The organism is Sporosarcina sp. P19 (assembly GCF_002743165.1).
GTDB classification, from domain to species: Bacteria; Bacillota; Bacilli; order Bacillales_A; family Planococcaceae; genus Sporosarcina; species Sporosarcina ureae.
In genome coordinates, this window is sequence record NZ_PDYR01000016.1 from 1 (window position 1) to 57671 (window position 57671).

57 protein-coding genes and 1 tRNA gene (1 of these 58 running past the window's edge) are annotated in these 57671 nt (G+C 40.3%); 40 read left to right on the forward strand and 18 right to left on the reverse strand.

The window, feature by feature from the left end:
* Positions 1 to 766: 766 nt before the first annotated feature.
* Both CSV74_RS14190 and pepF read left to right on the forward strand, forming a co-directional pair.
* Entirely contained in the window at positions 767 to 1924 is a 1158-nt protein-coding gene (locus CSV74_RS14190; protein WP_158231815.1) for a competence protein CoiA, read from the forward strand.
* 49 nt (positions 1925 to 1973) lie between these two features.
* A complete protein-coding gene (gene pepF / locus CSV74_RS14195) occupies positions 1974 to 3791 on the forward strand; it encodes an oligoendopeptidase F (RefSeq protein WP_099671605.1) in 1818 nt (605 codons plus the stop codon).
* Between the two features lie 283 nt (positions 3792 to 4074).
* Here the strand turns inward: pepF and CSV74_RS14200 are convergent, their stop codons facing one another.
* From CSV74_RS14200 to CSV74_RS14210, 3 genes are all read right to left on the reverse strand, one after another.
* A complete protein-coding gene (locus CSV74_RS14200) occupies positions 4075 to 4899 on the reverse strand; it encodes a DsbA family protein (RefSeq protein ID WP_029052475.1) in 825 nt (274 codons plus the stop codon).
* Complete coding sequence (locus CSV74_RS14205; RefSeq protein ID WP_099692195.1) at positions 4896 to 5288, reverse strand: globin domain-containing protein; 393 nt, start codon at positions 5286 to 5288, stop codon at positions 4896 to 4898. Before CSV74_RS14205 ends, CSV74_RS14200 begins: the two co-directional genes overlap by 4 nt.
* Before the next feature lie 370 nt (positions 5289 to 5658).
* Entirely contained in the window at positions 5659 to 6318 is a 660-nt protein-coding gene (locus CSV74_RS14210) for a lytic transglycosylase domain-containing protein (RefSeq protein WP_099692196.1), read from the reverse strand.
* 159 nt (positions 6319 to 6477) lie between these two features.
* On the opposite strand from CSV74_RS14210, the gene CSV74_RS14215 reads away from it, so the two are divergent.
* The 5 genes from CSV74_RS14215 to CSV74_RS14235 all read left to right on the forward strand — a co-directional run bounded on the left by CSV74_RS14215 (position 6478) and on the right by CSV74_RS14235 (position 10626).
* On the forward strand, positions 6478 to 6861 hold the full coding sequence (locus tag CSV74_RS14215) for a UPF0738 family protein (protein WP_029052472.1): 384 nt from the start codon (positions 6478 to 6480) through the stop codon (positions 6859 to 6861).
* 42 nt (positions 6862 to 6903) lie between these two features.
* A complete protein-coding gene (locus CSV74_RS14220) occupies positions 6904 to 7737 on the forward strand; it encodes an NAD kinase (RefSeq protein ID WP_029052471.1) in 834 nt (277 codons plus the stop codon).
* Positions 7706 to 8668, forward strand: a complete 963-nt coding sequence (locus tag CSV74_RS14225; protein ID WP_233190969.1) for an RluA family pseudouridine synthase — start codon at positions 7706 to 7708, stop codon at positions 8666 to 8668. Before CSV74_RS14220 ends, CSV74_RS14225 begins: the two co-directional genes overlap by 32 nt.
* 84 nt (positions 8669 to 8752) lie before the next feature.
* Entirely contained in the window at positions 8753 to 10129 is a 1377-nt protein-coding gene (gene mgtE, locus CSV74_RS14230) for a magnesium transporter (protein ID WP_099692197.1), read from the forward strand.
* Positions 10130 to 10206: 77 nt separating this feature from the next.
* The gene (locus tag CSV74_RS14235) at positions 10207 to 10626 is read left to right on the forward strand and encodes a hypothetical protein (protein ID WP_099692198.1); all 420 of its coding nucleotides are present in this window, start codon (positions 10207 to 10209) and stop codon (positions 10624 to 10626) included.
* A 119-nt stretch (positions 10627 to 10745) separates the two neighbouring features.
* On the opposite strand, the gene CSV74_RS14240 is transcribed toward CSV74_RS14235, so the two are convergent.
* Entirely contained in the window at positions 10746 to 11318 is a 573-nt protein-coding gene (locus tag CSV74_RS14240) for a CotY/CotZ family spore coat protein (RefSeq protein WP_099692199.1), read from the reverse strand.
* A gap of 128 nt (positions 11319 to 11446) precedes the next feature.
* Between CSV74_RS14240 and CSV74_RS14245 the strand changes: the two genes are divergently transcribed.
* The 7 genes from CSV74_RS14245 to CSV74_RS14275 all read left to right on the forward strand — a co-directional run bounded on the left by CSV74_RS14245 (position 11447) and on the right by CSV74_RS14275 (position 14541).
* Positions 11447 to 11839, forward strand: coding sequence for a hypothetical protein (locus CSV74_RS14245; RefSeq protein ID WP_099692200.1), 393 nt, complete (start codon positions 11447 to 11449; stop codon positions 11837 to 11839).
* Positions 11839 to 12294, forward strand: coding sequence for a stage V sporulation protein AC (spoVAC, locus tag CSV74_RS14250; protein ID WP_029052465.1), 456 nt, complete (start codon positions 11839 to 11841; stop codon positions 12292 to 12294). The genes CSV74_RS14245 and spoVAC overlap by 1 nt, the downstream gene beginning before the upstream one ends.
* On the forward strand, positions 12288 to 13307 hold the full coding sequence (locus CSV74_RS14255) for a beta-ketoacyl-[acyl-carrier-protein] synthase family protein (protein ID WP_099692201.1): 1020 nt from the start codon (positions 12288 to 12290) through the stop codon (positions 13305 to 13307). The genes spoVAC and CSV74_RS14255 overlap by 7 nt, the downstream gene beginning before the upstream one ends.
* Positions 13304 to 13666 carry a stage V sporulation protein AE gene (gene spoVAE, locus CSV74_RS14260; RefSeq protein ID WP_099692202.1) on the forward strand — a complete coding sequence of 121 codons (363 nt, stop codon included), beginning with the start codon at positions 13304 to 13306 and terminating at the stop codon, positions 13664 to 13666. Before CSV74_RS14255 ends, spoVAE begins: the two co-directional genes overlap by 4 nt.
* A gap of 71 nt (positions 13667 to 13737) precedes the next feature.
* Positions 13738 to 13878 (forward strand): YjcZ family sporulation protein, encoded by a 141-nt coding sequence (locus CSV74_RS17065; protein ID WP_081657799.1) that lies wholly within the window; start codon positions 13738 to 13740, stop codon positions 13876 to 13878.
* A 15-nt stretch (positions 13879 to 13893) separates the two neighbouring features.
* Positions 13894 to 14148, forward strand: a complete 255-nt coding sequence (locus CSV74_RS14270) for a stage VI sporulation protein F (protein WP_099692203.1) — start codon at positions 13894 to 13896, stop codon at positions 14146 to 14148.
* 84 nt (positions 14149 to 14232) lie between these two features.
* The gene (locus CSV74_RS14275) at positions 14233 to 14541 is read left to right on the forward strand and encodes a hypothetical protein (RefSeq protein ID WP_099692204.1); all 309 of its coding nucleotides are present in this window, start codon (positions 14233 to 14235) and stop codon (positions 14539 to 14541) included.
* A gap of 58 nt (positions 14542 to 14599) precedes the next feature.
* On the opposite strand, the gene CSV74_RS14280 is transcribed toward CSV74_RS14275, so the two are convergent.
* The 3 genes from CSV74_RS14280 to CSV74_RS14290 all read right to left on the reverse strand — a co-directional run bounded on the left by CSV74_RS14280 (position 14600) and on the right by CSV74_RS14290 (position 16371).
* Entirely contained in the window at positions 14600 to 15061 is a 462-nt protein-coding gene (locus CSV74_RS14280; RefSeq protein WP_369823728.1) for a GNAT family N-acetyltransferase, read from the reverse strand.
* On the reverse strand, positions 15045 to 15560 hold the full coding sequence (locus CSV74_RS14285) for a YjcG family protein (RefSeq protein ID WP_099692205.1): 516 nt from the start codon (positions 15558 to 15560) through the stop codon (positions 15045 to 15047). Before CSV74_RS14285 ends, CSV74_RS14280 begins: the two co-directional genes overlap by 17 nt.
* An 88-nt stretch (positions 15561 to 15648) precedes the next feature.
* Positions 15649 to 16371, reverse strand: coding sequence for an alpha/beta hydrolase (locus CSV74_RS14290; RefSeq protein ID WP_099692206.1), 723 nt, complete (start codon positions 16369 to 16371; stop codon positions 15649 to 15651).
* Between the two features lie 106 nt (positions 16372 to 16477).
* Between CSV74_RS14290 and CSV74_RS14295 the strand changes: the two genes are divergently transcribed.
* From CSV74_RS14295 to CSV74_RS14330, 9 genes are all read left to right on the forward strand, one after another.
* A complete protein-coding gene (locus tag CSV74_RS14295; protein WP_029052457.1) occupies positions 16478 to 17029 on the forward strand; it encodes a phosphatidylglycerophosphatase A family protein in 552 nt (183 codons plus the stop codon).
* 1149 nt (positions 17030 to 18178) lie between these two features.
* The gene (locus tag CSV74_RS14300) at positions 18179 to 19183 is read left to right on the forward strand and encodes a TAXI family TRAP transporter solute-binding subunit (protein WP_099692207.1); all 1005 of its coding nucleotides are present in this window, start codon (positions 18179 to 18181) and stop codon (positions 19181 to 19183) included.
* A 142-nt stretch (positions 19184 to 19325) separates the two neighbouring features.
* On the forward strand, positions 19326 to 19850 hold the full coding sequence (locus CSV74_RS14305; protein WP_158231816.1) for a DUF1850 domain-containing protein: 525 nt from the start codon (positions 19326 to 19328) through the stop codon (positions 19848 to 19850).
* A complete protein-coding gene (locus CSV74_RS14310; protein WP_099692209.1) occupies positions 19840 to 21876 on the forward strand; it encodes a TRAP transporter permease in 2037 nt (678 codons plus the stop codon). Before CSV74_RS14305 ends, CSV74_RS14310 begins: the two co-directional genes overlap by 11 nt.
* A gap of 385 nt (positions 21877 to 22261) precedes the next feature.
* Complete coding sequence (locus tag CSV74_RS16795; RefSeq protein ID WP_169535185.1) at positions 22262 to 22411, forward strand: hypothetical protein; 150 nt, start codon at positions 22262 to 22264, stop codon at positions 22409 to 22411.
* A gap of 185 nt (positions 22412 to 22596) precedes the next feature.
* Positions 22597 to 22669, forward strand: a tRNA-Val gene (locus CSV74_RS14315).
* A 212-nt stretch (positions 22670 to 22881) separates the two neighbouring features.
* Positions 22882 to 23775: an RluA family pseudouridine synthase gene (locus tag CSV74_RS14320; protein WP_099692210.1), complete on the forward strand. Its 894-nt coding sequence runs from the start codon at positions 22882 to 22884 to the stop codon at positions 23773 to 23775.
* 190 nt (positions 23776 to 23965) lie between these two features.
* Positions 23966 to 26068 carry a heavy metal translocating P-type ATPase gene (locus CSV74_RS14325; RefSeq protein ID WP_099692211.1) on the forward strand — a complete coding sequence of 701 codons (2103 nt, stop codon included), beginning with the start codon at positions 23966 to 23968 and terminating at the stop codon, positions 26066 to 26068.
* Positions 26069 to 26166: 98 nt separating this feature from the next.
* A complete protein-coding gene (locus tag CSV74_RS14330) occupies positions 26167 to 27555 on the forward strand; it encodes an aldehyde dehydrogenase (protein ID WP_369823729.1) in 1389 nt (462 codons plus the stop codon).
* Here the strand turns inward: CSV74_RS14330 and CSV74_RS14335 are convergent.
* The gene (locus CSV74_RS14335; protein ID WP_099692212.1) at positions 27532 to 28605 is read right to left on the reverse strand and encodes a two-component system sensor histidine kinase NtrB; all 1074 of its coding nucleotides are present in this window, start codon (positions 28603 to 28605) and stop codon (positions 27532 to 27534) included. The two genes, CSV74_RS14330 and CSV74_RS14335, sit on opposite strands and share 24 nt — an antisense overlap.
* Before the next feature lie 179 nt (positions 28606 to 28784).
* Here CSV74_RS14335 and CSV74_RS14340 point away from each other — a divergent pair, with 179 nt between their 5' ends.
* The 5 genes from CSV74_RS14340 to CSV74_RS14360 all read left to right on the forward strand — a co-directional run bounded on the left by CSV74_RS14340 (position 28785) and on the right by CSV74_RS14360 (position 38032).
* On the forward strand, positions 28785 to 30275 hold the full coding sequence (locus CSV74_RS14340) for a UDP-N-acetylmuramoyl-L-alanyl-D-glutamate--2,6-diaminopimelate ligase (protein WP_099692213.1): 1491 nt from the start codon (positions 28785 to 28787) through the stop codon (positions 30273 to 30275).
* Positions 30276 to 30389: 114 nt separating this feature from the next.
* On the forward strand, positions 30390 to 31967 hold the full coding sequence (locus tag CSV74_RS14345) for a peptide chain release factor 3 (protein WP_029052449.1): 1578 nt from the start codon (positions 30390 to 30392) through the stop codon (positions 31965 to 31967).
* A 191-nt stretch (positions 31968 to 32158) separates the two neighbouring features.
* The gene (locus tag CSV74_RS14350; RefSeq protein ID WP_099692214.1) at positions 32159 to 35320 is read left to right on the forward strand and encodes an efflux RND transporter permease subunit; all 3162 of its coding nucleotides are present in this window, start codon (positions 32159 to 32161) and stop codon (positions 35318 to 35320) included.
* A gap of 436 nt (positions 35321 to 35756) precedes the next feature.
* Positions 35757 to 36521: a TerC family protein gene (locus tag CSV74_RS14355; protein WP_099692230.1), complete on the forward strand. Its 765-nt coding sequence runs from the start codon at positions 35757 to 35759 to the stop codon at positions 36519 to 36521.
* 161 nt (positions 36522 to 36682) lie between these two features.
* A complete protein-coding gene (locus tag CSV74_RS14360) occupies positions 36683 to 38032 on the forward strand; it encodes a TrkH family potassium uptake protein (RefSeq protein WP_099692215.1) in 1350 nt (449 codons plus the stop codon).
* Positions 38033 to 38080: 48 nt separating this feature from the next.
* Here CSV74_RS14360 and CSV74_RS14365 read toward each other — a convergent pair whose 3' ends face one another.
* Positions 38081 to 39835, reverse strand: coding sequence for a B12-binding domain-containing radical SAM protein (locus tag CSV74_RS14365; RefSeq protein ID WP_099692216.1), 1755 nt, complete (start codon positions 39833 to 39835; stop codon positions 38081 to 38083).
* 182 nt (positions 39836 to 40017) lie between these two features.
* Here CSV74_RS14365 and CSV74_RS14370 point away from each other — a divergent pair, with 182 nt between their 5' ends.
* Positions 40018 to 41394: a two-component system sensor histidine kinase NtrB gene (locus CSV74_RS14370; protein WP_099692217.1), complete on the forward strand. Its 1377-nt coding sequence runs from the start codon at positions 40018 to 40020 to the stop codon at positions 41392 to 41394.
* A gap of 66 nt (positions 41395 to 41460) precedes the next feature.
* On the opposite strand, the gene CSV74_RS14375 is transcribed toward CSV74_RS14370, so the two are convergent.
* A complete protein-coding gene (locus CSV74_RS14375; RefSeq protein ID WP_099692218.1) occupies positions 41461 to 42108 on the reverse strand; it encodes a hypothetical protein in 648 nt (215 codons plus the stop codon).
* A gap of 60 nt (positions 42109 to 42168) precedes the next feature.
* A complete protein-coding gene (locus tag CSV74_RS14380) occupies positions 42169 to 42360 on the reverse strand; it encodes a YkvS family protein (RefSeq protein ID WP_029052444.1) in 192 nt (63 codons plus the stop codon).
* A 218-nt stretch (positions 42361 to 42578) separates the two neighbouring features.
* Between CSV74_RS14380 and CSV74_RS14385 the strand changes: the two genes are divergently transcribed.
* The 6 genes from CSV74_RS14385 (at position 42579) to CSV74_RS14410 (ending at position 47252) form a co-directional block, all read left to right on the forward strand.
* Entirely contained in the window at positions 42579 to 42755 is a 177-nt protein-coding gene (locus tag CSV74_RS14385; protein WP_099692219.1) for an aspartyl-phosphate phosphatase Spo0E family protein, read from the forward strand.
* Positions 42756 to 42938: 183 nt separating this feature from the next.
* Positions 42939 to 43808, forward strand: coding sequence for an NAD(P)-dependent oxidoreductase (locus tag CSV74_RS14390; RefSeq protein WP_029052443.1), 870 nt, complete (start codon positions 42939 to 42941; stop codon positions 43806 to 43808).
* A 184-nt stretch (positions 43809 to 43992) separates the two neighbouring features.
* Positions 43993 to 44223: a hypothetical protein gene (locus tag CSV74_RS14395; RefSeq protein WP_029052442.1), complete on the forward strand. Its 231-nt coding sequence runs from the start codon at positions 43993 to 43995 to the stop codon at positions 44221 to 44223.
* A 136-nt stretch (positions 44224 to 44359) separates the two neighbouring features.
* Entirely contained in the window at positions 44360 to 44797 is a 438-nt protein-coding gene (gene cbpB / locus CSV74_RS14400; protein WP_029052441.1) for a cyclic-di-AMP-binding protein CbpB, read from the forward strand.
* 141 nt (positions 44798 to 44938) lie between these two features.
* Entirely contained in the window at positions 44939 to 46378 is a 1440-nt protein-coding gene (locus CSV74_RS14405) for an MDR family MFS transporter (protein ID WP_199170364.1), read from the forward strand.
* Positions 46365 to 47252: a transcriptional regulator CcpC gene (locus CSV74_RS14410; protein ID WP_029052439.1), complete on the forward strand. Its 888-nt coding sequence runs from the start codon at positions 46365 to 46367 to the stop codon at positions 47250 to 47252. The genes CSV74_RS14405 and CSV74_RS14410 overlap by 14 nt, the downstream gene beginning before the upstream one ends.
* 419 nt (positions 47253 to 47671) lie before the next feature.
* Here CSV74_RS14410 and CSV74_RS14415 read toward each other — a convergent pair whose 3' ends face one another.
* From CSV74_RS14415 to CSV74_RS14430, 4 genes are all read right to left on the reverse strand, one after another.
* Positions 47672 to 48862 carry an MFS transporter gene (locus CSV74_RS14415; RefSeq protein ID WP_099692221.1) on the reverse strand — a complete coding sequence of 397 codons (1191 nt, stop codon included), beginning with the start codon at positions 48860 to 48862 and terminating at the stop codon, positions 47672 to 47674.
* Between the two features lie 141 nt (positions 48863 to 49003).
* Positions 49004 to 49459, reverse strand: a complete 456-nt coding sequence (locus tag CSV74_RS14420) for a TlpA family protein disulfide reductase (protein ID WP_029052437.1) — start codon at positions 49457 to 49459, stop codon at positions 49004 to 49006.
* Positions 49460 to 49548: 89 nt separating this feature from the next.
* Complete coding sequence (locus tag CSV74_RS14425; protein WP_029052436.1) at positions 49549 to 50091, reverse strand: peroxiredoxin; 543 nt, start codon at positions 50089 to 50091, stop codon at positions 49549 to 49551.
* Positions 50092 to 50257: 166 nt separating this feature from the next.
* Entirely contained in the window at positions 50258 to 50560 is a 303-nt protein-coding gene (locus CSV74_RS14430; protein ID WP_051210413.1) for a hypothetical protein, read from the reverse strand.
* Between the two features lie 200 nt (positions 50561 to 50760).
* On the opposite strand from CSV74_RS14430, the gene CSV74_RS14435 reads away from it, so the two are divergent.
* Genes CSV74_RS14435 through CSV74_RS14455 form a run of 5 tightly spaced genes read left to right on the forward strand, consistent with a single transcriptional unit; the run spans position 50761 to position 55229 of the window.
* Positions 50761 to 51867 carry an ABC transporter ATP-binding protein gene (locus CSV74_RS14435; RefSeq protein ID WP_029052435.1) on the forward strand — a complete coding sequence of 369 codons (1107 nt, stop codon included), beginning with the start codon at positions 50761 to 50763 and terminating at the stop codon, positions 51865 to 51867.
* The gene (locus CSV74_RS14440) at positions 51857 to 52669 is read left to right on the forward strand and encodes an ABC transporter permease (protein ID WP_099692222.1); all 813 of its coding nucleotides are present in this window, start codon (positions 51857 to 51859) and stop codon (positions 52667 to 52669) included. The genes CSV74_RS14435 and CSV74_RS14440 overlap by 11 nt, the downstream gene beginning before the upstream one ends.
* On the forward strand, positions 52666 to 53463 hold the full coding sequence (locus CSV74_RS14445) for an ABC transporter permease (RefSeq protein WP_029052433.1): 798 nt from the start codon (positions 52666 to 52668) through the stop codon (positions 53461 to 53463). The genes CSV74_RS14440 and CSV74_RS14445 overlap by 4 nt, the downstream gene beginning before the upstream one ends.
* The gene (locus tag CSV74_RS14450) at positions 53460 to 54533 is read left to right on the forward strand and encodes an ABC transporter substrate-binding protein (RefSeq protein ID WP_029052432.1); all 1074 of its coding nucleotides are present in this window, start codon (positions 53460 to 53462) and stop codon (positions 54531 to 54533) included. Before CSV74_RS14445 ends, CSV74_RS14450 begins: the two co-directional genes overlap by 4 nt.
* A 36-nt stretch (positions 54534 to 54569) precedes the next feature.
* Entirely contained in the window at positions 54570 to 55229 is a 660-nt protein-coding gene (locus CSV74_RS14455; protein WP_029052431.1) for a potassium channel family protein, read from the forward strand.
* Positions 55230 to 55386: 157 nt separating this feature from the next.
* On the opposite strand, the gene rnjA is transcribed toward CSV74_RS14455, so the two are convergent.
* From rnjA to def, 3 genes are all read right to left on the reverse strand, one after another.
* Positions 55387 to 57054 carry a ribonuclease J1 gene (gene rnjA / locus CSV74_RS14460; RefSeq protein WP_029052430.1) on the reverse strand — a complete coding sequence of 556 codons (1668 nt, stop codon included), beginning with the start codon at positions 57052 to 57054 and terminating at the stop codon, positions 55387 to 55389.
* Positions 57055 to 57057: 3 nt separating this feature from the next.
* On the reverse strand, positions 57058 to 57267 hold the full coding sequence (locus CSV74_RS14465) for a DNA-dependent RNA polymerase subunit epsilon (protein WP_029052429.1): 210 nt from the start codon (positions 57265 to 57267) through the stop codon (positions 57058 to 57060).
* 241 nt (positions 57268 to 57508) lie between these two features.
* Positions 57509 to 57671, reverse strand: the end of a protein-coding gene (gene def / locus CSV74_RS14470) for a peptide deformylase (RefSeq protein WP_029052428.1). Its footprint extends 395 nt past the window's final position; the window shows 163 of its 558 coding nt (coding positions 396-558); the start codon falls outside the window, past its right edge — the gene reads right to left on this strand; its stop codon occupies positions 57509 to 57511.

A 57671-nucleotide genomic window follows, 5' to 3' on the forward strand; every position in this document is an offset into this window, starting at 1 on the left:
GGAAGTTCGCCTGTCTCTGTCTCCTCGCTACGCCTACCACAGCAGGCGCCTTCGTTGCGTCGAGTGTAGGGCAGTTCGTAGACTTCTTTCGCAAGCAATACATACTAGATATCATGATGTAGCTGATATTTTTTCATATTAGAACCACAACCAAAATAAACACCACTCAGTAGCACAGGCACAACTGCGGGGTAGGCCGTGGCCATGAGACAACTGGCAGCACCACCGCCAGCTGGCTCCTGGCTGGAGGCAATCCCCCACGTGCCTGCGCGGGTCAAAAAGACGAACACTCACTAACTTCAGTGCCTAACAGCCGGTCGAGCAACGCCTCAACAAAGAGTGACAAAGCCCCGCAGCCGCCTAGTCTTTCCGTCAACCGCGTTTCTAGGTTGGGTACTGTACGCAATTTATCATTTTGCTATCCTACTTAGAACCACAACCAAAATAACTACCCTTCAGTAGCGCAGGCACAACTGCGGGGTAAGCCGTGGCCAGGAGACAACTGGCAGCACCACCGCCAGCTGGCTCCTGGCTGTAGGCAATCCCCCACGTGCCTGTGCGGGTTCAGAAAACGAACACTCAGCCACTTCAATCCCCAACGACCAGTCGAGCAACGCCCCCAACCACATAGACTATCCGACAAACGAGTTTCTTAGTCAGGTGACGCAGGACCCCTCAATTGACTAACTTAGGTAAAAACATGTAACTTGCCTCTTGCCAACTAAACGGAAAATTCGTAGTATAAAAGAGAAGGAGTGTGAAAGCCTTGTTAACAGCTCTTACAAGTGGCGGGAAGCAAGTCGTGCTAACACGGCAGTCATCCCTGACCAGCTTACGAGAGTGGCGTAAAAACGAAACCTATTATTGTCCTCAATGCAAAGAACAAGTACTCCTGAAAGTCGGCGACATTGTCATCCCACACTTTGCTCATCTGAAGCAAACCACCTGCCGGGACAGCTTTTCAGAAGGGGAGTCCCCAACCCATCTGCTCGGTAAAATCCAACTCTATGAACTATTTTCACAACTACACCTACAAACTAAAATGGAGCCATATCTGCCCGCTATTCGGCAACGTCCCGATCTGCTAGTAACATGGCAAAACGAACAAATTCCTATCGAATTCCAATGCAGTACGATTCCCATTGCACGTATCCTCGAGCGTAATGCAGGGTACCATACCGTAAATATGCTGCCTATATGGATCGTATTAACGCCACCAAAAATTCAAGACACTTCGGCATTTGTTCTTACCTATCAATTGACGCAATTCCAACAACACTTTATCCGCCACATTCATTCAAGTACTAAAGAAAAATTGTCAGTTTTCTTAACGTACAATCCGTCAAAACAACAATTTCACTATCTCAGTCACTTCATTCATCTTCGCGGCACCGCGTTTGCGATGTGTCACTCCGTTATGCGAATCAAACATCAAACGATTCCATTCGCTATTCCCGCTACTCCATGCACAAAAGATATAGAAGACCTGACGCGTCAATATCAATCTGCACGTCGAAAGTATCTTCGGTCGGTAATTGGGTATAATCAAAGAGGTATCCATCATCGCTTTTTGCGTGCGTGTTATGAAATGCGTATGCAGCCCGTTCAACTTCCCGCATGGATTGGCGTTCCGACGTTCGGACAAGCAGCATTTACAGAGTCTGATTGTGAATGGCAGTTGCTACTTATTGCGGCTATCCGACAAACGAGATGTACGCCCTTTCAATTAAATCGCTCCACTCTTCATTCATTTGTCAAAACATTTGAAGGGGATTCAAGCCTACAATTGGAAGCTTGTCAAAACTATGTGGATTTCTTGAGAGAGCAACGCATAGATATCTATCGGATGGATAAATTTATGGGGAGAGATTTTGTACTGGAAATACTTTCAGGGCGATTTCTTGCAATGCATGCTAGGAATTGAGAAAATACAATAGAATCAAATAACGGTAAATGCAGAAGGAGGAATTGGATTGACGAATGATAACAAAGTATTGACGCGCGATGAGGTATCGGAAGAGGAAACATGGCGCTTGGAAGATATATTTTCTTCTGATGAAGAATGGGATAAAGAATACAGCAAAATTGAAGAGATGGCTAAAGATGCAGAACAGTATAAAGGCACTCTTGGCAATGGCGCTCGTCCACTTTTTGAAGCGTTAACCTATCGTGATAAATTGGCAGAACGACTACGTAGATTGTATACGTATGCGCATCTGAAAACAGATCAAGATACAACGAACAGCTTTTATCAGGCAATGGATGGCCGAATTCGAACGTTAGTTGTAAAAATATCTACAGCGTTATCTTATTTCACTCCAGAGTTACTTTCCATCGATGAAAAGCAATTGAATGAAACCATTGAGTCACATGAAGGCTTGCGTTTATATAAACAGGAATTTGAAGAGTTGAATGCAGAACGTGCTCACGTCTTGTCCTCAGAACAGGAACAATTAATCGCGCAGTTGTCTGAAGTAACAGGAAAGTCTTCTGAAACATTCAGTATGTTGAACAACGCGGATCTAACTTTCGGTTTGGTCAAAGACGAAGATGGCAATGACGTGCAATTAACACATGGTCGTTATTCACAATTCCTAGAGAGCAAAGATCCAAAAGTTCGCGAAGCGGCATTTAAAGAAATGTATTCAAGGTACGGAGAGTTTAAAAATACATTTGCTTCGACGTTAAGCGGTAACGTAAAAGGGCATAATGTAAATGCAAGAATTAGAAATTATAGTTCAGCGAGAGCGGCAGCATTATCCAATAACCATATTCCCGAGCAAGTATATGAAAACCTGTTGTCTACCATCAATAAGAATCTTGGTTTATTGCATCGCTATGTAGCATTGCGTAAAAAAATATTGAAAGTAGATACGCTTCATATGTGGGATATCTACACGCCACTAGTGGAAGATACAGAGATGAAATACACATACGAGGAAGCGAAAGAAACTATGCTTGAGAGCTTCCATCCGCTCGGTGAAGATTATCAGGCTGTTGTAAAAGAAGGTCTTGATAACCGCTGGGTTGATGTTCGTGAAAATAAAGGGAAACGTTCAGGCGCGTATTCCTCAGGTTCTTATGGAACAAACCCATACATCTTAATGAACTGGCAAGACAATGTGAACAATCTATTTACGCTAGCACATGAGTTCGGACATAGTGTACACAGTTATTATTCACGTAAGTATCAACCATTCATTTATAGTGGTTATTCTATATTTGTGGCCGAAGTGGCGTCGACAGTCAATGAAGCATTGCTGAATGATCACTTATTGAAAGTGACGACAGACGAAGATCAGCGAATCTACTTGTTGAACTATTGGCTAGATGGATTCCGTGCGACGGTGTTCCGCCAGACCATGTTTGCGGAATACGAACACTTAATCCATAAGCTGGATCAAGAAGGTGTGCCATTAACGGCTGAAAAGTTAACAGAGGAATATTATGCGTTAAATAAAAAGTATTATGGTGACGCGATTGTTAGTGACGAGGAAATCGGTTTAGAATGGGCACGTATTCCTCACTTCTATATGAATTATTATGTCTATCAATACGCGACAGGATATAGTGCAGCTGTAGCACTCAGTAAGCAGATTCTAGAAGAGGGAGAGCCTGCAGTAGAACGTTATATTACGAACTTCTTGAAGGCGGGATCATCGGATTATCCTATCGAAGTACTGAAAAAAGCGGGTGTCGATATGACATCTGAAAAACCGATCGAAGAAGCTTGCCGAGTATTTGAAGCACGATTAGATGAGCTGGAACGTTTATTAGCAAAAAGAGGGTAATTTTCGATTCCGTGTTTCGACAGACATCTGCGAATACCGTGACATTTAAATGAAAGCTGTTATAATTTGTTGAAGTCATAAGTCATTTATGATATGGTGTAAATGTGGAATAAATCACATACCAAACATACACCCCTTTTGTTTGAACGTGAACATTTCTCCCATTCCCTTTGAAGAAGAGCATTCACTCCCCCCCAGGAGTGGATGCTCTTTTCTTTATGTTATTTTCATAGTAAAAAGTCGAAGCCCCCAAGTAATTGGTGGGCTTCGACAAGTATAAGGACTATTTAATTAGTGAACAATTAGGTTGCTTTTTGCGCCATAACGTACGATCTTGAAATGGAATCCGTTCGATTTCCTGTTTCAGTAAGCGTTTCTTTAATTCGCGTTCAGCTTCTTTTTCTGTCACATGACCCATTTCTGCAATTTCTGTCGTGGTGAGTAGATCGAAGCGATTGAACAAAGAATCAATAGAAGGGGGCATCTCTGGTAGAAGTTGTCCTCCGACTAGTTCTTCTAAAATCTGTTCGTAGATTGCATAGTCATAGAGACCGCTCACTTTCAATCCTTCGTCTTCAATGTTGCTATTGAAGAAGACGAAAGTTGGAGCTTCATCCACTTCCATTTCGTTACCTAAATACATATCAACTTGCAAAGCACGTGATGTTTCTTCAGAAGTAAAATCTGCAATAAATTCATCTACGTCTAAATTAATGCGTGCAGCAATTTCAATGAGTACTGAATAGGATGCGACGTCACGCTTTTTCAAAAAGGAATACTCAAGTAAACAGGACAAGTAACGGAATCCAGCTCTCTTACCTTGGAACTCAGCAGCTTTTACTGCAATATTAGGAAAACAAGGATTTGACCGCTTCGTTGACTTCGCATCGTTCGGATCTATTAAAGAAGGTGGATTCAGTTTTGTCATAGGCGTTCTCAACGCGATGCGTAACGTAAAATAATGATCGTATTGGACTTGCATTTTACGTAGCAATGGTTGCAGTGACCAACAATCCTTACAATAAGGATCTAGAAATACATAGAGTTCAATGGGCTTTACTGAAGCAGAGTAGTGTAACGTATCATCAATAACAGTTAGATAGTTCACTGATCTTCCTCCTCGTTCCTATTTACCATATGGTTGGCTGTTAAGACAAGGCGCTTATAGTAGACTTCCCGAAGTGGACCCTCCAGTCCTACGTCGTCCATTGCCTCAGCCATGCAAGCTAGCCATGCTTCCGCGCGTGTAGGTGTGATAGGGAAAGGGTTATGTCGGGCTTTCATCATAGGATGTCCATGTTCTTCAGTGAACAGGTTGGGTCCACCTAGATATTGTGTTTGAAATTGTTTTTGCTTCCTAATGGTTTCCGATAAATCATCAGGGAATATTGGAATGAGGTCTGGGTGAACAGCCACTTTTGCGTAAAATGTTTCAATCAGTTCGTGCAACTTTATCTCGCCGATCTCCTCAAAAGGGATGACAGGTTTTCGAGTCATTGAATTCACACCCCTTCGTTCATCTGTATCTGTATTCTATCAACGAACGAATTTCTATACAAATAAAAGAACTTATTTTATTTCTTGTTATATAGCAGATTTGCTGTTTAGAGTCGGATAAACCATTGGTACTAGTGACTCGATGGACGCCGTTGACCTGCGTTCCGCGGGCACGGCTTCAATCACCTTGTCCGCTTCGAGTACAAAGATGTGCTCCTAACGCTTCACTTTTACTCGCAAAAGCCGTACTTCGCAACGGCTCTTCCTGCGGGGCTTTCAGCTCTCGTTTTTCCCTGGAGTCACCTTGCACTCCGATCAACTGAATAGCGTTTAGAAATAGTATGCGGAATCATTGATATAATACAGAATATTAAACCATTTGCTGGTAGTAGTTCATGACTTTTTTTACGTAGTTCTGGGTTTCTTTGAAGGGAGGGATGCCTCCGTATTTTTTTACGTTCCCCGGTCCAGCGTTGTAGGCTGCTAGTGCCATTTCGTTTGAGCCGAATTGGTTAAGCATGTTGCGCAAGTATTTGGCTCCGCCCATGATGTTTTGTTTTGGATCCATGGGGTTGGATACGCCAAGGAATTTGGCTGTGCCTGGCATTAGTTGCATGAGTCCGGCTGCGCCTGCATGACTTTTTGCGTTGCTTTTAAAGTTGGATTCTTGTTTGATGACGGCGGCAATTAGTTTTTCCGGTAGTTGATATTTGTCGGCAGCTTGTTTGATGATGTCTGCATATGGATTGTTCGTTCCTGGTGACGAGGTGGCGGGTGATGTAGCGGTAAATTCTTCAACTGGGTTTGTGGATATGCCAAACGGTATTACGTTGCTTCCTTGGCTAAATAGTTGCTCCGATTGTTTTGCGAGTCCAGGGCTCAATTGATTGCCTTCCATCAATTGTGTAAGCATCATTTGAAATTCATTGGAGCTAGTCGATGGATTGCTACTAAAGGACTGAACCGCTCCAAGAGTTTGCAGTGTATTGATTTCAAGGAGTAACCGAGTGTTAATTGGGTCAAGATCCATACTTTTTCCTCCTGTTTAGTAAAGATATTAAATAAATTCATTTATTATATCTATTATACCAACTTTCTTACCATAATGCACAGTAACGAAATGCAACTACGTGTGTCATATGGTAGACTAAACGTAAAGTCTTTAATTAAGGAAGTGGATGTCTTGGATATGAAAAATGTGATCATTGAAACAAGTCAAAACGATAATGAAATTCAATTTATATTGAATCCAGAGGCAGAGTGGCCGTTAGGTTCCCCAACTGGAACAATGTTGACAGACACAGATCGTCAATCCTTTGTATATATATTTGATCACGAGACCGGCTATCGTTATGCATATTTCACAAAAGACAGCTGGAACGGACTAGTGGATATGCTGTTACAACAAGCTGAACCCGTATTGGTTTGGCAAGATGAGAAAATATTATTAACAGGTGCTGCAGACGAATTGCAGGCGTTGATTTTCAATATTGAGGGTAATGATAACTATGGCGAGGAATTCAGTACAGCTGTCGAAGAAATATTCAGGCCGGTGCTGGAAAAGGTGAATTGATATATGGCGAAACAAATTCACAAAAAGAATGGAAGTGACGTAATGAAATTCACAATTCAGTCGCGAAATGACGAGATATCCAATAAGTTAATGAAAGAAGCACGTGTGTATTTACGCGATTTCGGTTTGAAATACGATGAGGAAGAACCGGATATTGTCTTGTCCATCGGTGGGGATGGAACGCTATTACATGCTTTCCATAAATACATACACCGCTTAGATAAGACATCGTTTGTGGGGATTCATACGGGACACTTAGGGTTTTATGCAGACTGGAAACCATCTGAAATAGAAAAATTGGTGATCTTGATCGCAAGACAAGAGTACGAAGTCATCGAGTATCCTTTGATCGAAGTAACGATTAATTATCGTCATTCTGAAAAAAGTGCATCTTATTTAGCGTTGAATGAATCCACAGTTAAGTCACCTGAAGTTACTTTGGTGATGGATGTTGAGTTAAATGGAGAACACTTTGAACGCTTTAGGGGAGATGGACTTTGCATGTCAACACCGTCTGGTTCAACTGCTTACAGTAAATCTCTTGGTGGTGCGATTATCCATCCTTCATTGCCATCCATGCAATTAACAGAAATGGCATCGATTAATAATCGTGTATTCCGTACAGTCGGATCTCCACTCATTTTACCGGATCATCACATCTGTACATTGACGCCTGTAAAAGGCCCTGATTTCATGGTAACTGTCGATCATTTACAGCTCCTTCATAAAGATGTTAAATCCATTGAATACAAAGTATCCAATGAAAAAATGGGCTTTGCACGCTTCCGTCCTTTCCCATTCTGGAAACGTGTAGAAGAATCATTCGTAGCGAGTGATTTAATCTATGAACGTGAAGATGATGAAAAGAAAAAATAATACGTTGTTTCAATTACAATTCGTTGTGAAGGAAAGTGGACTGCTTCGTGAATTTTTGGCACAGCATGAAATTTCCAAAACGACGTTAACAGCTATTAAATATCGCGGCGGAGAGATTCTGGTGAATGGACAGTCTCAAAACGTGCGTCATAAGTTGCAGCCATATGATCAAGTGACAGTATTGTTCCCTCCAGAACAGGTGAGTGATGGGTTGACTCCACAAGAGGGTGCTTTATCCATTTTGTATGAAGATGAAACCCTTCTGGTGCTTGATAAACCAGCTGGACAGAGCACGATACCTTCTCGCAATCATCCTTCTGGAACGCTTGCGAATTTTGTCTGTGGAAAATTTGAAAGAGAAGGTATTCTTTCAACTGCTCACATGGTGACACGCCTTGATACAGATACATCAGGTATTATTTGTGTGGCGAAAAACCGCCATATCCATCATCTTTTGAGCAAGCAGATGGCGCAAGATTTGTTTCAGCGCCAATATACTGCATTCGCACAAGGTATCATTACTACACCATTCGTGACGATCGAACAACCGATTGGCAGAAAAGAAGGTAGTATCATTGAAAGAATTGTACGGCAAGATGGTCAGTATTCAAAAACGGATGTATCAGTAAAGGCGCATTACCGTAATGCAGAAGACTGTTTCTCCGTCATAGACTTGACGTTGCACACAGGCCGTACGCATCAAATTCGTGTGCATATGCAATGGCTCGGTCATCCGCTTGTGGGCGACGATTTATACGGTGCGAACCTAGATGTATTCCCACGCCAAGCATTGCATTGCTCGGGCGTCAGTTTACTTCACCCAATCACGAGAAAGAGAATGCATTTTACTAGTCCGTTGCCAGGAGAAATGAAATACTACTTACGGCAAAGTCAGCAAGTGTGCGGATTCTCTCAACAGCAACAACTCTGAAAATGTAAAAAAATATGTACGGTGTATAGGAACTTACTAGTACGTGAGAGCGTACTGTATGTGCAGAAGGGAAGGTGTGAAATCATGACTACTCAACCAGAACAAATGAAAAGTGAAATTGTTTTGGATATAGATAAGTTGCGAGAATTGCTGAACAACGAAGACATCCATTCGTTCAGACAGGAATATCTTGCACTTCATCCATATGATCGAGCGACTTTTTATGAAGAAGTTGGTGCAGAGCTTCGGGAATTAATGTATTTTTATCTATCACCAAAAGAACTTGCAGAAATATTTGAAACAAGTGAAATTGAAGAAGATGAATACGAAGAGTTCCTTGAGGAGATGGACGCGACATATGCCGCAGAGATGATTTCATACATGTTTGTGGATAATGCGGTAGATGTCCTGAAAGAACTAGATAAAAAGAAAGTCGTCAGCTATCTAACGTTGATGGATAAAGAAGCTGCGATTCAAATTAAAGCATTACTACACTATGAGGAATATACAGCCGGTTCGATCATGACGACAGAATTCGTTACGGTTTCTGAGAATTCAACTGTTCGTTCCGCTATGACCATTTTGCGTAGTGAAGCACCAAGCGCCGAGACGATTTACTATATTTTCGTTGTAGATGACTTTCAACGTTTAACAGGGGTCGTTTCGTTACGTGACTTAATTATTGCGGATGAAGATACATTGATTCGCTCCATTATGAGTGATCGCGTCGTTAGCGTATCTGTTTCCGATGATCAGGAAGACGTTGCTCGCACGATTCAGGACTATGATTTCTTGGCTGTGCCTGTTGTTGACTTCCAGCAACATATTTTGGGGATTATCACAGTTGATGATATTATCGATGTTATCGATGAAGAAGCATCGGATGACTATTCTAAGCTTGCTGGTGTCTCGACAATGGATACATTTGATAAGAACCCGTTCTCTGCTGCAAAAAAACGGATTCCCTGGTTGCTAATTTTATTAATTCTTGGAATGTTAACAGCCAACTTAATTGACCTATTTACTGAAACGATTTCCCAAGTTGCACTATTAGCAGCGTTTATCCCTTTAATCGCCGGAACTGCCGGAAATAGTGGGACACAGTCACTGGCTGTTGCGGTTCGTGGTATTGCAACGCGTGATATTGAGGATGAAAGTAAGATAAAGTTACTCATACGAGAAGCGGGCACTGGGATTATTACAGGTGTGATTTGTGCGATATTCGTAGTCCTATTAATCTTTATCTGGAAGCATGAATTAGTTATTGCTTTACTTGTAGGAGCAGCGATGATGGTCTCTATTTTCGTTGCAACCATTTCAGGATCATTTATTCCATTATTTATGCATAAACTCAAAGTGGACCCGGCTGTTGCCTCAGGACCATTTATTACAACTCTTAACGACGTGATCAGTGTCGTCATTTATCTAGGACTTGCAACAGTATTCCTAAGTTCTTTATGAACTGGGAATATTGTTTTTTTTATTTCGGAACGTTAGGCGTTTAGCTCACATATGCTAACTAAAAGGAAGTGATGAAAATGCGTCATGAAAAGCCGTTACTGTTCATCTCAAGCCCGATTATTAGAAAATATCGGTTTACGCCTATTACAGAAGAAGAAGAAAGCACGTCCGTTTTCCAGCCGGAGAACACAAGAGCAGTGGAACGTATCAACGATTTAACCATTCCTGAAAACTCATTGGCACAAGAGTCACCCATGATACAACAAGAATTAGAAGCTACTCAACTTTTCCGTGAAAGATTAGAATACTTACAACACCCATTCCGCAAAGAATTATACGCTCCATTAGAAATCATCACCGAGAACGGTGTCATTAAAGGCAAGCTGCACAATCTAGAAAACGAAATTGTCTGGATCAACTCGAACAAGGAAATAACGTCAATCCGTATTGAAGAAATCTTAGATATCCTCTGGAAACAGCAATCATTTACTATTTAATTTTTACTACTCAAAAGGCGAACCTATTAAATGGGTTCGTCTTTTTATTCTTTTCTATACCTAAAAAAGGACGAACCCTATGAATATAGGATTCGCCATTTAGCATTGCAAGTAACAAATCAATCTTCGTCGCAGAAATCGATATACACATCATCAATACACTGAATACCGCAGAAACAATTCAAGTCAACCGTCAAACACGTATTCGTAGGTCCGAAACCATTCACCTTACAAATTTTCTCATAACAGATCTTTCCGTCCGTAGTAATATCAAACGGCTTTCCGTTATATAAAGGCTGCAATACTTGAATGGTAGCACAGCAAGAATCAAACACTGTCTGTACGCGGAAAAATACGGAAACACAGCTCGTATGCATATGAGGTGCTGACTTGTGATCAGCTAATGACTCCTCTGCCATCATTTTAGGGTAATACTTACGTTTTCCACCTCGGAACACTGCCTTGAAATAGTCCCCGTTACCCGTCAGTAAACTGAACACGCGTGTGTTGACACGGCCTCTAACTGGGCTGACCAAACTGCCAAGTGGTGCCATGAAACAATCTGTATCACACTCTACACAATCCACTTCGGGACACGTATTCTGGACGCGTTGGATAAAGCGTACTACTTCACAAATACAATTCGACTTATGACAACCATCATGTTTGTTGTCTTTCTTTTCACATCCCACTACTGTCCACCTCCTGTTTGTCGTTCTCTATACTTTATGCATGGGTAATCGACATGACAGGGCGCTTTACTCAATATGCATAAATCCGAAATAAAAGATACATGCTAGACAGAAGGGAGGCGTTGCATTTGAAGAAGCTGAGTATATTATTAATTATTCTTGGTCTACTTACTGGTTGCAGTGAAAAAGGAACGTATATTAAAAATACAACTTCGCAGGATGAGAATTCGGTAGAGAAAGTCATAATGAGTAATGAACATGTAAAGCTAGCAAAGGTACTGTTATTTGAAGATGAATTGCTGGCAGGTATTCGTGTCAATACGTTTTCCCGATTTCAAAAGAAATCTATCGCTACTGACATTAAGAAAAAGTTAGAAAAAGAGTATCCTGATTTAAAAATTACGGTATCAGCAGACAGTAAAATTTTGTTGGAAACGGAGAAGTTGATCCGTAAAAAAGGTGAAAAAGATTATCAAAAGAAAATAGATAAAATCAAATCAATTGAAAAGGAGCAAACCTAATGCAACAAGAAAAGTATGCCCAAATAGAGAAAGAGTTATCACCTAAACCTCCCATTTTGAAAAATGTAATTAGAGCTTTCTTGACAGGTGGTTTGATTTGTTTGGTTGGACAGTTCATAGCACTCTTTTATATTACGTACTTTGATTTTACGGAACGGACCGCAAGTAATCCAACTGTTGCCACAATGATTTTCATTGCGATGTTGTTAACGGGTTTTGGATTATATAAAAAGATTTCTCAATTTGGTGGAGCAGGGGCAGCGGTACCGATTACAGGATTCGGTAATGCCGTCGTCTCGGCTGCTATAGAACATAAGTCAGAAGGATATGTACTAGGTGTTGGCGGGAATATGTTTAAATTAGCGGGTTCAGTTATTTTATTCGGTGTTTTTTCTGCCTTCGTTGTAGCGCTGATCAAGACCATCTTAGTGAAATTTGGTGTGGTCTCATGGTGAAACGAGGCGTGTTAACCTTTCATTCCAAGCCAAGTATTTACGCAACAGGCGTAACAGCAGGTCCATTGGAAAAAAAGAAAAGCGTGTTTGCACAGCAATTCGATAAAGTATACGAAGATGAGCGTTGTGATTTACCGACCAACGAAGACGGTCATAAGCAGTTAATGTATGATGCCGTATTGATTGCACTCAGTAAAGCGAAGAAACAACCGGAGAAAATCGACTTCTTCTTAACTGGTGATTTGGTTAATCAAATGACCCCTTCAAATTTTACAGCCCATGCACTAGCTATTCCATATATCGGTCTGTTTTCTGCATGCGCTACTTCAGTCTCTTCTATGATCACTGCGGCATTACTCGCGGATGCTAAGCAAGCGAACTGGATCATGGCAGGTTCTTCTAGTCAACATAACGCAATCGAACGACAGTTTCGATATCCGCTGGAGTATGGATCGCAAAAAAAAGCAACCGCACAGTGGACGGTCACGGCAGCTGGTGCAGTATTGATTGGACAACATAAACAAGGGACTCCAGTTATTACCTGCGCTACTGTAGGTAAAGTGATAGACATGGGAATGACCGATCCTTTGAATATGGGATCTGCGATGGCCCCAGCTGCCTGTGATACATTGATGAATCATTTAACAGGACATGATAGGACGATCGATGACTATGACACGATTATCACTGGAGATCTAGGAAGTAATGGTTTCAAAATACTTAAAGCATTGGCAAATGAAAATGGTTTACCACATACGAAAAACTTTCGGGATGCCGGAGAAGAGTTTTATGGAAATGATCCGTCCTTCAAAGCTGGAGCAAGTGGATCTGGTTGTTCAGCAGCGGTGTTTCTTTCAGACGTCTATCAAAAAATGCTGACGGGAGAGTATAAGCGGGTTTTATTGTTGGCAACTGGTGCGTTGCTATCTCCTTTGTCATTTCAACAAGGGGATACGATTCCGTGTATTGCTCACGCGATTGAACTGTCTATGGATGAGGTGACGGCAGAATGATATCTATATACATCACTGCGTTTATAGTAGGTGGCTTAATTTGTGTCATTGGACAATTACTAATGGATGTCGCCAAATTAACGCCAGCCCATACATTAGTTTCGTTGGTTGTGGCAGGGTCGGTGCTGGACGGCATTGGCTGGTATGAACCATTTATTGATTTCGCTGGTGCGGGCGCTACGATTCCCATTACGTCATTCGGTAACGCGTTGACACACGGTGCAATGGCGGAAGCGGAGAAACATGGTCTGATCGGTGTGGTAACTGGAATGTTTGAAGTGACAAGTTCCGGAATCAGTGCGGCAATCATTTTCGGACTAATCGGTGCGTTGTTCTTTACTTCAAAAGGAAATGTCTAAACTACTCAAATGCCCTCTCCAATTCATTCTTCTCTGCATATAGTAGAGGAGATAGGAAGGAGGGGTTTTTCATGTACGGATGTTATCCATCTCAAGGTTTCGGCGGTTACGGATACGGCGGAGGATGCGGTGAAAGATATGGCGGTTCTTCATTCGTCTTGATTGTAGTTCTGTTTATTTTATTGATCATCGTAGGCAGAAGCTATTTCTAAGGAGGAGAACTGAATATGAATGATTCATTCTTTAAAAAAATAGAATCTAAAACGGGTGTGCCAATGGAAGAGGTCTTTGCATTAGCGAATGCCATCCAATACGCCGATTTCAAAGACGAAAAACAAGTGAGAAAAATTATTCAAAAGGTAAGTCAAGTAGCAAACAAAGACGTGCCGCAATCAGTAGAAGATGAATTAGTCAACTCTATCATATCAAGTGGTAAAGGACTGAATTTGAACGATATTTCACAAATGCTTGGCGGTAAGTAATATAAATTCACTAAAAGATGTTTATGATGCTTGCTAAGTGGGTAAACTAGTAATGATGATATAGTGAAGAGGGAGGTGTGCGTTATGGGTTATATACTACCAATACAAAACTATCAAGCACAGCAGTATGCAGAACGTATGAATAACGAACGGCATAATTTTGCTTATATCGGACGAGTAAATCCTGTGCGTCTGAAAAATGAGGAATCGAGCTATTGGGAAGACGTTCTAGCAGATGAAGCAAGACGTCGTGAAGAACAAATGGAGCAGCGAAAAAATCGCGCACCTCAACCTTTAGTGAAAAAAGGATTCATTGCTCCAAATCCAGCCCAATTCTCACCTGAAATTGCAGATGTCGTAGGAAAGGGCCGAGCGATTAACACATACGTCTGATCCACTAAAAATCCCCTTCACCACTTAAAAAAGCGGTGAAGGGGATTTTTTTGCGCAATTAGTCGTTCTTCAAACTTTTTTCCATGGCGCGATGAGGAATATCCGCATCCATAAACTCAGGAGATGTTACAACATAGCCTAGTTTTTCGTAAAAGGGCACAGCATAGGACTGTGCATTCAGAACAAGTTTCTTCATGGAGTTTTTTAGTGCATGTTCTTCTAATGTGTTCATAATCAAAAATCCAAGATGTTTACCGCGATGTTCAGGTAAAATACAAATTCTCTCTATTTTACCGTGTGCATTTACTAGACCCCTCATTCGGCCGGCGCCGATTGGTTGATCCTCTTCATCATAGACGACGAAGTGGATAGCCTCCTGATCGTGTTCGTCCAACTCGAGAATCAGCGGGACGCCTTGTTCTTCCACAAATACTTTCTTGCGGACAGTATATGCATCCTGCTGTCCTATTTCATCTGAGACGATTTTTACAGTGATCTGCAAATCAAGACTCACTATCAAGACGGAATGTCTCGTACACTGTCCACGACCCGTCTTCTAGTTGATAAAGTAAATGAATACGATCGATGACTTCCGAATGGTCAACACCTACCATTTTCATTTGGTTAATGACATCATCATGTTCACCAGAAGTCAGGTTTTGCGCAATTGTAACATGCGGAACAAAAGCATAATTATTTTCATCATGATAGAAGTTTACATTTAAATCCTTGTGTAACGCGAGAATTTCGTCGTTTGGTACAACTTTAAAGTAAATGGTGTTCGTAGTCGGCGCGAATGAGCCGACTTTTGTAACGTTCAACTCAAAAGGGCTGTTTTTAATTGTAATTTCTTTTAACGCATTTGCTACTTCTTCAATTTCCTTATCATTCGCTTCGAATGGATCTTTCAGCGTCATATGAGGTGTGATCAGCGCATAATGGGGATCATACCTCTTCCGATAGCCATTTGCTAAATCTTGAAGTTTTTTTGAAGGGAATGCAACAATACCGTATTTCATTTAAGATTGCCTCCTTGTGAATTGACTGAATTTTAGGTACATCTCTTTAAGTATATCAGAAAATAGTCCAACGTGTCTCCTTCTATTACTAAAGGCTATTTATTTCAATCAGCGCGCGTCGTATATCAGGCTGCCATGACTTCCATGTATGATCTCCGTCCAGCTCTTCATAATAGTAAGGAAATCTTTTTTCTTTTATGACTTTATGCAACTCACGATTAGGTGTTAGAAAATCCAATCTGCCGTCAGCGGTTGTGGGTACATAGGTTTCTTTATCACCAATTACATGATAAATAGAAAGGTTGGCTGGGTTTTGATTGGCCTTCACTAATTCAAGTACTTGCTCATTAACGAATGGTGAATGCAACACTACTTTTCCGAAGCAATTTGGATATTTTAAAGCGGTCAACAAAGAAATGGATGCTGCCAAAGAATCACCTATAAGCATTCTTGAAGAGCCCATTTGGTATGTTGGGTAGGTTTCATCAATATACTGAATTAACTCGTGTGCTAAAAAGCGGATATACGCTTTGTGTCGATCGCCTTCTGGGTGATACATACGTCTGCGTTCTTGCACCGTTTTGTATGGAATACCTACAATGATGACAGGTTCTATGATTTCTTCTTCCATTAATTCATCGGCAATTCGGCCAATCCGTCCGTATTGAAAATAGTCTTTGCCATCAGATACAAGCATGACATTGTGTTTGTACAAAGGGGAGTAGCGTGTTGGTAAATATATTAACAGTTCCATTTCTTCCTGTAGTTCATTGCTGTAAAAACGGATTTCTTCAATTTTTCCTGGATTCATTTTGTAGGACCTCCATAATTAATGTACACTTAGTAAATATCATACCGATAAATAACAGTGTAAAGCTAGTGAAAACTATTATGTATGAAGAGAGAGGGGAACTAATATGGATGAAGGTAAAAATATTGTTCATTCGGACGTCGTGACAGCAGCAACAAAAGATGCGCTGATCCGTCGTGGGGTTACAATTCAAGATATCGCAAAAATTGTTTATGAACTGCAAGTACCCTATAACAAAGGTTTGTCACTGGAACAGTGTGTTGACTCAGTAGAAAGCGTTCTCCGCAAACGTGAATTGCAGCACGCCATATTGGTCGGGGTTGAATTGGATGAAATGGCTGAAAGAGGTCAGTTATCGGAACCACTTCAACAAATCGTTGAATCAGACGAGGGCTTATTCGGAGTCGATGAAACGATCGCGTTGGGTGCGGTATACACGTATGGTTCAATCGCGGTGACTACATTCGGTCACTTAGATAAGAACAAAGTCGGTATCATTAACGATTTGGATACCAAAAAAGGAATTGGTATTCATACGTTCTTAGATGATTTGGTAGCAAGTGTGGCGGCGTGTGCAGCGTCAAGAATCGCGCACAGAACTCGTGATCTGCAAGAAGCAGGCCTAACGTTTAAAGATGTGCAGAATGGCAAGAGCTAATATCGAAATCGAACTGCCCTAGATCATTATTTCTAGCGGCAGTTTTTTTGTTTAAAGTGAAGTTGTTGGGTGCTTGTTTAATTACGGTTCTGTTAATAGTGCGAAATAAGCGGTGTTGGATTGTGACTTTTGCACGTACTTCTTCTATTTGTGTATAGTCAGGAGTTTGCTGTTTTGCCGCCAATGTTAGTGGAGAGTTCATTGGCCCCACTACGATGCTGGTGGATGGCTTTCACAATGAGCCGCAGACAGGAAAGTCGCCTGTCTCTGTCTCCTTACTACGCCTATCACAGCAGTCGCCTTCGTTGGATTGTGTGCAAGGCAGTTCATATTCTTCTTTTTCAAAAGCAGAAAATCAGTATCACTAAGTCGCAGATCTTCTTCCTATTAGAACCACAACCAAAATAAATACCACTTAGTAGCGCAGGCACAACTGCGGGGTAGGCCGTGGCCATGAGACAACTGGCAGCACTATCGCCAGCTGGCTCCTGGCTGTAGGCAATCCCCCACGTGCCTTAGCGGGTCCAGAAAGCAGACACTCACTACTTTTCATACCCAACAACGAGTCGAGCAACGCCCCAACAAAAAGTGATCAAAACCAGAAGTCGCATAGTTATGCTGCCAATTGTGTTTCTAGGTTGGGGAATGTACGCTATTTCTCTTTTCACTAGCCTAATGAAAACCACAACCTAACGAGTAACCACTTAGTAGCGCAGGCACAACTGCGGGGTAGGCCGTGGCCGTGAGACAACTGGCAGCACTACCGCCAGCTGGCTCATGGCTGTAGGCAATCCCCCACGTGCCTGAGCGGGTCCAGATAGCAGACACTCACTACTTTCCGTACCCAACAACGAGTCGAGCAACGCTCCAACAAAAAGTGATCAAGACCAGAAGTCGCATAGTCGTTCTACCAAACGCGTTTGTTCGTCGGGTACTATATGAATTTACTTTTCTCACCTAAATGAATTAAAAAGACTGAAAGATACTAATTCAGGGTATCCGACATGTGGTAAAAGCATTATATTGACAAGGATGAATAGCATGAATGGTACATAAAAATTATATATATTATTATATTGACAAGTTAAAGCGCTTTCATGGTAGAATGGTAATGTCTATGACTACAAATTGTAAAGGGGAGATGGTCACATGAAGAAAAACTCACTTCGCCTACTGGCGTTAGTTTCCATGCTCGCGCTTCTTGTGCTCGCAGCTTGCGGTAACGACGAAAAAGCTGATGGCAACAAAGACGCAGACGGAAACAAAGAAGAAGGTAAGACAGAGCAAGACTACAAATTCTTAAGCTTACTTACTGGGGGAACACAAGGAACTTATTATCCACTAGGTGGATCATTTGCTGAATTCATTACCCAAGAGACAGGAATCAAGACGACTGCTGAAGTATCTCAAGCATCTGCTGCGAACATGACAGCGCTTAAAGATGGAGATGCAAACATCGCATTCGTACAAACAGACATCGCATACTACGCTTCTAAAGGCGAAATGATGTTTGACGGAGATGTAATCGACGGAGTATCTGCGGTTGGTTCACTTTACCCTGAAACAGTTCAATTGGTTACGTTGAAGAAAAGCAACATTAAGACGTTTGAAGACTTAAAAGGCAAAAGTATTTCAATTGGAGCGCCAGGTTCAGGAACAGCTGCAAACGCTGAGCAATTGCTTGAAATTCATGGTTTAGCTTTAAGCGATATCAAAGCACAAAACTTGGACTTCGGTGAGTCACAAGAGAGTCTACAAGCTGGACAAATCGACGCGGCATTCATTACAGCTGGAACTCCAACAGGTGCTGTTGAAGGTCTAAACGCTACTTCTGAAGTTTTCATTATTCCAGTAGAAGACGCTAAGGCTGATGAATTAATCGAGAAATATCCATATTACGCTAAAGAAATGATCCCTGCTGGAACGTATGGTTCTGAAGTAGAGACGCCTGCAGTATCAGTAGGTGCAATGCTTGTTATGCAAAACGATATTTCTGAAGAACTTGGTTACCAGATCACAAAGGCGATATATGAAAACGCTTCAAAAATCCAACATGCCAAAGGTGCTTTGATTAAAGCGGAAAATGGTTTGAATGGTATTGGTATTCCTGTACACCCGGGTGCACAGAAGTACTTTGATGAAGTGAACCAATAAACTGTGTCAGTTATCTGATAGGATCACGAGGGACGGTAAAGCGAAAGCTTTGTCCGTCCCATTCTTAATTTTCAAAAGTTATGAGCGGAATTCATACATTATTATGTCTATTGCATGTAATGTAACAGAAAGGATTAAGCGGATGAAATCACGAAGAATAGTTCTTCTGCTGACGTTTCTGATAGCAATTGTAATGCTGATCATATGGTTTTATCCATACAGACAAATGATCATACTTGAAGAGGTTCGGAGCGAACAGCCAAAAGCGTATTATCTTCCATTACACGAGAATCGAAATTTCCAAGTTCAGTATATTCACTCGATCCATTTGTCCAATGTGAAAGAGCAATATCGCATTACCGACAATGGAAAGCTCCGTTTCGAATTTATGCAGTATGAAGACGTAGCCATCGGTTTACCAGGTTATGCTGAAGAAGGCGAAGCACTGCAAATAGAAGATGGTGTTTATACGCTTACATTCGAAAACCGCGTGATAGATTCGTTTGTTCTCTATATAGGTAGGGTGAATACAGATCTGTCTTTGCGATATGAGCAACAAGATTATCATCTAAAAGAATTTCTTCAAAAGGGTCATTCTTATGAATTTCATGTGGCGAAGGTATCAAATTATAAGTTGTTAAAAGGAGTCAGGTTAAATGGAAAATAATAAAGACCGGGAAAAAGATATTCCCAACATCTCCGATGAAGAAATGAGTACACTTTCTGAACAAGAGCAACTCGAAATTCTTCAAAAGTACGACCCGGAATCCAATACGAGAAATTTGAAAGGCTTATTAGGTAAGATTGTATTTTTCGGCTTGTTGGCATTCTCGATATTTCAGTTGTATACGGCGATCGGTAAACCATTTACAGCTCAAATCCAGCGATCTATTCACTTAGGATTTGCTTTATCTCTTATTTTTCTCATGTTCCCTGCTAGGAAAAAGATCGGTGTACGCCGTGACAAAGTACCATTCTACGATATTATTCTTTCTTTATTGGCTATAGCCGTTGGTTTATACTGGCCGCTATTTATCGATGAGCTAGTATTTCGTGTAGGGCGAGTATCTGATCTCGATTTAATTATTGGTATTTTAGCGGTTCTACTGACATTAGAAGCAGCGAGACGTGCGGTAGGATTACCGATCACAATCATCTCAGTCGTGTTTCTGGCGTATGCATTCTTTGGACCTTATTTCCCAGGGTTCCTTGCGCATAGAGGACAAAGCGTGGACAATCTTGTTCAATTAATGTTCTTTACAACGGACGGGATCCTCGGTACACCGATTAGTGTATCTGCCACCTTTATATTCGTCTTCCTGTTATTTGGAGCGTTCTTAGTGAAGACTGGTGTTGGTAACTACTTCAATGACTTAGCAGTAGTATTAGCAGGTCGTTTGACTGGTGGACCTGCAAAAGTCGCAATATTCTCAAGTGCGTTGCAAGGTACCATTTCAGGTAGTTCCGTAGCAAACGTTGTTGGATCCGGTTCATACACGATTCCAATGATGAAGAAGTTAGGTTATCGTAAAGAATTCGCTGGTGGAGTAGAGGCAGCAGCATCTACAGGTGGGCAGATTATGCCACCGATTATGGGAGCCGCTGCATTCCTAATGGTTGAATTCATCGGGGGTGTGACGTATTGGGAAATTGCCAAAGCGGCAGCTATCCCTGCGTTGCTGTATTTCACTGGAATTTGGATTATGACACATTTCGAAGCAAAGCGTGTTGGTTTGAAAGGAATGGACGCATCACAGATTCCGAATCGTAAAGAAACACTGAAGAAGATTTATTTATTACTACCGATTTTAGGTATTATTGTCTTCTTGTTGATAGGAATCCCAACGATGAAAGCAGCATTACTCGGTATCGTACTGACTATCGCTGTGAGTGCAATCAGCAAAGAAACAAGAATTGGATTGAAAGATATGATTGACGCGTTAGTAGACGGTGCTCGTACAGCATTGGCTGTAGCAGCTGCGACTGCTTGTGCTGGTATTATTGTCGGGGTTGTTGTCAAGACAGGTCTCGGGCTTAGCTTGGCAACCGGCTTGATTTCAGCTGCTGGCGGTAACGTCTTGCTTACATTGATTTTCACAATGTTCGCGGCTATCATTTTAGGTATGGGTTCTCCAACGACAGCAAACTATGTTATTACGTCTACAATCGCAGCGCCCGCCATCATTACATTATTGATGCTGGGTGAGCCTGCAGGTGCAGCTGTGCCGATTGTAGTAGCGGTATCTGCACACTTATTCGTATTTTACTTTGGTATCATTGCCGATATCACACCGCCTGTTGCATTGGCAGCCTTTGCAGCTTCCGGTATTTCGGGTGGGGATCCGATCAAGACGGGTGTCACTTCTGCGAAACTGGCGATTGCCGCCTTCATCATTCCGTATATGTTCGTCTTTAATCCAGCGATGTTAATGCTCGACTCGAGTGTAACGGAGATTGTATGGGTGACGTTGACCGCCATTGTCGGTATGGTTGCCATCGGTGCAGGCATAATTGGCTTCTGGTATAGTAAATTGAACTGGATTATGCGGATTATTACGATAGGCACAGGTATGTTGTTGATCTATCCAGAAACGATGACGGATATCGTCGGTTTAGTATTATTCATCATCTTGTTGGCTTTCCAGTGGATGGGTAATAAGAAAAACAATTCACCTAAATTAGCTTCAAATTAAATAACTCCTAAAAGCCTTATCAGCTCGTAATTGAGTTGATAAGGCTTTTTGTTTTGAAGAAATAAAAATATTTTGAAAAGTCTCTCTACCTTTCTAAAACTTTACTAGTCTGATTACGTAAAAAGTACTAGATTAAAGTGAAATTCTAATAGAGGACGAGTCTAGTAGATATAAGGATTTTCACTGAAATGCGATTTACGAAACACATGATAAAATAAATGTCAAGAAGCTGAAGGACTAGAAATTGGTGAAACTATTTTGGACTAATTACGCAGTTTTACCAACGCGAGTTATGTATATACTACAAATAAGCGAATCAGTCATGACGAATAAAATATATAGGTCGGTACAGAAACCAATCAAATAAAAAAGGAGAGAAAATACTATGAATACACAAGAAACATGGTGGGAAAACGTGTTTGAAGGGCACTTGGCACATGGCTTTAACAAAGAACGTATGAGTGAGCTGGATCATGAAGAGTTTTTATATTTTGAGAATGAACCCATAGAAGAACAAGTAAATCCAATGCAGTAAACGAAAGGAGAAGCGTCCCTGAATATTGCAACGAACTTCCATAAAAATCGGTAATTTTTCTGGTAGCATAGAAAAATTATCGATTTTTAATTTCCTTGTTTACAACCAGGATAGATAATGCTATTATAGTATTTGTGCTTGAGAGCCTAACTAGCTCACTATAAAATGCACATCCTAGTATGATCGATTCCGTAGCTCAGCTGGGAGAGCGCCACCTTGACAGGGTGGAGGTCGCTGGTTCGAGCCCAGTCGGAGTCATAGGTGCCAAACCTAAGTTATTTACCGTCGGAACACGGTTTATAACAATAAGCAGTCCTATTAGACCGAATGTCTAGGGGCTGTTTTTTTATGTCTAAATTTCAAATGAAGTTTGCATTACTGTCAAATCATATTCAATTACACTGATCAGTCATGCGGTGTATACTTATAGTGCGAGCACCTATTTAGATAAGCAGGAGGGCTAATATACGATGAAAAGAAAACAAGTAACATCTAATGTAAAAGAATATACAGTGGAAGAACAAATCGAACTATTACCGTATTTATTGAAGGTCATGTCAAAAAGCAGTAGGAATTCGGTGAAATCCATTCTTACACGTGGCCAAGTTATGGTGGATGGTCAAATGACAACAAAACATAATCAGTCATTAGCTCCTGGGCAAAAGGTTGAAATACAAAGTAACAAAGCGGCTATAAATGTCTCGAAATTAGTCGGTGTATCTATACTTCATGAAGATGACGATATCATCGTGATCAATAAAGATGCAGGCGTTCTTTCCGTAGCTTCGGAAAAAGAAAAAGATCAGACAGCCTATAGAGAAATTACGAAGTATGTTAAGAGAAGCCACCCTGAAAATCGTATCTTTGTCGTGCACCGTCTTGATCGCGATACATCAGGCGTGATGATGTTTGCCAAAAATGAAGAGACGCAGCAAGCTTTGCAAAGTACATGGAATGAATCCGTAAAGGAACGTTTGTATATTGCACTTGTCGAAGGAAAAGTACGAACAGAATCAGGAACTATTTCTTCTTGGTTAACGGAAAATAGTGCGTTCAGAGTTTATTCAAACCCAACTGACAATGGTGGTCAGCATGCTATTACACATTATAGAAGAGTACAAGCAAACAAAGATTGTTCATTGTTGGAAGTACTTTTAGAAACGGGTCGAAAAAATCAAATTCGTGTGCATATGGAAGAATTGGGGCATCCTGTTATAGGTGACAAAAAGTATGGTGCTACAGGTAACCCATTGCGCAGGGTGGGACTTCATGCTACAGCATTGTCTTTTTTACATCCACGTACAGGAGAGGTAGTACGATTTGAAGCAGAAGTGCCTCAGATCTTCATTACGCGCTCTAAATAATAAACCGTGCAATTTGCAGTTCCTTGGTATTCCTAAGGAACTGCTTTTTAACGTCAATTCATTCAAATGAATGTTTGAATGAATAAATTGACAAAATATATGGAATTGCATATACTAAAGCTAATCAATCAAATGGACAGTTGAATGATGAAGACGTTATAATGAACGAAATGTTGAGAGGACTGGTTACATGACTTCTGAGAAAAATGTCTATCGCCTGCAGAATTTATCATGCACAAGTTGTGCTGCGAAATTCGAGAAGAACATCCGCCAAATTGATTCTGTGGAAGATGTGCAGCTGAACTTTGGAGCATCCAAGTTAACAGTTGCGGGAGATGCCTCTATTTGGCAATTAGAAGAAGCAGGTGCATTTGACGGCATTAAAGTATTTCCTGAAAAACAGCGGATGATTAAACAGCATACGCCGTTTTGGAAAAAACGTGAAAATCAAACGACTATAGCTTCGTTAGTTTTACTACTAGCAGGGTATGCCGTATCTACCGCAAATGGTGATCATAACTGGCTGTCGATTGCTCTGTTTCTCTCTGCTATTATAATCGGCGGATTCAGTTTGATGAAAGAAGGATTAACGAATCTTTCCAAACTTGAATTTGATATGTCTACATTGATGACAATCGCAGTCATCGGTGCCGCGCTCATTGGTGACTGGGCAGAAGGTGCAGTGGTCGTCTTCCTCTTCTCTGTCAGTGAAGCATTAGAAAGTTACTCAATCGATAAAGCTAGAAATTCTATTACATCATTAATTGAAATTGCTCCCACGACTGCGACTGTACTTCGTGGTACTAATGAATATGAAGTAGACGTGGAAGATTTACGTATCAATGATGTCATTTTAATTAAACCGGGACAAAAAATTGCAATGGATGGTGAAGTCATTCAAGGTGACTCATCCGTGAACCAGGCCGCAATTACAGGTGAGTCTGTGCCTGTTCATAAAGCACTTGGAGACGAAGTATTTGCAGGTACGTTGAATGAAGAAGGTGCAATGCAAGTTCGTGTAACAAAGCTTGCTGAAGATACTACAATTGCCAAAATCATTCACTTAGTCGAAGAAGCACAGGCAGAAAAAGCACCGACACAACAATTTATTGATCGCTTTGCGAGATACTATACACCAGCTATTTTAGTTACTTCGTTACTGATCATGATTATTCCGCCACTTTTCATGGGGGGAGTATGGGGCGAATGGTTCTATAAAGGTCTTGTCGTGTTAGTAGTTGGCTGTCCTTGTGCGTTAGTCATTTCAACACCTATTGCGATCGTTACAGCGATCGGTAACGCTGCACGTAATGGAGTGTTGATCAAAGGTGGCATTCATTTAGAAGAAACGGGACAGATCAAAGTCGTGGCGTTCGATAAAACAGGTACGTTGACTGAAGGGCGTCCGGAAGTAACAGATGTCTTGACGGTTTCGTCATTAACTGAAGATCAAGTATTGCAACAGGCAGCGTCAATCGAGAAGTTCTCCCAACATCCATTAGCCTCTTCCATTATGCGGGCGGCAGAGAAATTATCGCTTGAATTACTGGTAGTCAATCAATTCCAATCCATTACAGGCAAAGGTGCAAAAGCTGTGATTGGAGAGCATCTAGTGTATGTAGGAAGTCCAAATTTATTCAGAGAAATGAACACAGTGGAAGAATCAATTGAACAGCAGATTCTCGCGTTGCAGAAGCAAGGTAAAACCGTTATGCTCGTCTGGTCTGAAGCAGGTCTAGAAGGAATCATAGCAGTAGCTGATCAAGTCCGTAAAAGTAGCTTGAAGGTTATCGAGAAACTTCGTGAGATGGGTAAAAAGACGGTCATGCTAACGGGTGATAATCGATCAACCGCTCTAGCAATTGGAGAGCAACTCGGCTTATCGGAAGTCAAAGCAGAATTACTACCTGATCAAAAAGTCGAAATGATTAAATCGTTGACTCAATACGGTAAAGTGGCAATGGTGGGTGACGGAGTGAACGACGCACCGGCATTAGCTACAGCAAATATCGGTATTGCGATGGGCGGTGCAGGAACAGATACTGCACTTGAAACAGCAGATATTGCATTGATGGCAGATGATTTGGAGAAACTTCCATATACTATCAAATTAAGCTCCCGCACTAAACAAATCATTCTTCAAAATATTTCGATCTCACTTGGATTAAAAGTCATTGCGCTGTTACTCATTATTCCAGGCTGGCTAACATTATGGATGGCCGTCATGGCGGATATGGGTGCTACCGTCATTGTAGTATTAAATTCATTGCGGCTCATGAAAAATAAAATATAATGTAGGAGAAACTTCAGTCGAATAAATCGTCTGAAGTTTTTTCTGTTGAAGAAAATGGTAGACTCATAATAAGAACAATCATGAGGAGTGTGGATAGTTTGGCAATGACCCGTCTGGAACTTGAAGTGATTATGAACAAACAGAAACAATATTATACATCAGGAGTGACACGCAGTATTTCATTCCGAAAAATGATGTTGGAAAAACTGTATAAAGCAATTCAAAAGCATGAAAAAGAAATTTTAGATGCATTGCATAAAGATCTACACAAACATCCGTTTGAAGCGTATGTAGCAGAAATAGGATTCGTCTTATCCAGCATTACCCATATGATAGACCACTTGGATGAATGGGCAGCACCTGAAAAAGTGAAGACTCCGATCCATTTACAACCGGCAACGAGCTTTATCGTGAAGGAACCATATGGCACTGTATTGATCATTGGACCGTTCAACTATCCGTTCCAACTAGTATTTGATCCGCTAGTCGGTTCGATAGCTACAGGGAACTGTACGGTGTTGAAACCTTCAGAAGATGCATTGCATACGGCTAGCGTCGTAGATAAAATCATTTCAAGTGTATTTCCACCGGAGTATGTATCCGTGGTGCATGGTGAAAAAGAAGAAACGAAACTGTTACTTGACGCACCCTTTGATTATGTATTCTTTACTGGAAGTGCAAAAGTGGGAAAAATTGTCATGAAAGCTTGTGCGGAGAGATTGACTCCATTGACGTTGGAATTAGGCGGAAAGAGTCCAGCCGTTGTCGATCATACTGCTGATATCAAAAAGGCGGCGGAGAAGATTGTATGGGGTAAGTACATGAATGCAGGTCAAACGTGTATAGCACCTGACTATGTATTGGTTGACGCTTCAATTTACGATGAATTAATCGATGAAATGAAGAGCGCTATCCAACGTTTTTACGGGAAGGACGCACAGAAGAGTGCTGACTACGGACGCATCATCGCGGATCGTCATTTCCATCGATTAGCGAACATACTAGATCAAGATCAAGCATATATCGTAGAAGGCGGCAAGACAGATGCCGCGGATAAATATATTGAGCCGACGATTTTAGCGCTATCAGACTGGAATAGCGCTAGTATGCAAGATGAGTTATTTGGTCCGATCTTACCTGTCCTGCCGTATGATAATTTAGGTGTCGCAATTCAGCAAATTAGTACGCTACCTAAGCCACTAGCTGCATACTTTTTCACTGAGAACGATGAGGCAGCTAATCATTTCATCGAAGTATTGCCATTTGGTGGCGGTTGCATAAATGACACGATATCACATGTCGCGAATATTCATCTACCGTTTGGCGGGGTAGGACCTTCTGGAATGAATCAATACCATGGAAAAGCAAGTTTTGAAACATTCACTCATTCGAAATCGATGATGAAAAAGAGTACGGCAGTCTCGGTACCTATTGCATTTCCTCCATACAGAGGAAAACTTCCATTAGTGAAGCGTTTCATTCGCTAACGGTAGCGAAATCCAAACTTTTGTCCACGCGCTTTGCTGGCTTTCGACCAGCAAAGTGCCTTTGTGGTCCACAATAATCTTTTTAGTAATGAACATACCGAGTCCTGTACCATTTTCTTTTGTAGAAAAGAAAGGCTGATCAATGGATGCTAAGGTCATCTGATCCATTCCGCAACCGTCATCCACAATGCAAATGTGGAGAGTACCTTCTTGGATTGTCAGTGAAATTATAATGTTTCCAGTGTGCTCAATTGCATCGCAACAATTTGACAAGATATTGTAAAACACTTGATGCAGTGAGGACTTGTCGCCTAGAATGAAAAGTTCTAATTCCTCAGCATTCAGTTGACATGAAATCGCACATTCATTAAATTGCTCATCAAATTCAATGAGCATTTCTTCGATGACTTCTAGAATAGAAACTGGCGCAGTATCATGTAAAGTTGGTTTTGCTAATGCTAAGAAATCCGTAACAATTTGGTTGACACGGCTAATTTCTTTCCCCATAATTTCTGTGAAATACGAGTAAGGATTCGCAGGGTCTTGATTCATTAACTGAATAAACCCCGTAATTGCGGTCATAGGATTTCGTACTTCGTGCGCTACTTTCGCTGCAACCATACTCATCGTTTTCAGACGTTCAAACTCAAGCGTCTTCTGCTCCATTTGCAAGCGACTAGTGATGTCTCGTGCAATATGAGAAATAGCAACCACTTCATTGAACTCGTTAAAAATGGGTGTCATACTAATTTCTGCTTGAAACAGTGTGCCATCTTTACGCATTTCAGTGACTCTTTCATTAGCTAACGATTGACCTTTATACAATAACTCACAACGTGCATGTACTTTTTCGTATTCAGTTTCAGGATAAAACGAAATGGGTTTTTCTGAGCACTCCTCCAAAGTCCAACCATATAACTGTTCGAATGCACGGTTACAAGTAATTATATTGTCATCCAAATCAAATACGGAGATCGCATCCTGTGACTGCTCGAAAGACAAGTCAAGATAATTCAAGTAACGTACTGTAGGAATAAATTCTTTTGACATTTTACTAGATACTCCATTCTATAATCCAGGGTGGATGTGATAAGAAAAGACGCGTATGATATGGGTAATTGATTCATTATATAATACATCATTTAAAGGAATTAAGAGTCTTTTTTAAAGAAAGACTTTTATTTGTTATAATGAGTAGAGTTATTCACCAACCTATTGGAGGAAATCACATGAATACGAAAGAATTATTATCTGTACTACCTGTAAAAACTATAAAAGGAACATTGCCAGAACATGTGACAGACGTGGCAGTAGATTCACGAGCTGTTCAAGATGGTGGAGTATTTGTCTGCCTAAAAGGTTATACAGTGAACGGCCATCAATTTGTCAAGAGTGCATTGTTGAGTGGTGCACGTGTCATAATCGCATCAGAGCCGATCATGATAGATGAAGAGCGCACAGCGGTGGTCTATGTTGAAAACACTTCAAAAGCGATAGAGTTACTGGCGTCTAAGTACTATCAGTATCCTTCAAAGCGTATGAAGATGATCGGTGTAACCGGAACGAATGGAAAAACGAGTGTCGGCAATATCATTCACGATATGCTACGCCAGACTGAAGAAAAGGCAGCTGTTTCAGGCACGATTGGTTTTAAATTAAATGATATTCTGTATGAAACGGAAAATACAACGACTGATGTTTTGACTACCCAGCAAATGATTGCGCAAGCTGCAAATGAAGGCTGCGAATCGATGATCATGGAAGTTTCTTCACACGGTTTAGTTGAAGGCCGACTGGCAGGAACAGAATTTGATATTGCGATTTTCACTAACTTAACGCATGATCATTTGGATTACCATAAAACAATGGAGAATTACAGTGCAGCGAAAGGTTTATTGTTTGCACAATTGGGTCAGCAGCTTGATCAGAAAAAGTTTGCGATCATCAATGCGGATGATCCGTGGAGCAGTAAAATGATCGAAATGACTTCGTTCCCCATATTTACATACGGAATCCATGTGAAGTCTTCATTCCAAGCAACAGCGATCGAAATGCAGTCGAACTACACGAGATTTCAATTGCAGGCACCAGATGGAACATACACCGTCACGATGCCGTTGATCGGTGAGTTTAACGTCTATAATTCATTGGCAGCAATTGCGGCGTTATATGCCAAAGGAATGGCGACAGAAGAAATTTTACCGCTGATAGCGAATGTATCGACAGTGAAAGGCCGTCTTGAAAAAGTGGAAACATCATTACCACTGACGATTTTTATTGATTATGCACATTCACCGGATGCAATTGAAAAAGCCATTGCTACAGTACAACCTTTAAAAAAGGAAGGCAACCGCCTACTATTCCTAATTGGAACGGGTGGCAATCGTGATCGTCTGAAGCGTCCAATCATGGGAGAAAAAGCAGCAGCAGCAGATTATGTCGTCTTTACGACAGATGACCCACGGGATGAGCCGTATGAGTCGATCATATCGGAACTTAGTGCCACGATGCCGCATGATCAGTATGCATGTATAGGAGATAGAGAAGAGGCAGTACGTCATACTATTGAGCAAGCGAATGCAGGAGATATCATTATATTTGCCGGAAAAGGCCATGAAGATTTTCAAATTATCGGTAATACGAAATATGCGCATTCAGATGCAAACATTGCACTTGAGGAAGCGGCTAAAAAGTTTGGCGATACAACGATCAATAAATGAAGTAAAGTTTGGATTTGAGAGTCTATAGTTTTTTAGTCAATTCAATGAAAATCATTGAAATGCATCCCTATTCTCTCTATGATAGAAAACGTAAGCAAAAGGAGAGTACGATTGATGCAAAAGAATAAACATGATGAAATTACATCGCGACGAACGTTTGCGATAATTTCTCACCCGGATGCCGGTAAAACGACAATTACTGAAAAGTTACTATATTTTGGCGGAGCGATTCGCGATGCTGGAACAGTTAAAGGAAAGAAATCAGGGAAATTCGCTACGTCTGACTGGATGGAAATTGAAAAACAACGTGGAATATCGGTAACTTCCTCCGTTTTACAATTTGACTATGCAGGCAAACGTGTCAATATTTTGGATACACCAGGACACGAAGACTTCAGTGAAGATACGTATAGAACATTGATGGCAGTAGATGCAGCGGTCATGATGGTCGATTCGGCAAAAGGAATCGAGCCACAGACGATTAAATTGTTTAAAGTATGTAAAATGCGAGGAATTCCGATCTTTACATTCATCAATAAAATGGACCGACAAGGTAAAGAACCATTAGAGCTAATGGAAGAATTGGAAGAAGTGTTAGAAATCCAATCGTACGCAATGAATTGGCCGATCGGTATGGGAAAAGAATTCCTAGGTATTTATGATCGTTTCAATAAGCGTATAGAGTTAGCGCGTCCGAATGCAGATGAGGATCGTTTCCTTCCAATCGACGGTGAGGGAGAGCTTGCAGTAGAACACTCCATGAAAGAGACTTCTTATTATAAGCAAGCGCTAGAAGATGTCATGCTATTGAATGAAGCTGGAAACGACTTCGATGAAGATCGTATCGCAAAAGGTGAGTTAACACCTGTATTCTTCGGTAGTGCACTAACTAATTTTGGCGTTCAGACATTTTTAGAAACGTTTTTACAGTTCGCACCTGAACCCCAACCTAGGTTAACGAAAGATGCAGAATATGTAGATCCAGAGTCTGACGTTTTTTCAGGCTTCATCTTCAAAATTCAAGCTAACATGAATCCTGCACATCGTGATCGTATTGCATTTGTCCGAATTGTCTCAGGTGAGTTCGAACGTGGCATGACTGTAACGGTTCCACGTCTTTCTAAGAACTTTAAGTTAACTCAAACTACACAATTCCTGGCAGATGATCGTGAAACTGTCAATCAGGCAGTAGCTGGCGATATCATTGGGTTATATGACACGGGTAACTATCAAATTGGTGATACGGTCATCAGTGGTAAGGCAAACTTCCAATTTGAAGCACTTCCACAATTTACTCCAGAGTTATTCGTTAGAGTAAATGCCAAAAACGTAATGAAATCTAAACAGTTCCACAAAGGGATCTTACAGCTTGTGCAAGAAGGTGCTATTCAATATTACAAAACATTGCATACGGAAGAAGTCATTCTCGGTGCAGTGGGTCAGCTTCAATTCGAAGTTTTCGAACACCGTATGAGAGCGGAATACCATGTAGAAGTCCAGATGGAAACAATGGGATCGAAAGTAGCACGTTGGATTGAAAACGAAGAGGATGTAAAAGAGTCCATGGCAGGACAACGTGCATTACTCGTAAAAGATCGATATGAGCGCAAAGTTTTCTTGTTTGAAAATAATTTTGCGATGCGCTGGTTCCAGGATAAATTCCCGGATATCAAGTTGTATAATCAATTATAAATCATATAACATAAGGCCCGGTCGGATTAATGGTAATCCGTCCGGGTTATTTGTTCAAAATGTGAATGAACTCTGTGCTGATTCATTATTATTCGAGCAAATCATGGTGAAAATACTCTATTCAGGTGGTATGGTGGAAAGATGAAAAGTCTTCCCCAGCTGGAGTGCTGAGAAAAGAGAGGAATAGATAAATGAAGATTAGTAGCTTTTCGGTCAAACGACCTGTTTTTACGTTAGTCACTATGTTTCTCGTCATTATTTTAGGTGCAGTATCCTTCTTTAAAATTCCCGTTACATTGATTCCAGACTTAAATCCACCTGTAGCGGTAGTTGTCACGAATTATCCGGGTGCTTCACCAACAGAAGTGAGCGAGAAAATTACCAAGCCGTTGGAAGAAAGTTTATCGACAGCTCCTGGCTTAAAGTCGATGCAGTCTTCTTCTCAAGAAGGAGCTAACTTAGTATTCCTGCAGTTTGATTGGGATTCTTCGATTGATGATGTCCAAATGGATATCCTCCAACGGATTGATCAAGTAGAAGTGCCCGATGGTGCTAATAAACCACGTTTCATGAAGTTTGATCCATCTCAATTCCCGGTCATTCAACTATCTTTACGCTCCGTAGATAAAGATACAAATATACGGAAGATTGCAGAAGAGTTGGAGAAAGAATTACGCCGTATTGACGGTGTAGCTAGTGTGAACGTGTCAGGTAAAATCATTGAAGACGTCCAGGTTATTTTAGATCCTGATAAATTGAAAGAATTTGGTTTAGCGCAATCAGATGTCGTCCAGGCAATCCAAGCTAGTAATGTATCTATGCCAGGTGACCCGATTGACACGAGTGATGGAAGAAAGTTAACAACAAGAATTTTAAGTACAGTTCAAAATATTTCGGATGTACGAAGTATCCAAATAGGTGCTGATCCGCAGACTGGTGACAAAATCAAAGTTTCAGACGTAGCCGATGTGGCGCTGTTAGAGCCGAAATTACAAACAGAAACACGAGCCAACGACGAGCCGGCTGTATTATTGTCTGTACTTCAAGAGTCAGGAGCCAATACTGCAACAGTCTCTAAAGAGTTTAAAAAATCATTGGATAAGTTATTAGAGGAAGAGGCATACAAAGATATTGAATCGGATGTTATTTTTGACCAAGGCGACTATGTACAGCTGGCAATCGGGAATATCGGTCAGTCATTAATTCTCGGTGGCTTGTTCGCGATGCTCGTATTATTTGTCTTCTTACGTGGAATTAAAAGTCCAATCATCATTGGAGTAGCGATTCCGTATTCGGTTATTGTGACATTTGTTCTTATGTATTTCGCAGACTTCTCATTAAATATCATGACACTCGGTGCACTTGCACTAGGTATTGGTATGTTAGTCGATAATGCGATTGTCGTTATAGAGAATATTGAGCGACATTTAGCCATGGGGAAAACGCCTACTGAAGCAGCAAAAGATGGATCGAAGGAAGTGGGCGGAGCTATAACTGCGTCTACGTTAACTACACTAGCTGTATTTGTACCAGTAATCTTCATTACGGGTATTATTGGTCAAATATTTACAGAGTTCGCGTTAACGATTTCATTCAGTTTATTTGCATCGTTAGTCGTTGCATTGACTGTCGTGCCGATGCTGGCTAGTCGTTTGTTGAAGACGCCTACTGAAGAAACACTTGAGAAAAAGAATCGTGTAAAGAAAAATCAGAGATTCGAAAAGTCCATCAAGTGGGCTTTGAGCCATCGTTTACTCGTGTTACTATTAACAACTGCTTTACTTGCAGGAAGCGTATTCGGCATTATAAAAGTAGGAACGGAATTCCTGCCTGCTACGGATGAAGGAGCTTTCAGTATTAATGTTAAGCTACCAAATGGTGCTTCACTTGATGCGACAGATGACGTAGTTGAACGAATTGAAGAAGAAATGAAGAAGCAAGACGACGTGGAAGTGTACGTCAGTTTAGTCGGTGGAACGCAGCAAAGTATGGCGCAAGGCGGATCAGAGAGTAATATGGCAGAAGTGTATGTGAAACTTATACCACTCGACGATCGCGACCGCTCTGTCTTTGAATTTGTAGACAAAGTACAGCCAATTGTAGAGGACGAAGTTGGGGATGACGCAGAAATCAGTTTCAACTTGCAGACCGCTGCCGGTTCGAGTCCGAACACATTAACATTCTCCCTAAATGACACAAATGAAGAACGTTTAGGAAAAGCTGTATCAAAGCTAGATAAGAAGTTACGCGAGATGGATTCCGTGACGGACGTTGAAAATGATTTAGTAGATACAGTAGAGGAAATAAAAATTGAAGTGGATCGTGAAAAAGCTTCAGATGTCGGATTGGCACCTTATCAAATAGCGCAAACGGTTAGTGACGTTACGCGTGGTGTCTTTGCTTCACAAATCGTCTTTGAGAAAACTGGCGAAGTAGTCGGAGTAAACGTTGGGTACGATGAGCGTTTCCGCAATAGTATAGATAAATTAAAAGAATTGGAATTAAAAACACCGCTGGATACATTTGTTAAGTTGAAGGATATAGCAGATGTGGAAATCGCAGAAGGTCCTGCAGCAATTGTGCGTGTGGATCAAGCACATTCGATTGCATTTACGGTGAAATATCTATCTGGTGAATCATTAGGTGATATGACGAAAAAGGTAAATGATATTGTGGATGATCTGGACCTACCAAGTGAAGTGGAACTTTCATACGGTGGAGATCGCGAGTTATTTGAAAATGCAATTAACGATATGCTATTGGCGATTGTACTGGCAGTGGTATTAGTATATATCGTAATGGCTGCACAGTTCGAATCATTCAAATATCCATTCGTTATCATGTTCTCTGTACCACTCATGCTAATCGGTGTTTCACTTGCGTTATTCTTTACGAATACACCAGTCAGTGTAACGGCAGTCATAGGTCTTCTCATATTGGTGGGAATTGTCGTCAACAATGGGATTGTATTGGTTGATTATATTAATCAACGTAAAGAAGCAGGACTCAGCTCGTACGATGCGATTCTATCATCTGTACGCGACCGTGTCCGCCCCATCCTAATGACAGCCCTCACAACTATTTTGGGCTTACTACCGTTAGCGCTAGGACTCGGTGAAGGTTCTGAGTTAAACCAGCCGATGGGGATTGCAGTAATTGGTGGATTGATCAGTTCTACATTCTTGACGTTGTATATTGTTCCGATCATATACAGTTTGTTGGATCGGGAAACACGCAAAGGCATGAATACGCCAAAAAAAGCACAGCCGATAACGGAAGATCAACCCGTCAAGGTAACTGAAACTGTCACCGTGACAGTAACAGAAACCGTCACTGTAAGAGAATCCAAGTAATTCATACTGCCGGCAGATGGAATTTTCCATTTGCCGGCTTTTTAAAATGATGTTGAATAATTTGTGCAATAGAATAGTATAGTAGTACTAGTAAAGTACACGCTAGGGAGTCGCTTAACAATGCGCTTGTATTTACATCTTCAACTATCTGCACTTTAAATTTAATAGCTTAATAAGTATCACCTAAATCATTTGCAAATCAAAGTTATCATGTTATAATACTTTAAAAGTATCCGATATCTTAATAACTTTTGACGCAATGTCAAAGGGGAGTAGCTATAGGGAAACCTATTTCATAATCGTCAATACGTGACTGCCTCAACGGTCATCGGTTATGATAGCTGGATTTTGAACGTGAAATTCCGACTTAGCGAGACCTTTGCCTAATTATTAGGTGAGGGTCTTTTTATTTTGTAAAAAACAAGGAGGAATTATGTTGGATCCGATTTTATTAGAATATGCATGGGTACTCTTAGTATTAATCGTACTCGAAGGCCTATTAGCAACAGACAACGCCGTAGTAATGGCAGTAATGGTAAAACACTTACCGAAACTCCAACAAAAGAGAGCCTTATTTTATGGTTTACTAGGGGCATTCGTCTTCAGATTCACTGCACTATTTATGATTACGTTTTTAGTGAAGTTCTGGGAGATACAAGCCATCGGTGCCATTTACTTATTGTTCATATCGGGTAAAAATATATACGATAAAATTACCCATAAGCCGGAAGGCCATCCAAATCAAAAGCCTAAAAAACAATCAGGTTTCTGGATGACCGTGTTGAAAGTGGAACTTGCAGATATTGCGTTCGCATTGGACTCCATGCTTGCGGCTGTTGCGCTTGCGGTAACATTGCCTGAGTTAGGTAACTTCCACGTCGGTGGCATTAACGGCGGACAATTCTTTGTTATGTTGTTGGGTGGTATGATTGGTTTAGTCATGATCCGTTTTGCGGCGAAACAATTCGTGGTTATGCTTGAAAAGTATCCTACATTGGAAACGGCAGCATTCTTAATTGTAGGGTGGGTAGGTGTCAAGCTAGTTGTGTTAACTCTTGCACATCCTGAACTGCTCATCATTCCAGAAGCTTTCCCACACTCTACATTGTGGAAAATGACGTTCTGGGTTGTGTTATTAATCTTGGCAGTAGGCGGATATCTGCTGGCCGTCGCAAAAACTAAAGTGAAAGCTAATAGATAATACGAAAACAGTCTCTTCCAAGTAAGTTGGAGAGACTGCTTTTTTATCTCTAGTTTAGAATTGTGTAAAGAGTGTAAAGTTCTGTATATAGCTATCTTTTCATCAGGGGATTTGATAAAGTAAGAAAATGAAGTTTCCGTTATGAAAGGAATTTGAAAAAGATGAGGCTTTCCAGGGAAGTTTTTCATAAGTTTACTCCAGCACAGATAATCGCCTTCTACTACTTTTTGGCGATTGCATCCTCTTTTCTCTTATTGAACTTGCCGGGTGTATATAAACCGGGTGTAAAAGTAGCCTTTATAGATAGTTTGTTTACCGCTGTGAGCGCTGTGAGCGTTACGGGGTTGTCACCTATTAGTATCGGCGAAACATACTCTGTATTCGGCATTTGCATGATCATGCTCGTGCTTCAGCTCGGTGGTATCGGCATCATGTCATTAGGCACTTTTTTCTGGCTACTTGTAAAGAAGAAAATCGGCATGAGAGAGCGGCAACTGATAATGATTGATACGAATCAGTACACATTACAAGGTGTCGTACAATTAATTCGTCAAATCATTCAACTGATCGTTGCCATTGAGATTATTGGTGGCGGTATTTTAACATTATATATTTATCGTTTTTATAATTCATTTAGTGAAGCGTTGTTGAACGGTATGTTCATGGCGGTGTCTGCTACTACGAATGCGGGTTTTGACATTACCGGTTCATCGATGATGCCTTATCATAATGATTACATCGTGCAGTTTCTATTGATGATATTAATTATTTTAGGTGCTATTGGATTTCCAGTTCTAATTGAAGTGAAGAGCTTCTTTTCAAAAAAAGTTCCACATTTTCGCTTTTCGCTTTTTACTAAGATTACGACGGCGACATTTGGTGTTCTGCTACTTGTAGGTACATTAACGATTTGGCTGTTAGAATCATTCAATTCATTTAAAGGAATGAGCTGGCATCAGCAATTTTTTACGGCATTATTCCATTCAGTTTCTGCACGCTCTGCAGGTCTTGTGACGTATGACGTGACGCAATTTAGTGAAGCGACAGATATTTTTGTTAGTGCGCTTATGTTCATTGGTGCTTCGCCAAGTTCTGTAGGCGGGGGTATCCGTACGACGACATTTGCCATTGCGTTATTATTTCTCATTAACTTTGCAAGAGGGAATGACGTCATACACATTTTTAAACGCCAAATTAAGTTGATCGACGTATTCCGTTCGTATGCAGTTATTCTCGTCGCGTGTTTTATGGTGTTGGCGGCATTACTGTTACTGTTACTTACCGAGCCTGGGATACCTGTTATTCCATTGCTATTTGAAATCACATCAGCCTTTGGAACGTGTGGTATGTCACTCGGTATTACAAGCGATTTATCGGTGTTCGGTAAGTTGGTTATTATGGCACTAATGTTCATCGGACGAGTTGGGTTGATATCGTTTATTTATACGATTGGTGGCAAATCGAATAAAACACCTTATCACTATCCAAAAGAGCGTGTCATTATTGGTTAATTTAAAATAAAAACCGCAGCAAGCGAATTTTCGCGTGCTGCGGTTTTATTATGGAGAGACGGTTTTCAATGCTTGCTCAGACAAATGATAGTGCTGTGCTATTTCCCCTGGTATGTATTGGACAATAAGATACCCAGGGTCTTTTGTAACAGAAAGATCTTCTTTCAATTGAGCTGAGGTCTTCGTAACGAAAACTTGCTTCCGAATCGTTCGTTCCGTATAACTAATTGACTCAAACGTATCTCCAAGCAAATGTGGAGAACGTAAAAGTGTCTGATAAACCTCTTTTAGCTCTTCTTCTGGTACTACAGTATTCCACCATATCTTTCTAGGTAAAAACTTTTGGTGAAGTAAATAGTCCATCTTCAATAGACTTACTGCTATAGACGTATCGATTTTTAATATGTCTTCTAGGAAGCTTTCCAAGCGGGTGAACAAGTCTTCGAACTGATGACCGATTCGTGACCAGCCTTGCTTTTCCCAAAACGCTCCGAATAATTGGAAAAAGTCAAATGGTGTATCGACTAATTCCGTTACGATATACTCCATAGAGTGTATAAATCGACCCGAATTCCAATATTTCTCGAGAATGTCTTCTGTTTGTTTGATCTTCAGCATATCATCAAAGGACAGGACGTTGTTTGATACAATTTCATAAGGAGCGGTGTCGATGTAACGATACCCATATTGCTCTGCTTGGATACGTAAACCAGTTCCGCGCAGTAGTTTCAAAAAACCTAGTTGTAATTCTTCAGGTCGTAAAGCAAACACTTCGTTAAATGTGTCACGGAAAGATGCGTAATCTTCTTCAGGTAGTCCGGCAATTAAATCAAGATGTTGATCAATTTTCCCACCATCTTTCACCATCGTGACTGTGCGAGATAATTTAGTGAAATTCTGTCTTCTCTTTACTAGCTCATTTGTTAGATCGTTAGTAGATTGAACTCCAATTTCAAATCTGAACAGGCCTTTTGGCGCGTTATCGTTTAAAAACTGAATCACTTCTGGTCGCATGATATCGCCAGTGATCTCAAATTGAAATACGGTGCCAGGCAGATGTTCATCTATAAGAAACTGGAACATTTCCATTGCATAACTTCTGCTAATATTGAAAGTACGATCGACAAATTTAATTGTTTTAGCACCATGCTGCATCAAGTAGCGAATGTCTTCTTTTATTGCTTCTCGATTGAAGTATCGAACGCCGACTTCGATTGAAGAAAGGCAGAATTGACAAGAGAAGGGACAGCCGCGGCTAGTCTCAATATACATGACACGATTTGAGAGATGCGTAATATCCTCTGGAAAACGAAAAGGGGAAGGTAGTTCACGAAGGTCCAATTTAGGACCTGGAGCTGTGATCTTCAACTTTCCATCTGAACGATATGCAATGCCTTGTACGGAAGAAAGATCTGCTTGTCCATCTACTGCTTGGAGTATATCTTTAAAGGTTTTTTCGCCTTCACCTATCGCAATAATATCAATTTCCGGTACTCTTTTTAACCACTGGTCATAGTCATATGTCACTTCAGGCCCACCACAGACTATAACGGTTTTAGGACTTGTTAGCTTTAGCAGACGAATTACCTTTATAGTTTCTTCTATATTCCAAATATATACGCTAAAGCCAACGACGTCTGGCGAATGTTGATACAGCTCTGAGACGATAGAAAGTGTAGGGTCATGAATAGTGAATTCGGCCAGCTCACAATGAAATTCTGGTGCTGCAAAAGCCTTTAAATAACGTATTGCGATATTCGTGTGTATATATTTAGCATTTAATGTAGATAAGACAATATTCATAGTAAAACTCCTAATCTTAAGTTAAAATAAGTATTTGAAAAGATAAAGCAGACTATAGTCCTATGTGAACAGGAGCGTCAGTATGGCATAATAAGAAGCATTCAGAATTTATTTCCAAAATTGAAAATGTGTTACAGGTCCATAATGGATAGGTGCAATTGAGTTAAGGGGGTACTGCTACAGTGTTGAAAACATTAAATATCAATCGTTATCTAGAAAGTTCACTTTTTAAAATCGTTTTAGATGAAGATGGCGATATACTTGATATGACAGAAGCTGTTAAATTACTAATGCCTAAAGACTTTATCCCACATCATATATCTGAAATATTTGATCAAAGTTTGTTGGAACAAATAAAGAAACGGTTGCTTCTGTTGAAAACAGAAACGATAGCCGATCAAAATGTATTGATTGGTCATCTAGAAGTGCCGAATAAAAAAAGTGAACCTTGTTATATTATATACCAGCAATATAGCGGTAGGGCGATTTTAACAATAAAAATTGGTGAACAAAGCTATAAATTGAATCAATTATATGAAAGTGCTTATTTAAAGGCGACTATGCCAATGGCGCTAGTGAATGAATCGGGTTATATTATTTCGACGAATGATTTATTCTTGGAAATATTTCCTGACCAAACTTCCAGTGAACTTATACATCTACAAGACCTTTTTTATTTAATGGTCCCAACCTCTCCATTTACTTTTGAAGAATATATCTTAAAAGCACTAACACAAGAATCTTCGACAGTGAAAATGTCTTACACATCTAAAGGAATACAACGTTATCAAGATGTTAGTTTGACATTGGACTGTAAAACACAAATGTTTATCTTACGAATTGTAGATATTACTGAACAGGAACGTCTATTTGAGCAACTAGCGCACTCCGACCAATTATGCACGACTGGGGAAATTGCCGCAAGCATTGCACATGAAGTACGTAATCCGATGACGACATTACAAGGGTTTCTCCAACTATTGGAACACGAAGTAACGGGTAACGCACAAATGTATGTAAAAGTTATTCAAGACGAAGTCAAACGCATGAACGAGATATTGAATGAAATGTTAGTTCTATCAAAACCGGCTGTAGATGAAATTACTATATTTTCGTTATCCGTTTTAGTAGAAGAAGTACTTATATTGCTTCGACCTAAAGCATTGTTTGATCAAATTCATTTAGAAAATGAATTCAATGCTAAGGGATCTTTACTAATTCAAGCAAATCCGAACCGTATTAAACAAGTATTTATAAATCTTCTTAAGAATGCAATGGAAGCTATGAAAGCAAATGATACATTGTCTATCATGATAAGTGAAGGGCATCAGCAAAATGTGGATATTTTTATATCCGATACAGGGGCTGGAATGGGAGAAGAAATGCTTGAAACTATTTTCTTGCCATTTGTGACAGATAAACCAGGAGGTACTGGTTTAGGACTTCCATTTGTTAAGAAAACCGTTCAAGAACATGGAGGATCCATATCCGTTACTAGTGAAATTGGTAAAGGAACGGTTTTTCATTTATCATTTCCTTTAATTCCTGTAATAGTATAGTAATGACCAGAAGTTCAAATAGAAAAAGGCCGATCCAAAGGATCGGCCTTTTTCACATTGGCAACATTACTTGATGGTAGCTGCCATGTCTTTAAATTCTTCTATATGTTCGTTATCTTCTTTAGCGTAAATGGTTACGCGAATTAACTTGTCTTCCCGTTCAATGACATAGCCTGTGAAATAACCTTCTGTAGAATCTACTACTGCACCTTTAACAGACTTGATATCATCAGCTTGTGGAAGATCTGTTTCATCTGTAATCTCGATAGGTGTTTCACCGTCACTAGAAGCCGTCAATAACTCTCCCATATTTTCATAGAGTTCATCGAAAGTATACGATTCTTCATCTTTAGGCATAGTTTCGATTCGCATGAACATTTCACTATCTTCTTCTAGGTATAGACTGTCTCTGCCCGGTTCTTCACTTGTAAGTGTATACCCAGGGAGCACCATCATGGAGTAATCCTGTTCATCACTTGTTGTTTCTACAGCATCTTTCATTACATCTTCGCTTGCTTCTACTTCAGTGTCTGTTTCGATTTCTGCTTCATTTTCGGAAGAAGTGCTTTCTTCTGCATCTGTTTCAGGAGCAGCAGGTTCTTCTATAGCATTACCTGTTGTATCTTTTTCTGGGTCCGCATCAGATGTTCCGCACGCTGCAAGCATGATAGAGGCGGTTAGTGAAGTGAAAATAATACGCCATTTGTTGTTCATTTGGTACCACTCCTTCATATACTATTCTATTTTATTGGACGGATCACAGCGAAGAAGGTTTCAATCTTGTTTACTGTTGTTTAAGATAATATAACGTTTATGGTTGATTACTGTTTTTTCCTGCATGACCGATTCATCGAAGTCTTCCATATACGTTAAGTCTACAATTACAGAGTTTTCGTTCACTTTTTCTACAATTCCTTGTAAGCCTTCTTTGAATTCAATAATATCACCAATTTCTGCAATCATCATTCTAACCACCCTTTCTTCAATCATTATTATACTAAGCAAAGAAATGAAACTGTACTATTGGGAATTCCTTTATAGTTTGCCTTATAATCTCCAAAACGTAAAGTCTTATCTTAAAAAACATAGAAATATATTAGTATACATTTTGTCGAAAATTATCGATATTATTTCGGTTTAATAATATTAAGTTGTTGGTATATTAAAGAGTAGAGTATTTACAGATGAAAGGTGTGCAAGAAGTGCATAATTGTAAACTTGAAATAGAACAAGTTAGAGAACAATTAATTCAGGCTGCTGAAAAATATGGTATGGACGCCGAAAATACCATTGAACTTAGTCGTAAATTGGATGTATTAATTAATAAATTCAATGATAAAAAAGAAATACAACTGCCTTGAATTTACGCAAAAATGAATGTTTAACTCATAATAAATGTGGGAACACTATAAAAGAACACAGCAACATTCTCATTTCCCCCTTTTGTGGACCAATCTTGTATTGGTCCTCTTTTTTTGTTTAATTGTAAAAATATTTGAACTTCTGTACGATAGGATTAAACTTACATATTGAGGAGTGAAAATATGCAAAAAGAAAAGATTGCATTTATTGGAACAGGTGTCATGGGTTCGAGTATTGTCAAGCATTTGATTAACGCATCTTATGAGGTAACAGTATTCACTAGAACGAAATCAAAAGCTGAACCACTAGTAGGACAAGGAGCAAGATGGGCAAACAATGTAGCTGAAGCTATTGAACATGCTGACATTATTTTCACGATGATCGGTATGCCAACCGATGTGGAAGAAGTTTATTTATCGGATCAAGGTATATTGGCAAACGGTCATCCTTCTCAAATCCTAGTGGATATGACTACTTCTAGTCCTGAACTAGCTATTGCCATTGCAGAAAAAGCAGCTTCTTTACAAATGGATTCACTGGATGCGCCTGTATCAGGTGGAGATATTGGAGCTCGAAATGGCACGCTATCTATTATGTGTGGAGGTAAAAAAGAAGTATTTGAAAAGCTATTACCGATTTTATCTGTTTTTGGTAAACAAATTGTTTATCAAGGAACAGCGGGAGCCGGGCAACACGCTAAAATGTGCAATCAAATTACGGTCGCTGGAAATATGATAGGGGCATGCGAAGCGATTGCGTACGCTATGGAATCGGGTCTTGATCCGGATACGATGTTACGATCCGTCACTTCGGGTGCAGCAAATTCTTTTAGTTTATCTGATCTTGGACCACGAATTATTACCGAGAATTATGAACCAGGATTTTATGTAAAACATTTTGTGAAGGATTTACATATTGCATTACAGGAAGCAGAAAGACTGAATCTTAAATTGCCAGGCCTACATCTTGCTTATGATATGTATGCAGATTTACTCTCAAAGGGTTATGGGGAAAAAGGAACACAAGTCCTGATTAAAAAGTATATAAAGTAAAGTGTAAGAGATTATGTAATTTTCTTTATGTTTGTCGTGTAAAAAATCCACAATGGCAAGTCTGTTCTACAGTAAATTTAAAAGCATCTATTTGCGAATAATCCACTGAGTGTAAAATACGCATACTTACTCACTAATTGCACATGCTCTTTAATATAGTATGAGCGAAAAGGAGGGAGTTATGATGTGGGATATTTGGTTGTGGCCTATGGTGTTTGTATCAGCTATAATGCTTTGGATCGGACTAGCTGGAGTTAGGAAAACGAGTCGTTCATTTCAGTTAAACGAAAAGAACAAAATACCCGATATTGCAGCTGAGCACCCATATGCAATGAACCCATTACTGTGGATCATCATTGTCGCTTCAGTTTTTATCATTTTCATCATTTTTTATTATTGGGCCTCTTTCTATTAAAGAAAGAGGTTTTTTGTTTTGTGAATCCGCTTTCTTTTAAGGTGAAAATTGGCTTTTTGTGGTATGATGGATTTGAAACAGTGAACGGACTTTTAGGTAAATATATTTAGATGAAGAATAGAAGGAGCGATCACCAATGGTTTCTATAAACAATAAAGATTTTCTTACTGCGCCCATCATAGATCAAATTATTTCTTCGGAAAAGGTTGCCCACGTGCAAATCGGAAATAACGCAGAGCATGCACTGCTTGTTTTGACCAAGACTGGCTATTCTGCAATCCCTGTACTGGATAATCAGTATCATTTGAAAGGGCTCCTCGGGATTGGAATGATTACAGATTCTATTTTAGGTATGGAACGCATTGAATATGAGAGATTAGAAGATATTAAAGTAGATGAAATTATGGATACGAATCTACCGACGATTCGTGTGAAGGACCGTTTTCAACGCGCAGTAGATCTTTTAATTAATCATCCGTTTTTATGCGTCACTGAAGAAGATGGAACATTTGCCGGTATTATTACGCGACGTGTGATTATGAAAGAATTTAAAAAGTATATTTATAACGTTTAATAAACTTACTGTAATAGAGCAGTGAAGCAAGTGCTATAGTAAAATAGTAAAGGGCTCCGATATAGGAGTCTTTTTCTAATAGAAGGAGTTGAAATAGCTGTGCCCAAAGAAACTAATCGGCCCTTTGTTCTTGCTGCTGTTATGCTCGCTATGTTTGTAGGGGCAGTAGAAGCGACAATTGTTACTACTGCAATGCCGACGATCGCTTCTGAATTAGGTGGGTTTTCTCGGTATAGTTGGATATTCTCATCTTATTTATTAATGAGTACCGTGACGGTATTAATTTATGGAAAGCTAGCGGATTTATTTGGACGAAAGCCAATTTTTTTTATGGGCGTGACGATTTTTTTGATCGGTTCCATACTTTGTGGATTCGCTGTCTCAATGGAGCAGTTGATAGTCTATCGCCTCATACAAGGCTTGGGAGCAGGAGCTGTTATGCCAATTGCGACGACGATTATCGGTGATATTTATTCAACGGAAGAACGTGCGAAGATACAAGGGTATTTGTCGAGTGTGTGGGGCGTATCGGCAGTTTCAGGTCCTGTAATCGGTGGATTGATTGTACAGTATGTGAGCTGGCAATACATATTTTGGGTAAACGTGCCGCTCGGACTACTGTCAATGGGTGTTATATATTTCTTTTTACATGAACCAAAAGAAACTCAAAAGGCTTCTGTCGATTACAAAGGTGCTTTTCTACTGACGTCTGCATTATCCACTCTCTTAATCTGGCTCGTAGAGGGAGGTCAAGGGTTCGGACGATTTTCAACTTTCGGTATAGCATTGATTATACTTTCTGGCATTTCATTTTGGCTATTTTTCAGACAAGAGAAACTGGCAAAAGATCCACTGATCTCATTTAGTATCTGGAAAAACCCCGTTATTTTATATGCGAATCTCGTATCGTTGACAACAGGAGTAATATTAATAGGAGTTTCCTCTTATTTACCTACTTACGTATCCGGAGTGATGGAACAACCAGCCATCATAGCAGGTTTCACATTAACTGCCATGTCGATTGGTTGGCCTCTAGCTTCCTCACTGGCGGGGCATTTACTCATACGTTTCGGCCCGTTTCTCGTATCGTTTGCTGGCGGTGTGTCTCTTGTAATCGGCACGACGATGTTTGTCTTCATGACCTCAACACTAGGACCGGTATGGGCGGGGTGTTCTAGCTTCTTCATAGGCGTTGGAATGGGGCTGACCAATACATCTTTCATTGTTACGATTCAAGGGGCTGTACCGCGCGTACAAAGAGGCTCAGCTACTGCAGCGAATATGTTTATGAAGAATTTTGGCAATACAGTTGGTGCTTCTGTGTTTGGAGCAATTTTGAACGGTGCCCTCATTACCTATTTTACGAAAGAAAAATTGCCATACACGATTGATCACGTAAATACATTGTTAACGAAAGACGGTCGCTCGATGATTACATCACAGGAGTTAGTCAGTTTACAAAGCGGTTTAGACAGCTCATTGCACTGGGTGTACATAACGATTGCTTTATTTGCAGTCATTAGCTTATTATTGATTTTACGAATTCCACGAGGGAAGGTGACAGATCATGTCAACCATTGAACTGGATATTATCAAAGCATTGGCTGAAGAAGGCAACATGCGTAAAGCATCAGAGCGCCTTCATTTGTCCCAGCCTGCTTTGTCACAACGCCTCCAGACGATTGAAAAAGAGTGGGGTATGCAGTTGTTCATCCGATCACAAAAAGGCCTGGAACCGACGCCAGCAGGTGAACACGTCATCAGCTACGCGAGGGAATCATTGGCTAAGAAGGATGAGACGATGGAATTGATCGCCTCACTTGAAGATAAAGTACATGGGACATTGAAGATTGCTTGTGCCTCTATAATTGGTCAGACCTGGTTGCCTCAAGTATTGAAAGACTATGTAGCACTTTATCCAGATGCTAAGATTTCTTTAATGACGGGATGGAGTTCAGAAATCTCCAAAGCTTTGTATGAAGGGGAAGCGCATATTGGTATTGTTAGAGGGCAAACAGATTGGAAAAGTAATCGTGTCTACTTATTTCGGGATCAGTTGTATCTAGTGGATTCTGAAATCTCGACCATTGATGAATTAAAAGACACCAATCGCCACTTTATTCAATACAAAAGTGATTCAAACTATTATATGGAAATCCAGCGCTGGTGGAATAAGCATTTCAATCAAAATCCAAGTCGCCAAATCATAGTCGATCAGATCGAAATGTGTAAGCAGCTCGCGTTAAAAGGTATCGGCTATGCTATACTGCCTTCCATCACATTGTCAGGTGATGAGAAAGTCAATCTAATCCCGTTGTTGAATAGCGAAGAAGAGTTTGAGCTGACACGTGATACATGGTTAATCGGATATGGTTCTACATTTGAATTGAAGCAAGTAAAGGCGTTTGTAGAGATTGTGCAGGAATATGCGGAGTTATTAAGGAAAGGTCAATAAAAGAGGTTGGGACAGAACATAAAAACGTAAGGCGAATGAGTCCTTTACGCTTTTTTCTGTTCTTATCAGTAAATGTTTTTTTAGAGTATTAGAGTGTACCGGAACGGAGAAAGGCCGACTCCAGAGGGATCAGCGTGCGTCTTGAGACCCTGGACAGGTGCCTTAATTTCTACAAAGTACACAGAAATACGGCAAAGCGAACCCTTCGTTGTTCGCTTGGCTCAAGCCACGCCCCTCGGAAAGCGTGCCTTTCGGAGTGCAGGGAAACGGGGTGAGATAGTTATGTCCCAGCCTCCTCGAGTGAAGACGAACTCTAGTAGTAATAGAGTTTGTCTTCGCTTTTTTGTATTATGCATAGTTTGTAACTAGTGGAAAGCGTCCATATAGAATATTGCTACGGGCTTCTATCATGATACTGTTTATGGTGTTCTTGCAGACTCTATAAGTGACTTATTGTTCCTTGCCCAGGTCAACGCAAGAATAAAGCAAAGTAGTAGAATGATTGTGCCGACTATATAGGGTGATTCCATATTTATGTCAAATATGTATCCAGCTGTAGCAGGACCAATCATATTTCCTAAACTCATATAGGCATTCATCATACCTGCCGCGTAGCCTTGTTCTTTACCGGCAAGTTTCGAGACTAACGTGTTGACTGCCGGCCGTAATAACGCAGTGGTAGTAGAGAAAATCGTTGCGACCAAGAGAATAGTGAAGAATGTGTTGACGAATAAAATACCTAACATAGCGACAGCTGCTATGACTAAATTGATTAGTATGATACGCATTTCTCCAAAACGTTTGAACAAACGATCGATGACAAATGTCTGGATAATAACACCGACAAATCCGCCAACCGTAATAATGATTGCGATTTGAGAAGGTGTGTAATTGTATTTTTGATCTACGTATAACGAGATGGTTGATTGAAAATTAGCTAATCCGAATGAAAATACAAACATGACAATCAGCATAACGAAATAAGGAGTTTGTGTGGATCTACGCATTTGCTGAAAGATGTTTTCGTTCATTGTGATTCCTTGCATCACAGGCTTAGGATTTGGTAGAAGCAATAAAGACACGATCGCTGCTAATATAGATGCCGATGCGGCGAAATAAAATGGGAAGTATAAGCTGATTTTAGATAAAAAACCGCCGATTCCAGGACCTATCATAAAGCCTAAAGACATCGAAGCGCCAAGTAATCCCATTCCTCGACCACGGTTTTTAGTGGATGTGATATCTGCCACAAATGCCATTGTAGGGGGTACGATAAAGGCGGCACCGAAGCCTGAAAAGAATCGTGCAACGTAGAGCATCCATAGTTCAGTTGATAAACTGAAAGCTAGTTGAGAAAAACCATAGATAAGCAATCCGAAAATGATAATATTTTTTCTGCCGTATTTATCTGAAAGATTTCCTGAAATAGGTGAGAAAATAAATTGTGCAAAAGAGAACATCGCAATTAATAGTCCGAGTGCGCGTCCTGCCACTCCGAAAGTAGCTAAAAATTCAGGCATAATGGGGATAATTAAGCCGACACCAGCCATGGCGATGAACATATTAAACATGAGAATGTAAAGTGCAATGCTTGTAGGGATTTTATTCATTCGGTAGCTCACTTTCCAAAAACTTTTTACTAATCGTATCATAAATAAATTGGCAATGTCTGCATCGTGCTTGGTATGCCATATTAAGAGGAAAGTAGATGTGAAAAAACGACTCCTTTAGCTAAGGAGTCGTTCGTAAGATTAATCTTCTTTTTTCATTTCATCTAGTACACGATTCACACGTTTTTCAAGCATTTTCATACCACTGCCGCCCGCTTGGAAGTGGCGTAACTGACCATCTTTGTCAAAGACATAATACGCAGGAACATATTGGTTTTCAAATGCATCATTTAACTTTAATTCACTATCAACGAAAATTGGTTGTGTAATATCGTGCTCAGCTGCTACGTTCTTGATTTGTTCTAGATCAACGTCATCTTCTGAACGAGGCATGTGTACAGCCACAACATTCAGTTCATCTTTGTACTGATCTCTGAAATTGTTTACATCCGGCATCGCTTCTTTGCACATGTGACAACTTACAGACCAGAAGTGGATAAGTGTCGGTTTTTCTCCAACGAGTTCCGATTTAGAAGTTTCACCATTCAACCAAGTAGTAGCACCTTGAAGTTCAGGCATTTGTTCACGTAATTTCATCAAGAATTCCTCCTAGCTAAGTGGGTATATATTATGTGATAAAAAAATCCCCACGATTAGTGTAACGCGTGGGGATGGTTGTCCAAAAATTAAAGAGTTTTTTGACCTGGACGCCAGTTTGCTGGGCAAAGACCGCCAGTTTGTAGTGCTTGTAGTACACGAAGAGTCTCGTCTACATCACGACCAATATTGTTGTGGAATACTGTCTGGTACTGAAGTTCGCCTTCAGGATTGATGATGTAAAGGCCGCGCAATGCAATACCTTCTTCTTCGATCAATACACCGTACTCACGTGAAACGGAATGGTTAGTATCTGCTGCTAGTGGGTATTTTAGTTGTTCAAGACCATTGTCTTTACGATCCGTGTTAATCCAAGCTAGGTGAGTGTGGATAGTATCAGTAGAAACACCGATTACTTCTGCATCCAAGTCTTCGAACTCATCGTAACGATCCGACATTGCAGTGATTTCAGTTGGGCATACAAAAGTGAAATCCATTGGATAGAAGAAAAGAACTGTCCATTTGTCGTTTTTCATGTTTTCTTGTAAACTAACTTTACCAAAAGATTTGTCAGCTAGTACTGCCTCCATTGTGAAATCTGGAGCTTGTTTACCTACCATGCGTTCAGCCATTATATAAAACCTCCAATTAGTCTTTCGTACAACGACATGACTGTGTTGCACAAGTCTTATCTAGAATAACAAAGTTCCAATTTAAATTCAATGCGAATGACTTGAAGATAATAACAATTATTATAAAGAGCGGTAAACCTTATATATTTAGGATCTGAGTCTCTGTTTACTCAAAGTCTTGTTTGCAGTCAGAAGGTTTTACTGGGCGCGTTTGACACGTCTTGCAATTCGGATCGCAAATCATTTCTCGCCATTCATCGCAATCTTTGCAGTAACGTGCGTCAAATTCATCGCTATAATGTAATGGTTCCATGCACTCTACGCAATGAGAAGCCATCTCTTTCCACGTTCGGATTTTCTTATTGTTTACTAGAAAAATTCCTTCTAGATAATTTTCTCTTGTTGCGGGCTCGGCTTTTCGATTCCGCTTGGCATCAGAGTCCAGATAAAAAAATAAATGGTCTTCCAACTGAATCCCTCCTTAACATATCGTTTCATTCTACTATGTCATCTGCGAAAAGACAATTTTCATGACCATTTTCCTGCAGGCTGTTTTGTTATTCGACATTTTATAGATAGTTGATTTCACTATCATTTTGTGTATAATAAGTAAGTTTACAACTGTTCAGTTATGATAGGAAATAATACGTTACATAAGGAGGAAATCTATTGACTACCGAACCGATTATTCGCTTTGAGAATGTCACAAAACGCTACAATGAATCGACAACTGTTCTTGATCGTGTTTCATTTGAAATGGAACGCGGTAAGTTTTATACATTACTTGGACCTTCAGGCTGTGGGAAAACGACGATTTTACGTTTGATCGCAGGTTTTACAGAGGCGACAGATGGATCGATTTTCTTTAATGGAAAGAAAATTAACTCTGTACCCGCAAACGAACGCCAAGTGAACACGGTATTTCAAGACTACGCATTGTTTCCTCATTTGAATGTTTATGAGAATGTTGCATTTGGTTTACGCATAAAAAAAGTGAAAAAGAATGAAGTGGACCGCCGAGTTAAAGAAGCGTTGAAGTTCGTCAATCTGGAAGGATACGAATCACGAGAAATCACTGAAATGTCAGGTGGGCAGCGTCAGCGCGTTGCGATTGCTAGAGCAATTATTAACGACCCTGAAGTGATTTTACTAGACGAGCCATTGTCTGCGCTAGATTTGAAATTGCGTTCTGAAATGCAATATGAATTGCGCGAGCTCCAGCAGCGTCTTGGTAAAACATTTGTTTTTGTCACACATGACCAGGAAGAGGCACTTGCGATGTCCGATGAAATTTTCGTCATGAATAATGGTGAAATTCAACAGTCAGGGACACCGATCGATATTTACGATGAACCGATTAACCGTTTTGTGGCAGACTTTATTGGTGAATCAAATATGGTGTCAGGAAGAATTATTGAAGATTATCTAGTGGAATTCACTGGGAAACAGTTTGCCTGCGTAGACGGCGGCTTCTACCCCAATGAAAAGGTCGATATTGTCATTCGTCCTGAAGATTTGGAAATGACAACCTTCGAAGAAGGGAAATTAGGCGTCACCGTAGATACACAATTATTCCGAGGAGTACACTATGAGCTTTCAACGTATGACTCTGATGGTAATGAGTGGTTAGTCCATTCAACGAAACCAGCGGATGTGGGGACGTTAATCGGTTTGGATTTTGAACCGGCAGACATTCATGTTATGCGTCTGAATGAATCTGAAGCTGACTTTGATGCACGTCTGGAATCGTTTGGAGTGGCGGAAGATGAGGAATAAAAACCCGTTACGCTTTATATATGCCACACCGTATGCAGCATGGTTATTATTATTTGTACTAGCACCGATTGTTGTCATTGTGTATTATTCGTTTTTCGATCTTTCGGGTCATTTAACTTTGGCTAACTATCGAAACTTCTTTACATCGATCTATTTCAAATTAACAATGAGTTCGTTTTGGTATGCGTTTCTCATAACGTTTTTTGCTCTATTGATCTCGTATCCGACCGCCTACTTCTTGACAAAGACGAAACATAAGCAATTATGGTTGTTACTCATTATCATACCATCATGGATTAATCTGTTGTTAAAGACGTATGCATTTATCGGGTTGATGGGGAAGTATGGACCGATTAATGCCTTTTTAGAAGCAGTTGGTATAGGTGGTCAGCAAATATTATTCACTGATTTTAGTTTCGTGTTTGTTTCTGTGTATATATTTATTCCTTTTATGATATTGCCAATCTTTAATTCCTTGGATAAAATCAATCCTACTTTACTTGATGCCTCGAAAGATTTAGGAGCAAATGCATGGGTAACGTTTAAACGAGTGATTTGGCCTATGACTACTGATGGTGTGAAATCGGGTATACAAGTTGTGTTCATTCCGGCACTATCTCTGTTTATGATTACGCGCTTAATCGCTGGTAATAAAGTAATTACACTCGGTACTGCGATTGAACAACAATTCCTCGTTACACAAAACTGGGGAATGGGTTCAACGATTGCTGTGTTTTTAATCATTTTCATGTTCTTAATTATGGTACTGACATCGGGCAAAAAAGGGGGCATCATTAAATGAGGAAACTGGGAATCTTGCCGAGAATTTATTTGGCAGCAGTCTTTGTAATTTTATATGCTCCGATTTTTTATCTCATATATTACTCTTTTAATTCAGGAGGCGGGATGTCGAATTTCGAATCCTTCACTTTAGAACATTATAAAGCGGTATTTCAGGATACGCGACTTCTAATCATTGTCTTAAATACGATCATTATCGCATTATTATCTGCACTACTATCTACCACGATTGGTGTGATTGGTGCGCTTGCCATTTATTTTATGAAAAATAAATCTGCACGTCAGACGGTATTGTCACTGAATAATATATTGATTGTTAGTCCAGATGTAATTATCGGTGCGTCATTCTTAATATTATTCACACTGATCGGGGTGAAATTGGGTTTTGCTTCGGTGTTAATTTCTCATATCGCTTTTAGTATACCGATAGTCGTCATCATGGTATTGCCAAAATTGCTAGAAATGAGTACTACGTTAATAGATGCAGCACTGGATTTAGGAGCTTCACGTAAAGATATACTGACACGTGTCATACTGCCTTATATTAAGCCGGGTATTTTCGCAGGATTTTTCCTCGCGTTAACCTATTCATTGGATGACTTTGCCGTTACTTTTTTCGTAACTGGAAATGGATTCTCGACATTATCCGTGGAAATTTACTCCATGGCCCGTACAGGAATCACTTTGACAATCAACGCACTGTCCGGCTTGATCTTCTTACTCACGATGGTCCTAGTACTAGGTTATTATATAATCGGAAATAAAGCGAAATCACCTCAGGGGGTGAAGAAATGAAAGGACTAATTAGCAGTGCGTTTGTGATCATACTCGTTTCTGGTCTCTTGTTATTCACTAATTATCAGCTCGAGCATAAGGCAGGGCGAGCAGGCAAAGATACGATTACTGTGTACAACTGGGGCGAATATATTGACCCAGATCTTCTGAAGCAATTCGAAGAGGAAGAGGGGATTAAAGTAATTTATGAAACATTTGATTCGAATGAAGGAATGATGGGGAAAATCGAACAAGGAGGAACTGCTTACGATGTGACAGTCCCTTCTGAATATGCTGTGCAGATGATGGAAGAGAAGGATCTATTACTGCCACTGGATTTCTCGAAAATCCCGAACATTAAACATATCGATCCATACTTTATGAATTTGCCGTTTGATCCAGACAATCAATACTCGATTCCATACTTCTGGGGAACTGTGGGCATCGCGTATAATGCCTCCTTATTAGAAGGTCAGACGTTTGAGAGTTGGGAAAGTTTATGGGATGCTTCATTGCGTCAAAGGCTTATTTTAGTAGATAGTGCACGTGAAGTGATTGGCGTATCATTAAATTCGCTTGGCTACTCTTTGAATTCAACAAGTTTACAGGAACTAAAAGAGGCGACAGACAAGCTGGAAACGATGGGGCCCAACGTCAAAGCCGTAATAGGTGATGAAGTCACGCAATTAATGGTTAATAATGAAGCGTCCGTTGCACTGACATGGTCTGGCCAAGCGGCAGACATGATCTATGAGAACGACGACATTGACTATATCGTGCCGAAGGAAGGCTCAAATTTATGGTTTGATAATATTGTCATCCCGAGAACATCTACGAATGTTGAAGGAGCGTATAAATTCATTAATTTCATGCTTGATCCTGAAGTGGCAGCACAAAATGCAGACTACGTAGGTTATTCCACACCGAATAGTTCAGCTTTGTCGTTTATGGATGAAGAAACAACGGGTGATGAACGATTTTATCCTGACGAAGAAGCAAGAAAAAACCTAGAGGTGTATGAAAATTTAGGCTTAGAAACACTTGGCGTGTATAATGAGTTATTCCTAAAATTTAAAATGGGATTGCGATAAGACGTATAACTATTCGCAATAGCGAGGAGTAAGTGGATGAAAAAGGAATTTGTAGTAATTGGCTTAGGACGTTTCGGAGGTAGTATTGTTAAGGAACTGATTGAACTAGAAGCAGATGTTATGGCGATTGATAAGTCAGAAGAACGCGTAGAAGAATACGCGAATATTGCCACGCAGGCTGTAGCTGTCGATACTACAGATGAAGCTGCATTACGTTCTTTAGGAATTCGGAATTTCGAACATGTGGTGATCGCAATCGGAGAAAATATTCAAGCGAGTATTTTGACTACACTGATTTTAAAGGAAATCGGTGTACAGCGAATTACAGTGAAAGCGCAAAATGACTATCATGAAAAAGTATTGCGTAAAATTGGAGCAGATCAAGTCGTTCACCCCGAGCGGGATATGGGGAAGCGAATTGCGAACAACTTGGTTTCGAATAATATACTGGATTATCTAGAGTTGTCCGATGAATACTCCATCGTGGAGATTCAGGCGAATAATCACATCGCAGGCTCTTCGCTGATCGACTTGGACATTCGTGCCAAGTACGGTGTGAATATTGTGGCGATCAAGCGTGGAACGCATATACTCGTGTCTCCACAGGCGATTGAACAGATAGAGGTTAATGACGTGTTGATTGTGATTGGTTCTGATCTGGATATTCATCGGTTTGAACGGAGAGCTTTGCATTAAGCATGGGTAGTGGGAGAGCACTGTTGATTTGTCGTGAAACACTTATTGTATATTAAAATAAACTAAATAAAAAACTGAAGACATGCTCCTAGTTTACAGGAGTTGCCTTCAGTCTGGAGCAAGTGCTAACATGCACTTGCTTTTTTGTATGAATTTTTTAGAGTTCCATGATGACGGGAAGGATCATAGGTTTACGCTTCGTTTTCTCGTATAAATACGGAACAAGTGTATCAATGATGTCGCCCTTCAGGTTGTTGATGGAATCAGGTTTAGCAGCCAGTTTGCGCTGTAGAGTTTTGGACAGCATATATTGGGCTTCATTAATCATGGCGCCTGATTCACGCATATAGACGAATCCACGTGAGATAAGGTCGGGACCGGATACTAAGCGATTCTTTTTCGTATCAATTGTTGCTACCACGATGACCAGGCCGTCTTCTGAGAGAATTCGTCTGTCGCGTAGTACGACGTTACCGATGTCACCGATGCCGCTTCCGTCGATGTAAACATCGCCTGACGGTACACGTCCAGCAAGTCTAGCTGTTGAGTCGGTAAGTGCGAGTACGTCGCCGTTACCCATGATGAAAATGTTATCTGGCTCGACATCGCAGTCTATTGCGAGTTGAGAGTGCATATTCATCATACGGTATTCACCGTGAATTGGCATGAAGTATTTAGGTTTGATTAAACGTAACATGAGCTTTTGCTCTTCCTGTGACCCGTGACCGGATGTGTGGATGTTGTTCAGTGGACCATGAATAACTTCTGCACCAGCACGGAACAGTGAGTTAATCGCTTTGTTTACGCTAAGTGTATTGCCTGGTATTGGTGAAGAAGAGAAAATAACAGTATCTCCAGGTTGTATTTGAACTTGTCTATGTGTACCGTTTGCGATACGTGATAGTGCAGCCATCGGTTCACCTTGACTACCCGTACATAAAATCATGACTTTATTAGCGGGAAGTCGGTTGAGTGATTGAGCATCGACGAATAAATCTTTTGGTGCATCAATATATCCGAGTTCACGGCCGATGGTAATTGCGTTATCCATACTACGACCGAAGACAGCAATTTTACGACCGAAAATCTGCGCCGATTCAATCACTTGCTGCAATCTATGGATATTAGAAGCGAATGTAGCGAAAATAATTCGACCATCTACTGTACGGAAAATATCATTTAGGCTTTCTCCGACTTTGCGTTCAGACATTGTGAAGTTAGGTACTTCTGCATTTGTACTGTCTGATAGCAAACAAAGTACACCTTCACTACCGATTTTGGCCATCTTATGCAAGTTAGCAGGTTCGCCGACAGGTGTAAAGTCGAACTTAAAGTCTCCTGTATGGACGATGTTACCGGATGGAGTTTTAACCACCACACCGAATGCGTCAGGAATACTGTGCGTAGTTCTGAAGAATGATACTGCTGTTTTACGGAATTTGATAAAATCATCTTCTTCAATTTCGTGAATTTCCGTAGTTCGCAACAATCCGTGTTCTTCCAACTTATTGCGAAGTAATCCAATTGCTAGTTTTCCGCCATAGACGGGTACATTCACTTTGCGTAACAGGTAGGGAATTCCCCCGATATGGTCTTCGTGACCATGTGTAATGAAAAGTCCTTTAATCTTATCGATATTGCGTTCAAGGTACGTGTAATCTGGAATTACATAGTCAATACCTAGCAATTCATCTTCAGGAAATTTGATTCCGGCATCAATAATGATGATTTCATCTTGGAATTGTACACAATACGTATTTTTACCGATTTCACCTAGTCCGCCTAGGGCGAAAACGGCTGTTTCATTGTTTTTAATAGATTTCATTGATTAGACCTGCTCAACGTGAAAGTCTGGGGAGGCTTGTTCATATGTTAAATGCTCGCCTTCCAGCTTTTGCACGTATTCAATCATAAGATCGCGATCTTTCAGTTGATCACGGACTTCTTTTTCTGTTTCAGCTTCTACATACAAGCTGAGTGTGTTCTCGCGGACTGGGACTTCATGTACGTTTAAATGGTAATATACTTTGAAAATCATGTTTAACTCTCCTTTTTACGTTCCTAATAATACATATCATCAATAATAGCATGCAATTTCCCTAAAATAAAGAAAAGCCCACCAATTTAGTTGGCGGGCGTAAAAGTCTAAGCAATCGTCTTTTTACCGAGCAGGCCATTAAGTCGTCTTAGCAATTTGCGTTTTAGACGTTTATACATGGCATCATCACTCCTTGACAAGACTGTAACAGAAAAACTTCGGTCTGTCAAGTTTAAGTGCTTTACTCTCTGTCAAATGCTGTGGCACCAGGGATATCTTTGTATGGAGCGTTTTCGTCAATATGATCATAGAACATAATGCCGTTCAAATGATCCAATTCGTGTTGGAAAGCAATTGCGGGCAATCCCTTTAAGCGTTTCTTGATAACGTTTCCTTCCTTATCA

Coding starts and splice junctions, on each gene's coding strand:
- CSV74_RS14420 (WP_029052437.1), bottom strand. CDS start 49,459: ATGAAATTACGTGAACAAATGCCTGAACTTCAAGGTGCTACTACTTGG.
- CSV74_RS14270 (WP_099692203.1), top strand. CDS start 13,894: ATGAATGATTCATTCTTTAAAAAAATAGAATCTAAAACGGGTGTGCCA.
- CSV74_RS14425 (WP_029052436.1), bottom strand. CDS start 50,091: ATGGCTGAACGCATGGTAGGTAAACAAGCTCCAGATTTCACAATGGAG.
- CSV74_RS14210 (WP_099692196.1), bottom strand. CDS start 6,318: ATGGATCTTGACCCAATTAACACTCGGTTACTCCTTGAAATCAATACA.
- CSV74_RS16795 (WP_169535185.1), top strand. CDS start 22,262: ATGAATACACAAGAAACATGGTGGGAAAACGTGTTTGAAGGGCACTTG.
- CSV74_RS14300 (WP_099692207.1), top strand. CDS start 18,179: ATGAAGAAAAACTCACTTCGCCTACTGGCGTTAGTTTCCATGCTCGCG.
- CSV74_RS14440 (WP_099692222.1), top strand. CDS start 51,857: ATGAGGAATAAAAACCCGTTACGCTTTATATATGCCACACCGTATGCA.
- CSV74_RS14325 (WP_099692211.1), top strand. CDS start 23,966: ATGACTTCTGAGAAAAATGTCTATCGCCTGCAGAATTTATCATGCACA.
- spoVAE (WP_099692202.1), top strand. CDS start 13,304: ATGATATCTATATACATCACTGCGTTTATAGTAGGTGGCTTAATTTGT.
- CSV74_RS17065 (WP_081657799.1), top strand. CDS start 13,738: ATGTACGGATGTTATCCATCTCAAGGTTTCGGCGGTTACGGATACGGC.
- CSV74_RS14390 (WP_029052443.1), top strand. CDS start 42,939: ATGCAAAAAGAAAAGATTGCATTTATTGGAACAGGTGTCATGGGTTCG.
- CSV74_RS14465 (WP_029052429.1), bottom strand. CDS start 57,267: ATGATTTTCAAAGTATATTACCATTTAAACGTACATGAAGTCCCAGTC.
- cbpB (WP_029052441.1), top strand. CDS start 44,360: ATGGTTTCTATAAACAATAAAGATTTTCTTACTGCGCCCATCATAGAT.
- CSV74_RS14350 (WP_099692214.1), top strand. CDS start 32,159: ATGAAGATTAGTAGCTTTTCGGTCAAACGACCTGTTTTTACGTTAGTC.
- CSV74_RS14455 (WP_029052431.1), top strand. CDS start 54,570: ATGAAAAAGGAATTTGTAGTAATTGGCTTAGGACGTTTCGGAGGTAGT.
- rnjA (WP_029052430.1), bottom strand. CDS start 57,054: ATGAAATCTATTAAAAACAATGAAACAGCCGTTTTCGCCCTAGGCGGA.
- CSV74_RS14205 (WP_099692195.1), bottom strand. CDS start 5,288: ATGACTCGAAAACCTGTCATCCCTTTTGAGGAGATCGGCGAGATAAAG.
- CSV74_RS14365 (WP_099692216.1), bottom strand. CDS start 39,835: ATGAATATTGTCTTATCTACATTAAATGCTAAATATATACACACGAAT.
- mgtE (WP_099692197.1), top strand. CDS start 8,753: ATGACTACTCAACCAGAACAAATGAAAAGTGAAATTGTTTTGGATATA.
- CSV74_RS14340 (WP_099692213.1), top strand. CDS start 28,785: ATGAATACGAAAGAATTATTATCTGTACTACCTGTAAAAACTATAAAA.
- CSV74_RS14405 (WP_199170364.1), top strand. CDS start 44,939: ATGCTCGCTATGTTTGTAGGGGCAGTAGAAGCGACAATTGTTACTACT.
- CSV74_RS14290 (WP_099692206.1), bottom strand. CDS start 16,371: ATGAATCCAGGAAAAATTGAAGAAATCCGTTTTTACAGCAATGAACTA.
- CSV74_RS14415 (WP_099692221.1), bottom strand. CDS start 48,862: ATGAATAAAATCCCTACAAGCATTGCACTTTACATTCTCATGTTTAAT.
- CSV74_RS14385 (WP_099692219.1), top strand. CDS start 42,579: ATGAAAGGTGTGCAAGAAGTGCATAATTGTAAACTTGAAATAGAACAA.
- CSV74_RS14305 (WP_158231816.1), top strand. CDS start 19,326: ATGAAATCACGAAGAATAGTTCTTCTGCTGACGTTTCTGATAGCAATT.
- spoVAC (WP_029052465.1), top strand. CDS start 11,839: ATGCAACAAGAAAAGTATGCCCAAATAGAGAAAGAGTTATCACCTAAA.
- CSV74_RS14295 (WP_029052457.1), top strand. CDS start 16,478: ATGGATGAAGGTAAAAATATTGTTCATTCGGACGTCGTGACAGCAGCA.
- CSV74_RS14235 (WP_099692198.1), top strand. CDS start 10,207: ATGCGTCATGAAAAGCCGTTACTGTTCATCTCAAGCCCGATTATTAGA.
- CSV74_RS14450 (WP_029052432.1), top strand. CDS start 53,460: ATGAAAGGACTAATTAGCAGTGCGTTTGTGATCATACTCGTTTCTGGT.
- CSV74_RS14445 (WP_029052433.1), top strand. CDS start 52,666: ATGAGGAAACTGGGAATCTTGCCGAGAATTTATTTGGCAGCAGTCTTT.
- CSV74_RS14310 (WP_099692209.1), top strand. CDS start 19,840: ATGGAAAATAATAAAGACCGGGAAAAAGATATTCCCAACATCTCCGAT.
- CSV74_RS14215 (WP_029052472.1), top strand. CDS start 6,478: ATGAAAAATGTGATCATTGAAACAAGTCAAAACGATAATGAAATTCAA.
- CSV74_RS14275 (WP_099692204.1), top strand. CDS start 14,233: ATGGGTTATATACTACCAATACAAAACTATCAAGCACAGCAGTATGCA.
- CSV74_RS14360 (WP_099692215.1), top strand. CDS start 36,683: ATGAGGCTTTCCAGGGAAGTTTTTCATAAGTTTACTCCAGCACAGATA.
- CSV74_RS14375 (WP_099692218.1), bottom strand. CDS start 42,108: ATGAACAACAAATGGCGTATTATTTTCACTTCACTAACCGCCTCTATC.
- CSV74_RS14225 (WP_233190969.1), top strand. CDS start 7,706: ATGAACGTGAAGATGATGAAAAGAAAAAATAATACGTTGTTTCAATTA.
- CSV74_RS14345 (WP_029052449.1), top strand. CDS start 30,390: ATGCAAAAGAATAAACATGATGAAATTACATCGCGACGAACGTTTGCG.
- CSV74_RS14320 (WP_099692210.1), top strand. CDS start 22,882: ATGAAAAGAAAACAAGTAACATCTAATGTAAAAGAATATACAGTGGAA.
- CSV74_RS14255 (WP_099692201.1), top strand. CDS start 12,288: ATGGTGAAACGAGGCGTGTTAACCTTTCATTCCAAGCCAAGTATTTAC.
- CSV74_RS14335 (WP_099692212.1), bottom strand. CDS start 28,605: ATGTCAAAAGAATTTATTCCTACAGTACGTTACTTGAATTATCTTGAC.
- CSV74_RS14285 (WP_099692205.1), bottom strand. CDS start 15,560: ATGAAATACGGTATTGTTGCATTCCCTTCAAAAAAACTTCAAGATTTA.
- CSV74_RS14220 (WP_029052471.1), top strand. CDS start 6,904: ATGAAATTCACAATTCAGTCGCGAAATGACGAGATATCCAATAAGTTA.
- CSV74_RS14380 (WP_029052444.1), bottom strand. CDS start 42,360: ATGATGATTGCAGAAATTGGTGATATTATTGAATTCAAAGAAGGCTTA.
- CSV74_RS14395 (WP_029052442.1), top strand. CDS start 43,993: ATGTGGGATATTTGGTTGTGGCCTATGGTGTTTGTATCAGCTATAATG.
- CSV74_RS14410 (WP_029052439.1), top strand. CDS start 46,365: ATGTCAACCATTGAACTGGATATTATCAAAGCATTGGCTGAAGAAGGC.